Below are 43,158 nucleotides of genomic sequence, written 5' to 3' on the forward strand. Positions count from 1 at the left end.
GGGCCGGCGGCACGGGCGGCGGTTCCAGCGGTTATTGACGGTGTCGTGCCGGCGCGGCCGGCACGGCGCGATGGCGGCGCGGTTTCCCGGGACGGGCGCGCCGCCGCCACGCAGGAGGACATCATGCAATCGAATTCCCGGATTTTTGTGGACAACGACGAGATCGACGGCGATGCGAGCGACACGGACGATCTCGACACGACGGTCCACGTGGACGTCGAAACGGGCAGGGTCATGTTCCATGCGGCGTGGGCGAACGCCGTCGAAGCGCCGCCCGAGGCGGCCCGCCATTCGGTCGTGCTCGCGCTCGAATGCTCGACGATGGAACGCTACGCGGATCTCGACGAAGGCGCGCGGATGCGCGTCCACGCGATGCTGCATGACGCCGTGCAGCAGACGCTGGAACAGTTGCCCGATACCGACGAGAACCTGACGCTGACGGTCGAGCTGACCGACGCGATGCTCGACGCCGTGCGTCATCTGCAGTAATCGCACGGGATCGGCGCACGGCGTCGCGTTACATCCCGTTGAAATCTTTGCAGTAGCACGGGGCCCGGCGGCCGGGCAGCCCGCCGATCGCATTCGATTGCGGGTCGTTCCCCGGTGGCCGGAACGCATGCGCATCCGCGCCGGCACGTCCGCGCCGGCGGCCGCAGTCTGCGCGGCCGGAACGGCGCTTGCTGGGCGACCGACACGGCACGACGCGTGCCTTGTTCCTATTCCTTTCCACGGACCTTTCCACGGAGGCATCCATGAGCGGCAGGCTGGATCATTGCAAGGTAGCGATTCTCGCGGTCGACGGTTTCGAGGAAGCCGAGCTCGTCGAACCGCAGCGCGCGCTCGCGGCCGAAGGCGCGCAGGTGGACGTGATCTCGCAGAAGCGGGGCGAGATCCAGGGTTTCCGGCACGTCGACAAGGGCGAGCGCGTGAAGGTCGACCGCACGTTCGACGACGCACGTGAAGGCGACTACGACGCGGTCGTGCTGCCGGGCGGTGTCATCAACGGCGACGCGATCCGGATGGTGCCGGCCGCGCGCGAATTCGTGACGGCGGCCGTCGGCGCCGGCAAGCCGATCGCGGCGATCTGCCACGGCGGCTGGCTGCTCGTGTCGGCCGGGCTGGTGGAGGGCAAGACGATGACGAGCTGGCCGAGCCTGCAGGACGACATCCGTCATGCGGGCGGCAAGTGGGTGGACGAGGAAGTCGTGCGCGACGGCAACCTGATCACGAGCCGCAAGCCGGCCGACCTGCCCGCGTTCAACGGTGCGCTGGTCGAGCGCCTCGCGTCGCGGGGGGCATGAGCCGATGTCGTCCGATTCCCCGCGCCCCGTGACGCTGACCGACGAACCGCCGACCTTCGACGGCGCGGCGCTGCAGTTGCGCTTCGTCGTCGAGGTCGACGGGGTGCCGCACGCCTGCGCGATCACGGTCGAGGCGCTGGAAGATCATTTCGGTGCGAAGTCCGCGCTGGAGGCCGATCTGCGCGATGCGTTCGAAAACGGCCGCGCGCGTATCGAAGCCGCGTGCGCCGACGTGCTGGCGAGCGGCAACCACGACGTGGTGCTGCACAGCGGGTATTTCCGTGCGCCGGCCGGGCGGGCGCGGGCCGGGTTGTTTCGCTCGCGGCGGACGTGAGCGGAGAGCGTTTTCCGGCACGTTCCTCGCACCTGGCGCCGGCCGTCGCCCGCCCTTACATGCCGTTGAAAACTTTGCAGCGGTTCACCCGCACCCCACGGTGCCACATCGCGCGGCGCGCGCACCGCACGGACACCGGTCGGATGGCGTCCCTTGGCACGGTCCCTGCATGCTCATACCGTCGCCGGCGCACGATTCGCGCCGCATGCCGATGCGACGCCGGTGTCGCATCGCGCGCAGCCGCCAACGGGGAAACGAGCATGCTGACCGCCCATGAATTCGCCGCGCTGTTCCTGGCGCATCACGCACCCGAACAGATCCAGATCGACCGCGACGACGTTCTCGCGCTCGTCGAACAACACCTGATCGTGCTGCAGCACGACGACGCGTCGGGCGCGCACCGACCCGCGTTGACCGCCGACGGACTGTCGGTCCTGCGGTGCGTGCAACATCACGACGCCGCCGAATCCCATGGGATCGGCGTAAGCGACGCGGCCGACGCGTGACGCGCCGGCCCGCGCGCGCCGCTTACCGCGCGATCGCGACGGATGCGTTGACCTGCACGACCGGCGGCTCGCCGTCGAACGGCGGCGCGTACAGGAAGCGGTCGATCACGCCGGCCTCGAACAGCAGGCAGTAGGTCGAGCCGCCGAACTGGAAATAGCCGATCTCGTCGCCCTTGTCGACGCGCTGGCCCGGCACGACCTCGATCACGCACGACGACACGTCGCCCATCCCGACGAACACGGCCGCGACCGTCCCGATGCCGGGATCGTCGCAGGCGATCGCGACCACCGCGCGCGCGGCGACCGCCGTCATGTAGCCCTGCGAGTCGTTGAGGCCGGCCGGGTCGGGGCCTTCCGCTTCGGCGACCGAATAGTAGGCGCCGTCGACCCGATACGCATGCGTGACGACGCCGCGCACCGGCGCATGCCAGCGGTGATAGTTGTACGCACTGAGGTAGGCCTGGTAGACGTCGCCGCCGACGAAGCGCTCGGCGAGCGACAGCCATGCGGGCGTGAAGAGGTCGCGCAGCGAGTACGGCTGCGCCTTGATCCAGAACGTGTCGCGCAGTTTCACGTTGGTTTCGGTGTGATAGGGCGCGGCCTCGCACGCGCTGACGATCACGTGCGGATCGTCGGGCGCCGCCACCGGCCGCGCGCCGTCGCGAAAGCGCCGCGTGAAGAAGTCGTTCCACGAATCGAAGCCCCAGTGCGGCTGGTCCTCGCGATACTGGAATTGCGACAGCCCCAGGCGCTTGCGTGCCGCGTCGCAGAACCAGCCGTCGGGCGCGGCCGTGTCGAGATGCGCGCGCGAATGCGGGCCGCCGAGGAAATCGCACCATACGTTCAGCACGCGCTTCAACTGCGCGTTGACGGCCGCGTCGCGAAACACCGCGTGGCCCGACGGCATGCACATCGGCCAGTCGAAGAACGCGTTCAGCGGACACACGATCAGGCTTTCCTCGCTGAACGGCGGCGTGTAGGTCATCAGATGGTCGAGCACGGTCATCAGCTCGCCGATCGACGCATAGCCGAGCCGGTATCCCGCTTCGCGCGCCTCGTCGATCGCGCGGGTCAGGTTCATGCGCAGCACGGCGTTGTCGTCGAACAGCTGCGCGAGTTCCTGCACGGCGGGCGTACGCAGCCGGTCGCCGGCCTGCGCGCGCGCTTCGCTCGCGATTTTTTCGCGGAACGCGGCCATGTGCGCTTCCTCGCTGGCCATCCATCCGCCGAGGCGGCGGCGTGTGGCGGGCGGCGTGTTGCGATTCGTCGGCATCGTCACCTCCGGAACGGTTTCGGTCGAATCGGTGTAGCAAGACGCTTGCCCGGCGCCCGGCACCGAAATTGCTGCATGCGGGCGACCGGTTACTTTCGATGACACAGGAGAAAAGCATGGCTACAGCTTCGAACGCACGACAGACGAACGACGCGGGATCGACGGACGAAGGCCGCCGCAGCGGCCAGCGAACCGTGACGCCGACGCGCACGCGGAAACGCCCGCAGGCTGCGGGGCCGCGCGACGACGCGCGGCGAGTTGGGCGCGGTGATGGTCGCGCGAGCGGAAACGGGCCGGTGACGCCGAGCCGCGGGGAAGAGGCGGGGAAACCGCTGTGGGAGGACGACCGCGGCGAGATGCCGCCGGAAGAGTGGTCGTGAGTTGCCGACGCCCATCGTCGGGTGGCGCGAAATCGCTTGCGAGCAGGTGTTTCGGTTGAAATTCGATTGCGCGTGCGCACAATCGATTTCGGTGACTCGGGGCTGGCACGCAACGGGCGTTGGCTTCAATGTCCAGTCCGCGCAGCAACGAGCACCGCAACAGGCAGCTCGGCCAGACAGCGATCGAGCGCCAGCGTGCCGTCCGGCGCATCGATTGCTTGCGCCGCATTCAATCCGTCCGTCCACGGTCCTGCCACGCCGCGCGGCAGCACGACCGCCGTATCGCGCCATTGCGCGGGCTCCACGCGCGGCAACCCCGGCGTTTCCCCCAGCAACCGGCACGCGAGCCGGGTCGCGACCACCACCACGGTCGCCGCCTCATCACACCGCGCGAACGCCACCGCGTGTCGCGCGAGCGGGCCGCGCACCCGCAGCGGAACGTACGCGCCGTCCGCGAACGTCGCCGGCCATCGTGCACGCAGCGCCAGCATCCGCTCGATCAGCGCGCGCTTCACGCGCGCATCGGGCCACGTCGACAGATACGACGCGACGGGGCCGTCGACCGGTTCGGCCGCCAGCGTCGCAAATGGTACGTCGCGCCGGTTGTCCGGATCGACGAGCGAGTGATCCCATCGCTCGGTACCTTGATACAGATCGGGCACGCCGGGCGACGCGTTGCGCAGCGCCGTCTGCGTGAGGCTGTTGACGACGCCGGCCGGCGCGATCCGCGCGACGAACGCGTGCAGCCGATGCGGAAAATCGCCGGCGCCGCGCGGCGTCAGGATCGCGCGGACGAACGCTTCGCAGTTGCGCTCGTAATCCGGCTCGGGCGCGAGCCAGTCGGTGGCCTGCTTCGCTTCGCGCAGCGCCTTCGTCTGCCATTGCACGACGCGCGTCGCGAGCGCGTCGAGGCCGGCCGCATCGTCGGGCGCGAGCGCCGGCGGCCAGCAGCCGACCAGCGTCTGGTACAGCATCGCCTCGGCGGCCGGCCCGGGCGTCCACGCGAGGTCGCGGTGCGCGCCGCCGCGATGACGGAGATTCAGCGCCGACCAGTCGAGCGACACCGCGCGCCACGCATCGGGCACCTCGCTCAGCACCGCGAGCCGTGCACGCGCATCCTCGCCGCGCTTGTGGTCGTGCGTGGCCGTCGCGACGAGCCCATGCGGGACGGTGCGCGCGCGGCGCCGGTTGCGCGCATGGAAGGCGCCGCGCGACAGGCTGAAGTCGCCGGCATCGGCGCCGACTTCGTTGCGCGACAGCAGCCGGCCGTAGCGATAGTTGGCGGTATCCTCGACGCCCTTCGCGGCCAGCGGCGCGGTGAGCTGCGCGAACGCGACGCGCGCCGCGACGAGCGCAGCGGCGTCCGCGCGCGGCACGCGCACGACCGGCAAGCCGAGCCACGCGGCGACGCGCTCCAGCGCGAACCGGTCGGTCGGATCGACCGCTGCGTACGCACCTTCATACGCGCGGGCGAGTACGCGCCGGTCTGCGTCGGCCGGCTCGTCGCCCGGCGCCGGATACATCCGGTACACCGGCAATTGCACCGCGAGTTCGCCGAGCACGCGCTGGATCGCGATCCGGCTCACGTCGCGCGTCGCGGGCGACGCTCGTGCGATCTCGTGCAGCAACCGCGCGGCCCGCGCATGCTCGACGGCGAGCTGGCGCATCAGCACGCGCCGCTTGCCCTCGAGCGCTTCCTGCGCGAACGTGCGCGCCGAACCCGACACGGCCGCCCAGTGCGCGGCGAGCGGCTCGGCGCCGGCCGGGTCGTGCAGCAGCGCGCCGACGTCGTTCATGAAGTCGTAGCCGGTCGTGCCGGCGACGGCCCAGTCGGCGCGCAGCGTCTCGCCCGGCGCGAGGATCTTCTCGACCACGACGTACGGCCGCGCGTCGCGCTGCGCGGCGAGCCGCGCATGCAGCCTGCGGCAATATGCGCGCGGATCGGCGAGGCCGTCGACGTGATCGACGCGCACGCCATCGACGAGCCCGGCGGCATGCAGGCGCAGCGGCAGCGCATGCACGGCGTCGAACACCGCGCCGTCTTCGACGCGCACGGCCGCGAGCGTCGCGATGTCGAAGAAGCGCCGCCAGTTCAGCTCGTCGGCGGCCGTGCGCCACCACGCGAGCCGGTAGTGCTGGCGTTCGAGCAACCGGTGCAGGCACGCGCGCGAGCGCGCGCGGCGCGGGTCGGCGCCGCGCAATACCGCGTCGAGCGCGTGCGGGCCGTGCGCGGCCGCATGATCGCGCAGCGCCGCATGGGCGGCGGCGAGCCGCGCGCTGTCGCGTGCCGGCGCGGCGTCGAAACGCTCGGCCAGCGCGTTCAGGTCCGCGCGGTTCGCGATGCGCAGGATCTCCGCGTAGGTGGCGACCGCGACCGGCAACCGCCGGCCGGGGCATGCGATGTAGAAGCGGCCGGCGGCCGGATCGGCGCGCAGCGTGATGTCGCCGGCCGCGAGCGCGTCGCCGTACGGCGCGCCGAGGCACGGCAGCAGCACCTTGCCGTCGAGCGCGGGGTCGGGCGGATGCCAGTCGATGTCGAAATAGCGTGCGTACGGGCTCGCCGGCCCCCATTCGAGCACGTCGTTCCACCAGCCGTTCGACGACCCGCCGACGCCCATGTGGTTCGGCACGATGTCGACGATCACGCCGAGGCCGCGCGCGCGCAGCGCGTCGACGAGCCGCATGAAGCCGGCTTCGCCGCCGAGTGCCGCGCCGAGCGTGCCGTAGTCGACGGTGTCGTAGCCGTGCAGCGAACCCGGCTCGGCCGTCGAGACCGGCGACAGGTACAGGTGGCTGACGCCGAGCCGCGCGAAGTAGTCGGCGTGCGCGGCCGCGTCGTCGAACGTGAAGCCCGCATGCAGCTGCAGTCGCAGCGTCGCGCGCGGGATCATCGGCGGCGCCCCTGCGCGCGGCGCGCATGCACGACGGCGGCGATGCGCGTGCGCACGTCGGCGTCGAACAGCGCGTCGATCGTGCGCGGCAGCCGCTGCCGCCAGTTCGGATGGCCGCACGGCTGCCCCGGCAGGTTCGGCTGCGCGTCGAGCGCGAGCAGATCCTCGAGCGGCAGCAGCGCGAGCGGCGCCGGGCCGCTCGCGACGTAGCCGAGGATCGCGTTCACCGGCGGCATGTCGGCCGGCGGCGTCGCGGCGTCGGCCGGCACGCACCCGGCCTGCTGCAGCGCGTGCCACAGCGCGGCGCGCTCGGTCGCGCGTTCCGCGTGAGCGGCGAGCAGCTCGGGCGGCGACGCCGGCGGCGGCGTCGGGTTGCCCGGTTCGGGGCGCTGCACGGTGTCGTGTCCGAACGCCATGCTTTGCACGATCTCATCCGAATCGTGCGCGCTCGCATCGTCCGGCGCCGGGGCGGCGACGTCGCGCGGTTGCGATTCGTCGCGTCGCTTCGCGGCTGCGGCCTCGGCCGCGACGCGCCGCCATCCGAGATCGACGCCGCGCCACCAGCCGGCCACGGTCGGCAAATCGTGCGTCGAGGTCGTCGCGATCGCATCGCGATCCCACGCGGACGGCGGGCGGAACGCACCCTGCGCGTCGCGCTCGAACCACAGCACGCGCATGCCCGCGACACCCTGCGCGCCGAGCCGTTCGCGCAACCCGGCCGGCACGGTGCCGAGATCCTCGCCGATCGCGATCGCGCGATGGCGTGCCGCCTCGAGCGCGACGATCCGCACCAGATCGTCGAGCGGATAGCGCAGGTACGCGCCGCTGCGCGGCGAGCCGCCGTCCGGCACGATCCACATCCGCGCGAAGCTGAGTACGTGATCGATGCGGATGCCGCCCGCGTGCGCGAACGCGGCGCGCAGCAGCTCGATGAACGGCGCGAAGCCATCCGCGCGCAACGCGGCGGGCGTCCACGTCGTCACGCCCCACGCCTGGCCGGCGGCGTTGAACAGGTCGGGCGGCGCGCCGAGCGACACGCCGCGCAGCAAGGTCGTGCCGTGCGCCCACGCGTCGCTGCCGGCGCGATCCGAGCCGACCGCGAGATCGGCGATCAGCCCGGTCGCCATGCCCGCGCCGCGCGCGGCGTGCTGCGCGTCGCCGAGCGCGCGCGACGCGCACCATTGCAGGAACGTGTGGAACGCGATCGTGTCGGCATGCGCATGCGCGAACGCGTCGACTTCCGCCGATCCCGGTGTGCGCCACGGCGCCGGCCACTGCCGCCAGTCCGCGCCGATCCCGTGCTCGATGCAGAACGCCTGCAGCGCATCGAAGCGCGCATGCGCGTCGAGCGCCGCACCGCCCGCCGCGCGAAACCGCTGGTAGGTGTCGCGCGACGGGTCGTCGCTCGCGCGCCACGCGTCGAAGCATGCGCGCAAACGGCGCAGCTTCATCGGCAGCACGCGAGGCCAGTCGATCAGCGCGGCGTCGGCCGTGGCGGCGGCCGCGGGATGCGACGCGGCGCCCGCGCCCGGCACCGCGTCGCAGTCGAGATACGCGACGTTGTGCCAGCGTCGCGACGACGGCGAATACGGGCTGTCGTGCGCGGGCAGCGCCGGATAGCCGGCATGCGTCGGGCTGATCGCCACCGCCTGCGCGCCGTGTCGCGCGGCCTGCGCGGCCAGCCGCGCGAGCGCCGTGTAGTCGCCCGCGCCGTCGTCGCCGGTGCGGCGCAGGCTGTAGAGCTGCGCCGCGATGCCCCAGCGGCGGCCCGCGTCATGGGTGCGGGCGAACGCGTCGAACGGGCGCGTGCGCGGCGGCGCGATCGCGAGCCCGATGCGCTGCTCGCCGATGTCGAGCGCGTGATAGCCGGGCATCGCGAGCGGCGGCAGCGTGCCGTGTTCGCCCGCGCCGCCCACGCGTCCGTCCACGTGCCCGCCGGTCTCGAGCGAGATCCGGAAGCGCGCGCCCGGCGGCGCGACGGTCGCGGGCAGCGTCAATGGCAGGCCGGCGTCGCCCGTCACGACGCGCGGCGGCGACGCGTTCGCGTCCGCGAGCGCCGCCGCGCTGTCGACCCGCTGGATCGCGGTGCCGCACGGCCAGCCGAGCGCATCGACGAGCGCGACGAGCGCGTCGTCGTCCACGCGTTGCGCGACGCCGCCCGCGTCGGTCCAGTCGGGTTCGAGGCCGGCCGCGCGGGCGAGCGCCGCGATCGGGACGTCGGTCGTCATGACGGGCTCCGTCCGTTCGCGCGGTGATGCCGCGCATCCTGGTTGACCGCGCCGTCGCGCCACGCGAGGCACGCGCGCGGCGGCACGTGTCCGCCCGGCAGCCGGTCGCGCGCGCGCGGCGGCGTCTCGAACACGATCTTGCCGACCGGCAGATCGGGCAGCGTCGCGTCGTGCGAGCCGAGATTCAGCGCGATCGTCAGCGTGCTGCCGTCGCCGAGGCGCCAGCGCGCGACGAGCGCGGGCGGGTCGTCGTCGCCCGCGAGCAGTTCGACGCCGAGCGACTGCGCGCCGGCCAGGTGTGGCGTCACGAGCGCCGCGCGCACGGCCAGTGCGCTGCGATAGAAGCGCCGCCACGCGGCCGCGTCGGGCCACGACTCGTCGGGCGGATGGTGCGACGACGAGCGCACGAAGGTCGCGATGTCGTTCGGGTCGGGAATCGCGTCGCGATGCGCGGCGTCGGCGAACGCGGGAAACGCGGCGAATTCGCGACGCCGGCCGTCGCGCACCGCGTCGGCGAGCGCACCGCGATAGTCGGTGAAGAACTGGAACGGCTGCGTGCTGCCGTCTTCCTCGCCCATGAACAGCAGCGGGATCGACGGCGCGAGCAGCATCAGCGCGGTGGCCGCGCGCACCGCGTCGTCGTTCGCGAGCGCGCGCAGCCGCTCGCCGAACGCGCGGTTGCCGATCTGGTCGTGGTTCTGCAGGAACGCGACGAACGCGGTCGGCGGCAGGTGCGCGCTCGGCTCGCCGCGCGCGGCACCGTCGTGCAGCGGCGACGGTTCGCCCTGGTACGCGAAGCCTTCGCCGAGCGTGCGCGCGAAATGGCGCAGCGGCGCGTCGGCGTACGCGCGGTAGTAGCCGTCGCGCTCGCCGGTCAGCAGGACGTGCGCGCTGTTGTGGAAGTCGTCGTTCCATTGCGCATCGAAACCGCCCGGGCCCAGCAGGCTCGCGGTATTGCGTTCGTTCTCCAGCACGAGATGAACGTGGCGCGCGTCGCCCGCATGCGCGCGCACGCGACGCGCGAGTTCGCGCAGCCACGCATCGTCGTCGATCGCGTGCGCGGCGTCGATGCGCAGCCCGTCGAAACGGTATTCGTCGAGCCAGTACAGCGCGTTGTCGATGAAGAACGTACTCGTCTGCGGGCGCGAGAAGTCGATCGCCGGCCCCCACGCGGTCTGCCGGTCCGCGCGGAAGAACTCGGGCGCGTAGCGCGGCAGCAGGTTGCCTTCGGGGCCGAAGTGGTTGTACACGACGTCGAGGAACACCTGCAGCCCGAGCCCGTGCGCGGTATCGACCAGCGATTTCAGCTCCTCGGGCCGCCCGTACGACGCGTCGGGCGCGAACGGCAGCACGCCGTCGTAGCCCCAGTTGCGCGCGCCGGGGAACGCATTGACCGGCATCAGTTCGACCGCGGTCACGCCCAGTTCGGCGATCGCCGGCAGCCGCCGCTCGACGGCCGCGTAGCCACCGCAGGCGCCGACATGCAGCTCGTACAGCACCGTCTCGTGCCACGGGCGGCCGCGCCATGCGTCGTGGCGCCAGCGGTACGCGGCCGGATCGACGACCTGGCTCGGGCCGTGCACGTCGTACGGCTGGAAGCGCGACGCGGGATCGGGCACCGCGAGCGCGTCGTCGAGCAGGTAGCGGTACAGCGTGCCGGGGCCGCACGGCGCGACCGTCTCGAACCAGCCGTCGCCGGCCGGCGTCATCGGCAGCGCGCGACCGCCTTCGTCCTGCAGCTCGACGGCGGCGGTGCGGCTCGCGGGCGCCCATAGCCGGAAGCGTGTGTGCTCGGCATCGATGCAGGTCGCGCCGAACGACGCTTCGAATGCATGCGTGCCGGTGGGGCGGGCGGAACGGGAAGTCATGGTGGTCCTCAGGAAGACTGGTCGGGCGGCACGGCCGCGACCGCGATTACGGCTGCATGGGCGGCGACGTCGAGCCCCGCTTCCGGCCACGAGCGCGGGCCCGAGTCGGGCGTCGCGGTGTCGAGCAGGATGCGGTAATCGAGCACGGGTGCGGGTGGCATGAACGTGATGGTGTCGGCCGATGCGTTCAGCATCACGAGCAACGCCTCGGTGCGTCCGGTGCGGCCGGTGCCGACGCGCCGCATGGTCAGCGCGCGGCGTTCGCCGTCCTCCCAGGCGGGCACGGTGAGCGCGTTGCCGCGTTCGTCGAACCAGTCGATCTCGCGCATGCCCGGCGCGCCGTCGCGGTCGCCCGACGGGTAGCGCGGTGCCGACATCACCGGATACATGCGCCGCAGCGCGGCGAGCCGCGACACGAAGCGGGTCATCTGCACGCCGTCCTCGCTGTGCGCCAGGTCCCAGTCGAGCCACGACAGTTCGTTGTCCTGGTAATACGCGTTGTTGTTGCCGTGCTGCGTGCGGCCGAATTCGTCGCCCGCCACGATCATCGGCGTGCCGAGCGCGGTAAACAGCGTCGCGAGCATCGAGCGCGCGACGCGCTGGCGCACGTCGCGGATCGCCGCGTCGTCGGTCGGCCCTTCGGTGCCCCAGTTCGCGCTGCAGTTGTCGTCGCGGCCGTCGCGGTTGTCCTCGCCGTTCGCGTCGTTGTGCTTGCCCGCATACGACACGAGGTCGGCGAGCGTGAAGCCGTCGTGCGCGGTGACGAAATTGACCGATGCCCACGTGCGGCGGCGCCCGTGATTGAACAGGTCGGCCGAGCCCGACAGCCGCGCGGCCAGTTCCGGGCGCTGCCCCGCGTCGCCGCGCCAGAAGCGCCGCACGGTATCGCGAAACCGGTCGTTCCATTCGGCGAAGCCGGGCGGGTGGCGGCCGAGCTGATAGCCGCCGGGGCCGAGATCCCACGGCTCGGTGATCAGCTTGCGCTGCGCGAGCACCGGGTCCTGCCGCAGCGCATCGAAGAATCCGGCGCCGGGCTCGAAGCCGTGATCCTCGCGGCCGAGCGTCACGCCGAGATCGAAGCGAAAGCCGTCGATGTTGAACGCGGTCGCCCAGTAGCGCAGCGAATCCATCACCATCTGCACGACGCGCGGATGCGACAGGTTCAGCGTGTTGCCGCAGCCGGTTTCGTCGACGTGGTAGCGCGGATCGTCGGGCCGCAGCCGGTAATAGCTCGCGTTGTCGAGGCCGCGCCACGACAGCGTGGGCCCGAGCTGGTTGCCTTCGCACGTGTGGTTGTAGACCACGTCGAGCACGACCTCGATGCCGGCCGCATGCAGCTGGCGGACCGCGATGCGCATTTCGTCGAGCCGCCGCGTCGTGAGATACGACGGCTCCGGTGCGAAGAACGCGGCCGTGTCGTAGCCCCAGTAGTTGCGCAGTCCACGTTTCACGAGCTCGCGCTGCTGCAGGAACGCGTGGATCGGCAGCAGCTCGACCGTCGTCACGCCGATCGACAGCAGGTGATCGATGAACGCCGGATGCGCGAGCGACGCGAACGTGCCGCGCTCCGGCGGGCGCAGCCCCGCGCGGCGCATCGACGCGCCGCGCACGTGGGTCTCGTAGATCACGGTGCTGCGCCACGGCACGTTCGGGCGGCGGTCGTTGCTCCAGTCGAATGCTTCGTCGACGACCACGGCCTTCGGCATCGCGGGCGCCGAATCGCGGCGGTCCATCGACAGGTCGGCCCGGTTCGAATGCACGCGATAGCCGAACAGCGCGTCCGACCAGCGGAACTGGCCCACCAGCTTGCGCGCGTACGGGTCGAGCAGCAGCTTGGTCGGGTTGAAGCGATGGCCGTGCTGCGGCTGGTACGGGCCGTCTGCACGGAACCCGTACACGGTGCCCGGATGCGCGTTCGGCAGGTAGCCGTGCCACACCTCGTCGGTGCATTCGGGCAGGTCGAGGCGCGCGAGTTCCTTGCGGCCGGTCGGATCGAACACGCACAGCTGGATGCGATGCGCGTGCGCGGAAAACACCGCGAAGTTGGTCCCGAGGCCGTCCCAGGTCGCGCCGAGCGGATAGCTGCGGCCGGATTCGAGACGGGTGGGCAGGGCGGTCGGCATGGGGCGGATCTCCGTGTCGAGGGCGCGAGGAGTCAAGCGGGCGTCAACCACAGTGTCGCGAGCGGTGGCAGGCGCAAGGTCGCCGACCACGCCTCGCCGTGCGCGGGCGCGGCTTCGGCCCACACGGCGCCGTCGTTGCCGGCGTTGGTGCCGCCGTACGACGCGGCATCGGTGTTCATCAGTTCGCGCCACTGGCCGGGCGCGGGCAGCCCGAGGCGGTAGCCACTGCGCGGCACGGGCGTGAAGTTGCAGACGGCGACGACCAGGCGCCCCGCATCGTCGCGGCGCGCGAACGCGAACACGCTGTTGTCGCGATCGTCGCCGATCAGCCAGGAGAAGCCGGCCGCGTGACAGTCGAGCGCATGCAGCGCCGGCTCGGCCGCGTACGCGCGGTTGAGATCGCGCACGAGCCGCTGCACGCCGCGATGCGCGGGCGCGTCGAGCAAGTCCCAGTGCGGTGTCGCATCGTGCGCGAACTCGCTCCACTGCGCGAATTCGCTGCCCATGAAGAGCAGCTTCTTGCCGGGGTGGGCCCACATGAAGCCGAAATACGCGCGCAGCGTCGCGAGCCGCTGCCACGCGTCGCCCGGCATCTTCGCGACGAGCGAGCCCTTGCCGTGCACGACCTCGTCGTGCGACAGCGGCAGCACGAAGCGTTCGGAGAACGCGTACACGAGCCCGAACGTCATCCGGTCGTGGTGATAGCGGCGATGGATCGGGTCTTCGTGCAGGTACGCGAGCGTGTCATGCATCCAGCCCATGTTCCACTTGAAGTCGAAGCCGAGCCCGCCGTCGCCGGTCGGCGCCGTGACGCCCGGCCACGCGGTCGATTCCTCCGCGACGGTGACGACGCCGGCCGGCGCGGCGTCACCGTGCAGCGTGTCGTTCAGCCGGCGCAGGAACGCGACCGATTCGAGGTTCTCGCGGCCGCCGTACACGTTCGGCACCCATTCGCCTTCCTTGCGCGAATAGTCGCGATACAGCATCGACGCGACCGCGTCGACGCGGATGCCGTCGACGTGATAGCGGCGCGCCCACGCGAGCGCGGAGGCGACGAGGAACGCGCTGACCTCGGTGCGCCCGACGTTGAACACGCAGGTGTTCCAGTCGGGGTGCATGCCCTCGCGCGGATCGGCGTGCTCGTACAGCGCGCTGCCGTCGAATTGCGCGAGCCCGTGCGCGTCGTTCGGAAAATGCGCGGGCACCCAGTCGACGAGCACGCCGATGCCGGCCGCGTGCGCACGGTCGACGAACCGCGCGAAGCCTTCGACCGGCCCGAAGCGCGCGGACGGCGCGAACTGCGCGAGCGGCTGGTAGCCCCACGAGCCGCCGAACGGGTATTCCGCGATCGGCATGAACTCGACGTGCGTGAAGCCCATCCCCTTCACGTACGGAATCAGCCGCTCGGCGAGTTCGTCCCACGTCGCGCTGCGGTCCATCTGCTCGGGGATGCGCTGCCACGATTCCGGATGGACCTCGTAGATCGACCACGGCACGCGGTAGCGGTCGACGCGCGGCCGCGCGTGCATCCAGCCGTCGTCATGCCATGCGAACGTGTGGAGCGCCGCGACGTCGTCGACCACCGACGCCGTGCGCGGCGGCGCCTCGGTCGCTCGTGCGCACGGATCGGCCTTGTGCGGCAGCACGCGCCCGTCGGCCGCGCACAGCTCGTACTTGTAGCGCTCGCCCGGGCCGATACCCGGCACGAACAGCTCCCACACGCCGGACGGCCGCCGCAGCCGCATCGGATGGCGGCGGCCGTCCCACGCGTTGAAATCGCCGACCACCGACACGCGCTGCGCGTTCGGCGCCCACACCGCGAACCGCACGCCGTCGGTGTCGTCGATGCGCACCGGCGTCGCGCCGAGGCAGTCGAGCACGGCCTCGGGATCGCCGGCCGAAAAACGCGCCAGCGCTGCTTCGTCGAGCAGCGTGCCGAACGCGTACGCATCGTCGGTCACCTGATGCGCATCCGGCCAGTCGATCGAGAGCAGGTAGTGCGGCGTGCCGCCATTGTGCGCAATGGTCCCCGCGAAGCAGCCGGCGCGATCGACGCACGCGAGCGTGCCGAGTTCGGCGCCGTCCGGCGACAGCGCGCGCACGCGCTCGGCGCCGGGCAGCAGCGCCCGCACGACGATCTGGTCATCCTGTTCGTGCGGGCCGAGGCACGCGAACGGGTCGGGATGGCGGCCGGCGAGCAGCGCGTCGATGTCGGCGCGCGCGAACAGCGTGTCGGTCATGGGTTTCCTCCGTCGTCGGGCAGCACGCCGTCGCCGAGCAGGCGGTCGACCAGCGCCGCGAGCCCGCCGACCGGCACGCTCAGCCAGTCGGGCCGGTTCGCGGCTTCGTAGCACAGCTCGTACGACGCCTTGTCGATCAGGAACAGCGCGAGCAGGCGGTCCGCATAGTGCGGATCGACGAAGCGCGCGGGCGCGAGGTCGGCCGCCGCGCGATAGCATTCGACGAAGCGGTCGGCGGCCGCCTGCCCGAAGCGGTCGAACAGCGCGCGCTTGCGGCCGGCGGCCTGCGGCGGCGCTTTTTCGATCGCGAACTGCGCGGTCGCGCTCACGTACGACAGCGAGCGCAGCAGGCCGGCCACGTCGCGCAGCGGATGCGATTTCGCGCGACGCCGCTCGAGCGGGCGCGCCGGTTCGCCTTCGAAGTCGATCAGCAGCGCGTCGCCCTGCACGTCGAGCACCTGGCCCAGATGAAAATCGCCGTGAATCCGCGTGCATTGCGCATCGAGCGTGCGCGGCACGAGTTCGCCGAGCGCCTGCACGGCCGCGTCGCGCGACGCGAGCAGCGCATCGGCCGACGCGCGGGTGGTCGGATCGAGCGCGTCGAGCCGCGTGCGCAGCACGTCGAGCGCGCGCTCGAACGACGCGATCGCATCGACGCACCAGCTGTCGACGTGTTCGGGCGTCGCGCGCTCCGGCGCGAACGCGGGATCGTCGGACGGCTGCGCGAGCGCGACGTGCAACTGGCCGAGCCGCGTGCCAATGATGCCCGCGAACGCCGCATAGCCGAGCAGCGCATCGGGTTCCTCGCCCGTTTCGGCCGCCTCGCCTTCGTCCGCGGCCGGCAGCGCGAGCTCGTCGATCGCGCGGCGCAGGAAATCGAACGAACGCGTCCATGCGTCGCCCTGGTTGTCGACATAGCGCTGCAGGATCGCGACCGTGTGCGGCGTGCCGTCCGGATCGACGTGCACGACCTCGCCGGCCAGCGTCGCGGTGTTCGCATAGCCGATGCGCGTCAGGTGCCGGCTCATTTCCGCTTCCGGGTGAATGCCGTGCGCGACCTTGCGCACCAGTTTCAGCACGATCGTGTCGCCGATCACGAGCGAGCTGTTGCTCTGCTCGGCCGCGAGCCAGCGCACTTCCGCGTCGTCGCCCGGGTCGAGCCCGGCGAGCGCGTCTTCCGGCAGAAAGGTGAGCCGGCCGCCGTCGGACGTGAGCACCGTCGCGCCGACGCGCAGCTTGCGCAGCATCCCGCGCGCGAACGCCGGCAGCGCGAACGCGTCGGTCAGGTAGCCGACCGTGTGGCCGCGCCGCACGCGCGCCAGCGCGAGTTGCGTGAACAGCGGATTGGACGTCTCGCCGCCCCACGCGGCCGCGAGCGGCACGACGTAGCGTTCTGCGCCGCCGTCGCTCGCCGACACCCACGCCTCCGCGTACTGGAATGGCTCGTCCGGAATCGGCGTGACGACGTTCAGCCACGCGTCGCCGATCTTGCGATCCTTCGACGCGAACCAGCGCCGCCGCGCGAGCCACGACGCGAGCGCGTCGTGCGCGAGCGCGTGCAGTTGCGAGACGTCCGGCCGCGTATCGCCGCGCCGCATCACCAGCGTCACGTATTCGGGCAGCGGCTCCGCGTGCGGCTGCCGCCACGACGGCTCGCGGCCGTGCTCGGCGAGCACGAACCACAGGAACCCGTACGGCGGGAAGGTGAGGAGATACGGGAGCTGGCCGATCGGCGGAAACGGCGAATCGGACGTCATCTCGATCGGCACGCGGCCCGCGAATTCGGACAGGTCGAGTTCCACCGCCTGCGACGCGCGCGACAGGTTCGCGACGCACAGCACCGGCTCGTGGCCGTCGAGTTCGCGCAGGTACGCGAGTACCTTGCGGTTCTCCGGGCGCAGGAAGCGGATCGTGCCGCGCCCGAACGCCTGCGACGCGCGGCGCGTCGCGAGAATGCGGCGCGTCCAGTTCAGCAGCGAATGCGGATCGCGCGTCTGCGCCTCGACGTTGATCGCGTCATAGCCGTACAGCGAGCCCATCACCGGCGGCAGCACGAGCAGTTCGGGGTCGGCGCGCGAGAAGCCGCCGTTGCGGTCCGACGACCACTGCATCGGCGTGCGCACGCCGTCGCGGTCGCCGAGGTGGATGTTGTCGCCCATCCCGAGCTCGTCGCCGTAATAGATCACCGGCGTGCCCGGCATCGACAGCAGCAGCGAATTGATCAGCTCGATGCGGCGCCGGTCGCGCTCCATCAGCGGCGCGAGCCGGCGCCGGATCCCGAGGTTCAGCCGCGCGCGCCGGTCGCTCGCGTAGGTCTGCCACAGCAGGTCGCGCTCCGAATCGGTGACCATCTCGAGCGTCAGCTCGTCGTGATTGCGCAGGAACACGGCCCACTGGTTGCTCGGCGCGAGCGCCGGGGTCTGCCGCATGATGTCGACGATCGGGAAGCGATCCTCGCTCGCGATCGACATGTAGATGCGCGGCATCAGCGGGAAGTGGAACGCCATGTGGCATTCGTCCTCGTTGCCGAAGTATTCCTGCACGTCTTCCGGCCACTGGTTCGCCTCCGCGAGCAGCATCCGGTTCGGGTACTCGGCGTCGATCGTCGCGCGGATCCGCTTCAGGATCGCGTGCGTCTCCGGCAGGTTCTCGTTGTTGGTGCCTTCGCGCTCGACCAGGTACGGCACCGCGTCGAGCCGCAGCCCGTCGATGCCGAGGTCGAGCCAGAAGCGCATCACCTGGATCACTTCGCGCACGACGGCCGGGTTGTCGAAGTTCAGGTCGGGCTGGTGCGAATAGAAGCGGTGCCAGTAATACTGGCCGGCCACCGGGTCGTGGGTCCAGTTCGACGTTTCGGTATCCAGAAAGATGATCCGCGTGCCCGCGTATTTCGTGTCGGTGTCGGACCACACGTAGTAGTCGCGATGCGTGGAGCCCGGCTTCGCGCGGCGCGCGCGCTGGAACCACGGATGCTGGTCCGACGTGTGGTTGATCACGAGTTCGGCGATCACGCGGATGCCGCGCGCATGCGCTTCGCGGATGAAGCGCCGCACGTCGGCCAGCGTGCCGTAGTCGGGATGCACGTCGCGATAGTCGGCGATGTCGTAGCCGTCGTCGCGGCGCGGCGACGGATAGAACGGCAGCAGCCAGATCGTGTCGACGCCGAGTTCCGCGATGTAGTCGAGTTTCGCGATCAGGCCGGGGAAATCGCCGATGCCGTCGTTGTTCGAGTCGTAGAACGACTTCACGTGCACCTGGTAGATGATCGCGTCCTTGTACCACAGCGGATCGTCCGCACAGAGCGCGGGTTCGCGGCGGCGCGCGCGGCGCCGGCGCGGCGTGCCGGCCGGCGCGAGCGACGGAAACTGCGCGCGCCGCACGTCGTCGAGGGAATCTTCGCGTTTCATCATGCATGCGCTCCCGAAGGGCCGCGGGCGGGATCCGGTTCGGGCGTCGCCGCCCGCGCGGCGCCCGGAGACGGCGCGAGCCGCCAGATTGCGTACGGCCGCACGTGCGGATCGAGCGAGACGTACTGGCGATGGCCGCGCCAGGTTTCCGCGTGCGCGGCGTCCTGTTCGAGCGCATCGAGCGGTTCGCCGTCGACCAGCCCGAGGCCGCGCCACAGCGCCGCGTCGAGCGTGAAGTTCGCGGCCTGCGGATGCCACGGGTCGAGGCTGATCGCGACGACCACCACGCTGTCGAACGCGGGCGTCGCCTTCATGAACACGAGCACCGAATCGTTGTCCGCCTCGACGAACGTGAGCCCGAGATGCGTCTGCAGCGCCGGGTGATCGCGCCGCGCGCGGTTCAGCCGCGCGATTTCCGCGCCGATGTGCGCGGCCTTGCTCCAGTCGCGCGCGCGCAGCTCGTATTTCTCGGCATCCGCGTATTCCTCGCTGTCCGGCAGCGGCGCCGATTCGCCGAGCTCGAAACCCGAGTACAGGCCCCACGAGCCGGCCAGCGTCGCCGCGAGCGCCGCGCGGATCACGAACTGCGAGCGCGGCGCGTTCTGCAGGTGGCGCGGATTGATGTCGGGTGTGTTGACGAAGAAGTTCGGCCGGAAGAATTCGCGCGACGGGCCGGCCGTCAGCTCGGTCAGGTAGTCGATGAAGTCGCGTTTCGACTCGCGCCACGTGAAGTACGTGTACGACTGCGAGAAGCCGACTTTCGCGAGGCGATACATCATCGCCGGCCGCGTAAACGCCTCGGACAGGAACACGACGTCCGGATGCCGGCCGCGCACGTCGGCGATCATCCACGCCCAGAACGGCAGCGGCTTCGTGTGCGGGTTGTCGACGCGGAAGATCCGCACGCCGGCGTCGACCCAGAACAGCACCGCGTCGCGCAGCGCGAGCCACAGGTCGGGCAGCGCGTCCGGCGCGTAGAAATCGGGGTTCACGATGTCCTGGTAGCGCTTCGGCGGATTCTCCGCGAAGCGCAGCGAGCCATCGGGCCGCCACGCGAACCAGCCCGGATGCGCGGCGAGCCACGGATGGTCGGGCGAGCACTGGATCGCGAAATCGAGCGCGATCTCGAGCCCGTGCCCGCGCGCGGCGTCGACCAGCGCGCGGAACGACTCGGGCGTGCCGAGCTGCGGATGCACGGCCGTGTGGCCGCCGTCGGGCGAGCCGATCGCGTACGGGCTGCCGACATCGTCGGGGCCGGCGGTCAGGCTGTTGTTGCGGCCCTTGCGCGCGGACGTGCCGATCGGGTGGATCGGCGGGAAATACAGCACGTCGAAACCCATGTCGCGGATGCGCGGCAAATGCGCGATCACGTCGTCGAACGTGCCGTGCCGGTGCGGATCGTCGCTCGCCGAGCGCGGAAACATCTCGTACCAGCTCGAGAAGCGCGCCTTGCGGCGTTCGACGTCGACCGGGTAGGTCGTCGCGTCGTGCGTGACGAACGGGCGGTAGCGCAGCGCCGCGAATGCGTCGGCGAGCGCGGGCGCGCCGATCAGCGCGAGGCGGTCGTCGGGCGACGCGTCCTTGAGCTCGGCGGCGAGCCGCTCCATCTGCTTGAGCGCGCGCGGATCGGCGGGATCGGCGAGCTTCAGCGCGGTCGCGAGCAGCAGTTGCGCCTCACGCAGCTCCAGCGTCACGTCCTGGCCGGCCGCGCGCTTTTTCGCGATGTCGGTGACGAGCGACGCCCAGTCGTCGCGCCATGCGATTACGCGGAATTCATGGCGGCCGAGCTGGTCGAGCATGACGCGCGCGTGCCAGCGATCGTTCGGCTCGGCTTCGAACGGCACTTCGCGCCAGGTGTCGTCGCCGTCGCCGCGCCACTGGAGCACGGCTGCCAGGTGCGCGTGCCCGTCCGTGAAGATCGAGGCGCTCACGACGAGCGGCTCGCCGATCACGCGCTTGATCGCGAAGCGGCCGCCGTCGACCGATGGCTCGACGCGCTCGATCGCGATCCGGTCGGCCGCGAGCGCCGCGGACAGCACGGTGCGCTCGCGTGCAGCGTCGGCGCGCGTCGTGACGGGCGGCGCCCGCCATGCATGCAGCAGCGCATATGCGCCGGGCGCGAGCGTGAACGGTTCGAGCGCGGCCGGTGGATGCGTGTGCGCGCTGTTCTGCGTGACGACGCGCGTGAAGCCGCCCGGCACGCCGGGCAGGATCGTCGCGGGGTCGACGGTCGCCGGCGCGTCGAGATCGGGATTCAACGCGATCAGCAACGCCGCGTCGTCGTGGTCGAGCAGCGGCCCGGTGCCGCGCAGCAGCGCGGTGGCGCTCGCGCCCGGCGCGCTCAGTTGCACGATTTCGCCGCGTGCCGCCGCGACGGGCGTGGCGCGGCGCCATGCGTTCGCATCGGCGAGCGCGCCCGACAGGTCGAAACGCGCGTGCTCGAACGCGGCGCGGTAGCGCGCGGCATCCGCGTCGCGGGCCATCAACGGCACGGTCACGCCGCGCTCGAAGCCCATCGGCACGAGCCAGCCGGTGCCGACGGCCGCGGCCGTCCACAGCGCGCGGCGATACGCGCGGGCGACGGTGTCGTCCGGCGCGTCGGGCCAGTCGTCGGCGAGACGCGGGCCGTCGGGCGCATCGGGGAACGCGATCGGCGCACCGATCCGCCGCAGCAGCCGGTGCTCGTCCGCGAACCACGGCGCGCGCAGGTCCCACCAGCGCACCGATGAAAACACCGCGTCGAACCCGGCGGCTTCGAGCTGCGCGAGCGCGTCGCGTGCATGGCCGGGCACCCCGGCGAGCACCGCGACGTCCGGGCGCGCACGGCGCAGCGCCGCGCGCCAGCCCGGCCACCAGTCGGCAGGCAGATGATGCGGCGCGTCGATCAGGAAGCCGGCCGCGCCCGCGTCGGCGTACGTCGCGAGATGCGCGCACCACCATGCGGACAGCGCGTCGCGCACCGCTTCGTCGGCGGTGTTCGCATGCGCGATATCCAGTGCGTGCGCGGTGCCGCGCGGATCGATCAGCGCGTCGTCGTGCGTGCGCTCGACGTACCAGTCAGGATGCTCGGCGCGCAGCGGGTTGTCGCGCGCGATGCGATCGGGCACGACTTCGAGCAGCAGGTGCAGCCCGTGGCCCTTCGCAAGTTGCGCGAGCCGCGAGAAGGTTTCGAGCGCGCTCGCGCGGGTCTCGAACGACTGGGCCGGCCGACGGAAATCGGCCACGTGGCGCGGAAAGCCGGCCACGCTCGCGGCCCAGAACGCGCCGACCAGCACGTGATCGAAGCCCATCCCCGCGATATGCGTGAAGGTTTGCGGCCACGCGTCGAGCGGCCCGACGAGGCGGGCGTCGCAGAAGTAGAGGTGCGGAGCGAACGGTGGTGTGGAGTCCATGGCGTGGCGCAGGCGGGCGGCGGCGAACGGTAACCGTCGGTGCGTCGCAACGTACGTGCCTGCTGCGGCCCATCCGTTGCGGCAAGCCCCTGTTGGTGCTTTCGACGGCTCCGGGCTGTCGTTTTTGCATGCCGAATGAACGGTCGCGGCGTTTTTACGCGTATGTGCTGGCGGCAGCGTGGCCCGGCCTTGTGAAATTTTTGCCAATGACGCAGAGCCGCGGATGAAAACTCGGCATCCGGGCCGGACGAGGTATTTGTTGCAGAACGCCCGATGCGCAAAGACCGCACCCGTCGAAAGTTCGTGTCGATATTCGCGGCAAAATCATACGAGTCCTATGGTGGCATTGGGTTCCGCACGGTTAGGATCGCTCGCGATATTCCAATAACATTCGACGGGGGCGCATTGAGCACGAGCACGGCCATTTCCGATACACCCGCGCGTGCGGGCATCAACATCCATCCGTTCTATAGCCTCGATATCAAGGGAGCGCCTTCAGCCGCACTCGCGGACGTGTACGAGTTCGAAGGCACACGCGGAATCGGCGAGCCGACCCGGTACACGATCCAGTTCACGCATCCTCGCCGTGACCTGTCGCGTAGCGAATTCCTGATGCGGATGGGCGCGTTCGTCATTCAGCCGCCGGCGCAAGACCGATGGAGTCAGCCGGAAGCAGCGCGGCGCGTGCAGGGTGTAGTGACGGGCTTTGCGCTGAAGACTACGAACCGCGACCAGTCGTTGTACGAAATCGTGCTGGAGTCGCGACTGGCGCTGCTGCGCAATGCGCCGAAGTGCCGGTTCTTCCTCGACGCGAGCATTCCGGAGATCATCGAGCGGATTCTGCGGGAGCACGATTTCAACAAGATCTTCGCCGATTTCGAATTCACGTTGAATCGGGCCTACCGCAAGCGCCGTTTCGTGATGCAATGGAACGAGGACGATCTGGCGTTCGTCACGCGACTGTGCCGACGCTCGGGTATCTGGTTCGTGTGCGACGAAGGGCAGCGGTGCGAGCGTGTGTGCTTCCGCGACGACTATGCGCACTACCGCCGCGATCCCGAGCGCCTGATGGTCGCATACCGGCCGCACAGCGGGCTGGATCCCAACGGCATCGAGTCGGTCAGCGCGCTCGAAATGCGTGCGACGACCGTGCCTGCGGCCTATGCGGTCCGTACGTTCGACACGGAAGCGGCAATATCGGATCCGATCGAGGCGGTCAGCCCGATCCACGACGACCGCACGACGTACGGCGAAGCCTATGCGTGGGGAACGCCGAGTCAGAACGAGGACGAGACGAAGGAGGAGGCGCAACTGCGCCGCGAGGTAGCGCTGGCCGGGCAGGTCGAATATCGCGGCGAGTGCGACATGCTGGACCTCACCCCTGGCTCGGTGCTGAAACTGTCGAACCGGGAATTGCCCGACGCGAAGCACGGGCTCGTCGTCGTGCGCGTGACGTGCGGCGCGAGCCGGCGAAACGCATATCGCGTGATATTCGATGCGATTCCATCGGATCGCCAGTATCGAATGCCATTGAAGGAAGAAACCTGGCCCAGGATCGACGCGGTCATTACCGGGACGATCACGTCGTCCGGCTGCTGGAAAGATCCCTATCTCGATAGTCAGGGCGAATACATCGTCGATCTTCATCTGGATCGCGATACGCGCACGCCCGGTCTGCAAAGCTGCCCGATGCGGCTCGCGAAACCGTTCGCGGGGCCAGACCAAACCGGTTTCCACTTCGGGCTCGTCGAGGGCACGGTGGTCGGCGTGAGCTTCCTGTGGGGCTGCGTGGATTTGCCGTTCATCAGCCACGTGCTGCATACCGCCCAACACACGGACCCGATCGTCGCAGGTGTTCCCTGGGGCACGCGCAATACGATCCGGACCCGCTCGAACAATACGCTCGAGATGGACGACCGGGGCGGGCGCGAGCATATCAAGATCGCGACCGAACACGGCAAGTCGCAACTCAATCTTGGGCACATGGTGGACCGCGGCCAGAGTGAGCGAGGGAGCGGCGCCGAGTTGCGATCGGATGGCCCTGCCGCGCTGCGTGGCGGCGGGGGTGTCCTGGTGTCGGCCTATGCGCGAAACGGTGCGTCGGGCAAGCAACTCGACATGCAGGAGACCGTTGCGCAGCTCGAGGACGCGTTGGCACTGGCGAAGGCGCTGGCGTCATCCGCACAGACGTCGAAGGCGGAAGCGGCGGATATCGGCAGTCAGCGAGCCGCGAACGAGGCGCTCGACCAGCTTCGGCAGTCTGGTGTGCTGGTGACCGCGCCTGCATCGGCAGGTGTGGTGGCCGACAAGAACGTACAAGTCGTCGCCGGCGAAAACATCGTCGGCGTCGCCAAGGGCGATGCGAGCTGGAGCGTATGGAAACGCTTTACGGTGGCCGCGCACGACGTGGTGTCGCTGTTCACGCAGAAAGGCATGAGCCTGATTGCGGCTGCGGGTGCGGTCGTCGTGCAGGCACAGCGCGGCCGCATGCAGCTTGCGTCGCAGGACGACATGACCGTCGAGACGGTGAACGGCGTGCTCCACGTCAAGTCGGCCAAGGAAATCGTGATGAACGTCGGCGGCTCGTATTTCCGCATGACGCCGGGCGAGATCGAAATGGGTACGCGCGGCGGCGTGCTGTTCAAGACGAGCACGCTGAAAAAGACCGGTCCCGCGCAGATGGACTTGGGCGGCGCGGCATTTGCGCCGGCATTCGTGCCGTATGTGACGCAATGCGAGGTGTGGCGTACCAACCCGGGGTTTGTTCCGCAGCAGGTGCCAGCGGCTGATGTGGTCGCGCCGGTTCCCGATATAGGTGACGTCGCGCCGTCGCCGCTTGGCGATTTCTTTTCGCGACTTTCCGGCGGCGATGTCCAGTCGGGGGCGTCGGCCTTTTCCCCGTTTGATGGCAAACCGTCGAACGTGGATGACGACATTCCCAAAGCCACGGTCACGCTGAACCATCCTGACGATCAGCACCAAACCCTGGTGACGCCCGATCCGATCAAGCTGGCGAATGCGGTGCCTTGCGACTGGAAAATATCGGACCTGAAGGTCGACGTAAGGGCACGTATTGAATCCCTTTCGTATTGGGGCGTGCTGAACGACCGGACGCCGTGGAAAGATTCGGAGACGGGAGAACGGTACAGGGGTGGCGGTTCGAGAGACTCATATTTTGAATTTGCGTACAGCGAAAAGGAAAAGGCGATCACCTGCACGGTTCGCGTCATGCTGGTTCCGATGGATCTTTTTCCGGTGAATCTGAAAGGCGAACGTGATATGTCGGTGCCGACTGAGGAACAGACGATTCCTTATGAGTATTCCGTTCACTCGACAATGACGCCCGGTTCTACGCGCAAGGGTGTCAAGATGGATTATCGCGATGCAGTCGGGTCCGATTTCGACGTCCATACACTAATCGGTCGTATCGAGGCCGTGCTGAATCAAGGGGACTACAAGCTGATCCTTGATGGGTGCTCCAAGGGGGCGGCCTGCGGATGCCGGGTGAAGGTCCATTTCAAAGTTGATCTTCGCGTGTCGATTAAAGGCGCGCCCATTAAGGGATTCGAGCCGCACGTCACGCTCAAGCTGTTTCCGGAGGTCTTTCGGGCAGACACGGGTTCTTGGGGGGAGAGGCATAAATGGAAGGACGAGTTAAAAATAAAGCACGATTACCCGGGCGCAAATGTCGAAGCGCATGAGTGCGGACATTTTTTCAATTTCCCCGACGAGTATTACGATCAAGGCGGCTGGATTCATCATTCATACATCAAGGGTGAGCAGATAGATTTTTCACTTGTTGATGCGAAAGCAGGAGCCATGTTTTGGCAGGGATATTCAAGTTTCAATGTGATGGGGAGTGGTGCGAATTCGCCAGTGCAGTCAGGGCGTATTACCGCAGGCATCAAGCCCTATTATCTAGAATATGTGCGGCGTCAGTTTTCGATTGCGACAAACAAACTGTGGAGGGTGGGTTATGAGGTGTAGTTCGTGGATTTTCTATCTGTGCAACATGGCCCTTTGCCTGTTTTTAATTGGAGAGAGTGTTCAGGCTCAGAGTATGAGCCCGGTGAATCAAGCGATGCAATTCAACTGCACGACAAACGGTGGGGCGGATGGTGCCATCAACGCCTACGGGAATAACTCGGTCTCGGTATCCGGAGACGTACTGCGGGTTCAGATCGGCGATTCGGATGGAGACCGCAATATCAATGGCGTCGGTATCTACGAAATGAGGTTGAACGGTAAGAACCTCGAAGCGGCCAAGAAGATGGCGGAACTACTGTGCTCCTCGAAAGAAGCAGGAAGTGGCACGATAATTCCGATTCTCTATATCGCGCGATGTGGAGGCGCGGTTCATCATGGTTATTTAAGTGATCTCGGTCGCGATATTCGGATAAAAATATCCGATCTCGCAGAAGAACTTACTAATATGGGGGTGCAGTCTGGACGTAGAATTGTTAAATTGGACGTTTCTCTTGTTTCGATTGACCGTGCTGCTGACGGTTTTCTAGTGTCGCTGAAATTCGACAACAGTGGAAGCTATCCGATTCAATTCGAGACGCCGGACAGATGGGAGGGAAAGATGGGGAAGTATATGAATATATTGGCTGTTACGGATTCGCAAGGAAGGGCGTCGCCAAAAATCGGTTTTGCATTGGCGGGTGAGCCTCTTGCTGACCCGACTCAATTTGCTGGCGGTAAGGTAATTATTGAGCCGCATAGTGCCGTAGTTGTAAAAATGAAAACTTCGAAGGTTATAAGGTTCACTGCAGGCACCTACGATTTATATGCAGGCGCGTTTATGAACATTAAGGTCGTAGGAATCGAGTCCAGTCTGTTGCGTGTCGATTTCCATTCCGACTACACGAAGCCGACCCGAATTACCTTCGACCGCGACTACCCCTCCACTCCGCAGGAGCGTGAGCAGTGGGAGGCATACCAGCGGACTCGCCTGTCCTATTTCCCGGTGAAACCCGGCCAGACGTTCAAGGAAGACGGCCTTTACCGGGCCATACGCACTGACTCCACCGCTCACCGCAGCCTGCAGCTCGTTCCGTTCAAGGCCGGGGACGTTGCGACGACCGAACGGGTGAAGATGCTGATGGAGGGAGGCGACGGCATCAGTCTCGACGGCCCGGTGGAGTGGCTGTGGGAAGGCAGTGCGCCGACGCCGGTCAAGACGTATTCATTCGACACCATCGAAGAAACGCGACAATTCAGCCCATCGGGCGTGCCATGCCCGCGTAGCGGCCGATGGCTTCCGCGTGTGCGTGAGGGATGGAATTCCACTCGCTACGATCCGACGGGTATCGTCACTCTCCGATATGGGCAGACGATGCCAGCGCTGAAAGCCACCGGCGATGACACCGATTGGGAATGGATCGGCGTCTGACATGACCGGCCGAGCCTGCATCTTCCAGCGCGACCGGACCACTGCGAATGGCGTCGTGCTCGACGGTCTCGACGACATCGGTCTCGGCGACCGAAGGTTGAGCTACCTGGGTGCGCGGGTTGGATGTCCCGCGTGCAACACCGTCGGCCATATCGAACCCGATGGCTCGACCCCACGTGCTGACGACCTCAGCGGTAAACAGCATGCGCTGGAGGGAGACCTTTGCCGATGCGTGTGCAATCCTCCGCCACGACTCATCGCGTCGCAGCGCGACTGGACTGTCGAATAACGGTAACGTGCTCTTCATGGAGGCACGATGAAATTTCGCTGGACCCCGCCTGCTCACGGCGAATGGTCGGCGGGCGAACCTCCGCCCGTCTGGTTATATGTCGCGCTGTTTGTTCTGATCGAATGCGCGTTTCTGGCCGGCACGGTAGTGACATGGCCGCACGACAAATCCATGGCCTCGGAGGACTTCACGCGAACCGCGCTCGCCGCTCCGTTCGCCCTCTGGATAGCGGTCAGCTCCGTGCTTTATGCATCGCTGTATGACAATCGCGCCTTTGAAGCGGCGGTGAAAAATACGGCCCGCTGGCATTTGCTCATGAGATGGCAACGCGGGGTCCGTTCGGGCGTGGCAGTGCTCGACACAGTGATTTTCGCGCCGGAGCCGGATCTTGCGGAGCGCATGTTGAAGCTCGATGGGAGTCCGCCGGAAAATCCCGGCAGAGTGATGCGGCTCAATGGCATCGAAAGTACCGACGGCGCGCCCCGAGAGCGAATGGTGATCGAAGCGCTTCTGGCGCCGCTCGCCGCGAAGCTTGCCCGCGCGGCGCGCAGTGATTCGTTCGACATCGTGATGCAGTGCGAGCGTGCCGAATCCTATGTCGACGTGCTGGCAGTGTGGACGAAACTGAAATTACCCGGGAAACCGCGCATCAGATGGTTGAGCAACGATCGCAATCCGGGGTTTGCGAACGTCTGGTTCGAGGGCGATACCGACACGGCTTACGCGGCTTCATCCGAATCGGGCAGAAACCCGAAATATCGACTGGTGCTGGCCTGGCACCTCAACGGCACCGGGGCCGACGTTCGGCCGGCCGCGTCCGAGGCGGCGGTGGCATTGCTACTCGGTTCACCTGCGCTCATGCAGGAAAGGCCGCAATTGAAATGTCATGCGTGGCTGTTACGCCAGATCGTCGCGGATGCCGACGAAGTAGAAAAGGCGCTTGCGCGGCTGCTCGCTGCCGAACAGGTGCCACGCGAACGGATCCGTCATTTCTGGTATAGCCGCCTGAAGGGGTTGGCCTTGCACGCGACGCTTGGCGCCGTGAAGGATACGGAGCTGAAGGTGGAGCAACACGCACTCGATTCAGCAACGGGGCCGCAGGCGCCGGTCGCACGGTGGCTTCTTCAGGCGCTGGCGGCGAAGATGGCGCATTTCGGTCAAGGGGCGCAACTCGTCGCACTGCCCAGGCCGGATGGGGTCGTGCTGAATATCGTCGTCAAGGATAAGCCGGCGGTCGACGTACCCTGGAAGTCCGAATACGAGTACGCACTGCTTCCGTGGGCCGATCTGAGCGGTTGCATGGCTCTGTGGGCATTTTTGATGCTGATGTCGCCCTATGAGACGTGGCACACCTTCGAGGTGGTGATGACGGTGGTGATTGGCTTGGTCGTCGTGTTGAGTTGTGCGTGGCGCATTTTTTGGGGCCCACGGATCTACACAGATGACGTTTGGCGCGCGTACGGTTGATCCCCCCGCCGGACGCGGCGGTTATTACATGGATGCAGTGCAGTAGTGGCAATTCGAGCGCTACCATAGGGCCGACGCGTGCACTACATGCGCGGTATCGACCGAATATCCGAACTGTCGCCCGTCGCGGCATCGTCGTCCGTCGTCGGGATCGGCACACCCGGGTCATACCGCTCCACCGCGCCATGTTCGATCCGGTGCGGGAACGGCGGTGGAGCGTCCACCTCGTCGCCGAAGCGCGCACGCACGAACGCGCGCAGCAGCGCCACGCGCGCATCGCGGCCATGCGCGCCGCACGTCGACGGGCCGTCGACGAAGGTCGCGTCGCATTCGACGTCGTTCCCATGGTGGGCGATCCGCAGATCGGTCACGCGATCGAGCACCGCGCCCGCATCGGCCCACGACGCCGAAGGCGCGAACGGCGCATCGAGATGCCGGAACGCGTCGCACGCGGCCGTCACGATGACGGTCGGCGCGACCGCCGTGAAGCGCAGCGTGTCTTCGTCATCGGCGCACAACGCGCGGGCGCACCAGTAATCGAGATCCTTTCCGTCGAGGGCATCGGTTCGCATGGGCTGACTCCGTCGGATCGAAAAACGCGTCACCGCGCAAGCGCCGTGCCCGTCGCGGGCGTCGCGCGCATCCGGGCCACCAGCGGATAGTGGTCCGACGCGTGCCGGGCCCGCGCGCTGCGGTGCACGACCACGTCGACCAGCAGCTCGCCCGGATGGATCCAGATCCGGTCCAGCGAGAACACCGGGCACACGGTCGGGAACGTGCGCGGCGCCGGCGCGCGCCGGAATCGCGTGACGAGCGCCTGCAGCGCGCGGCCGCGCACGAACCACTCGTTGATGTCGCCGAGCAGGATCACCGGCATCGCGCCGGTGTCGAACGCCGCGAGCAGCCGCTGCACCTGCGCGCTGCGTTCGCTGGCGGACAGCCCGAGATGGGTCGCGACCACGCGGATCGTGCCCGCGCCGCAGTCGATGTCGGCGTCGAGCGCGCCACGCGGCTCGCGCGGGTGGAACGACAGGTCGAGCGTGCGCGCCGCGCGGATCGGGCAGCGCGACAGCACCGCGTTGCCGTAGCGGCGCTCCGGCGTGTCGATCGTCGGGCCGGCCACCGCGTGCATGCCGGTCGCGTCGCGCAAATGCGCGAGCACGTCGGGCGCGCGCGTGCCGCCGAGGGGCACTTCCTGCAGCGCGATCACGTCCGCGTCCAGTTCGTCGATCACGGCCGCGATCCGGTCGACCGCGCGCGCCGGCCACGCACCGTAGCCGCCGTGGATGTTGTAGGTCGCGATCCGCAGGTCGCGCCCGCCCGGCGCGGCGGCGGGCGCCGCGTCGGCGGTGACGACGTGCGGTGGCGGGGCCGCGTGTTCGCTCAGCGCCATCGTCGCAGCATCCTCACGAGCAGGATCGACACGCCGACCAGCACGAGGCCGATCGCCGCGAGCCATGCGAACGCGCCGGGCCCCGGATGGCTGAGCGCGGCGGTCAGCTGGTGCGCGAACGTGACGGTCAGCACGATGCCCGGCAGCATCCCGAGCGCGGTGCCGATCAGGAAGTCGCGCAGCCCGATGTGCGACGCGCCGGCGACGAGGTTCACGACGGTGAATGGCGCGATCGGCAGCAGCCGCAGCACGGCCATCGCGACCACGCCGCGCCGGCCGATGCGCTCGCTCAGCCGGTTCGCGCGCGGGCCGGCGAGCCGGCGCACCGCGTCGCGCCCGAGCCAGCGGCCGAGCGCGTAGGTCGCGGCGGCCGCTGCCATCGAGCCGATGCCCGCATACGCAAAACCCGGCCACGCGCCGAACACGAGCCCCGTCGCGGCGATCAGCAGCGTGATCGGCACCGCGCAGGTCGCCGCGATCACGTAGGCCGCGAGCAGGAGCACCGGCGCGGCCGGCAGCCGCGCGATGCCGGCCACCGCGTGCGACAGCGATGCGACGTTCAGGTGCGCACCCAGCGGCGTGAAGCGCCACGCGAGCGCCAGCGCGGCGATCGCGAGCACGATCGCACCGAGCACGAAAAAGCGCGCGGTGAGCGTGCGATGCTGTTCGTGCGGCACGAATTCGCGGATGAACCGGTCCGGTTCGATCGGCTGTTCCGGGTCGAGCCGCGCGCTGACCGGCACCAGCGCTTCGAATTGCGGCGACACGGCCGGATCGAGCGTGCGCAGCGTGCGGCCGGGTTTCGCGCGCAGCCGGTCGAGCACGACGTTCGGCCGTTCCCCGCACGCGAACGCGTCGGCCACTGCCGCGGGCGTCGTGCCGAGATGCTCGGCCAGCAGCCGCTCGCGCATGGCGGCGATCGCGGCGCGAATGCGGGGATCGCCGGCCGCGACGAGCGCGATGCAGCATTCGGTGTCGAGCAGCATCGAGCGGTTGTTCAGGTTCGCGCTGCCGATCACGATGCATTCGTCGTCGACGATCGCGACCTTGCTGTGCACGTTCACGCACCCGTCGCCGAGCCCGTCGACGTGCGGATACAGCAGCCGGTAGCGGTCGAAGCGGTCGGCCGACGCGAGCGTCGCGTGCAGCCGCGCGCGCAGCACGCCCATCGTCGCTTCCTGCAGCCAGCCGCTCTGCACGCGCGGCGCGACGACCGTCACGTCCGGCCCGTGCGTGTCGGCGAGGCGCGCGGACAACGCTTCGCGCACCACCGCGGCGGTGAAATACTGGTTTTCGACATACAGGTGCCGCCGCGCGGCGCGGATCGCGTCCTCGACGAGCGCGCGCACCTGCCGCACCGGCTCGCGGCCGCCGTGACGCGGCGCCGTATAAGCGATGCCGAGCTGCACGTCGCGCACGTCGACGCGCGCATCGGGCGGCCACGGATCGTCGTCGTCCGCGCGGTCGAGATGCCGCTGCGCGCGGATCGCGATCGGGCGCCCGCACGCCTGCAGCCAGCGCGCTCGCGCCTGCTCGCCGATCGCGGCGGCGGCGTCGCCGTCGAACATCGCGTGCACGTCGTGGAACGGCCCGTACGGCATGCCGTGCTCGTCGCGGCGGCGCGGATCGTCGGCCGCATGCGCGGGCGTGTCCCAGCGGGCGCGCGTCAGGTCGAGCCCGCCGACGAACGCGAGCCGGTCGTCGATCACGACGAGCTTCTGGTGATGCGACGCGCCGCGCGGATGCGCATCGTCGAGCCGGAACCGGATGCCGCGATGCGCGCGCCAGCCGGCCCGATACACGGGCGGCCAGTCGCGCTCCAGCGCGTAGATCATCGCGAAGTCCCACGCGAGCACGTAGATGCGCAGATTGTGGCGGGCGGACGCGAGCGCGTGCAGGAAGGCCGCGAGCGTGTCGGGCAGCGTGTCGTCGGCGCCGCCGGGCGCGAGCCGCATCCGGCTGTCCACGTCCCAGCCGACGATGAACACCGTGTGGCGCGCGCGCAGCAGCGCGGCGCGCAGCGTCGAGAAGTACGCATCGCCGTCGACCAGCATCGCGAAGCGGTCCGCGCCGCGGATCGTGTCGCAGTTGCGCCCGCGTTCGAGCAGGCCGTGCCGCGGCGGGCCGGCCGCCGGCGCGGCGTCGAGCCGGCCGTCGTCGGCGCGGGTCGCGCGATCCGGCACGATCATCGGGCGCCGACGTCCCGGCCGCCGTCGATCCGCTGCAGCAGCGCGTCGCAGCGCGCGCGCAGCGCCTGCAGTTCCGGCGAATGCGCGTCGAGCCGCACGCGTTCGCCGCTGTGCGGATCGCCGTGCGCGATCGCGATCTCGTAGATCTCCTGTGCGATCGTCGCCGACGCGTGTGCGATCCTGATCCGGTCGAGCCAGTCGCATTCGGCGTGCTGGCACGCGAGCCACGCGCGCAACGCGCCGACCAGCTGGCTGGTCGTGAGCCAGGCGCCGCTGCGCATGCGCGCGGCCAGCTGGCTCGTCACGAGATAGGAGAGCAGGTCGGTCTGGGTCACACGAGGCTCCTTGACGAGGTGTCGGGTTGACAGGTCCGTACGCACGCGATGCGTTGCAGCGTTTCGCAGATCGCCGCAAATTCCGGCCCGCTCGTGCGCGAGAACGAGACGGAGATGTCGTCGGTATCCGGATCGTCGTCCGATTGCTGGACGATGAACCGCTTCACGCGCACGCGGCCGGGGCCGAGCGCTTCGTGCAGCGTGCCGAGCGTCAGGCCGCCGCGCTCGGCCACGAGCAGCAGCGTGCGCTGCTGGCGCTGCGCGATGAAGCGGCGCTCGAGCGGCTTCACGCCGGCGAGGATCACGAGCATGATCGCCGTCGCGCCGATCGACGCGACCACCATCCCGCCGCCCGCGGCGAGCCCGACGCCGGCCACGGCCCACAGGCTCGCGGCCGTCGTCAGCCCGCGCACCACTTCGCCGCGCAGCAGGATCGAGCCCGCGCCGAGAAAGCCGATGCCGGACACCACCTGCGCGGCGACCCGCGACGGATCGAGCACGACGCCGTTTTGCCCGCGCACGTCCTCGAAGCCGAACGTCGACACCAGCATCACGAGCGCGGAGCCGACGCACACGAGCATGTGCGTGCGCAGCCCGGCGGCCCAGTTCAGGCGCTCGCGTTCGAGCCCGATCACGCTGCCGAGCAGCGCGGCCAGCAGCAGGCGTCCGAGTAGTTCGATGTGGCTGATCATGATATGCATCCCTTCCGGCGCCGCGTGGTGCGGCGCGGTAGCGGTTCGATGCGGAAATGGGACGCAAGCCCCGTGCCGGCCGGGCACGGCGCGTGCGCGCAAGGCCGGCGGCGTGTGCGCCGTGCATGCGGCGCGCATTTTTTGCATCGCCATCGCAGATAAGACAGGAGGCCACCGTGCCACATCAACAGGACGCACAGGTTCGGGACCCGTATCGCGGGTACGAGATTCTCGTCTGGGCGCGACCCAACGAGCGGGGCGCATGGCGCGACGAGGTGCAGGTGTACGTCGACGGCGCGCGCATCGAGTTGTATGTGCCGGAGGCGGCCGGCCCCGAATGGTTGACCGAGGTCGAGGCGCTGCGCGCGGGCGTCGAGCGCGGCCGCTATCTGATCGACAAGCGCGTGGACGACGACTGACCGGCATGGCGCTTGCGGCGCCGTGTGCCGCGACAGCACTTGCGCAGCACCCCGTGAACCCATGCCGGCCCGCGCCGGGAGGAATCGATGAGCGATCCGCGCACCCTGCATATCTACCGCTACGACCCCGATCGCGACACGGCGCCTTACATGCAGCGCTTCGAGATCGACGTGAACCCGGACGACCGCATGCTGCTCGACGTGCTCGGCCGCGTGAAACGCGACGACGAGACGCTGTCGTACCGGCGCTCCTGCCGTGAAGGCATCTGCGGGTCGGATGCGATGAACATCAACGGCAAGAACGGCCTCGCGTGCCTGACCAACATGCAGACGCTGCCGCGCGAGATCGTGCTGCGGCCGTTGCCGGGGCTGCCGGTGGTGCGCGACCTGATCGTCGACATGACCGACTTCTTCAACCAGTACCACTCGATCCGGCCATACCTGATCAACGACACGACGCCGCCCGAGCGCGAACGGCTGCAATCGCCGGACGAGCGCGACCAGCTCGACGGGCTGTACGAATGCATCCTGTGCGCGTGTTGTTCGACGTCGTGTCCGAGCTACTGGTGGAACCCGGACAAGTTCGTCGGCCCCGCCGGGCTGCTGCAGGCGTACCGCTTCATCGCCGATTCGCGCGATCTCGCGACGGCCGAGCGGCTCGACGATCTCGAGGATCCGTACCGGCTGTTCCGCTGCCGAACGATCATGAACTGCACGGACGTGTGCCCGAAGGGGCTGAATCCGACCAAGGCGATTTCGGAGATCCGGACGATGCTGGTCAGGCGGACGGTGTAGCGCCTACGGCCGCGCCGCCACCTCGTCCAGATGCCACAGCAGGTCGGCCGGATCGTCGTACACGCGCAGCGCGCCGGCGCGTTCCAGTTCGTCGCTGCCATACCCGCCCGCCAGCAGCCCGACGCCGAGCGCGCGGCAGCGGCTCGCCGCGAGCATGTCCCAGATACTGTCGCCGACCACCACCGTATGCTCGATCGGCACGTTCAGCTTCGCGGCGGCGGTCAGGAACAGGTCCGGGTCCGGCTTCGCGTACTTCACCTGATCGCGCGTGACGACGACGTTCTTCGCCGGATCGACGCCGAGCGCCTCGAGATTGATGGCGGCCGTTTCCATCCGCCCGCTGGTCGCGATCGCCCAGCGGATGCCGGCATTCGACAGCGCGGCCAGCAGTTCGCGCGCGCCCGGCAGCGGCCGGACCTGCGCGCGCAGCCGCTGATACGCGGCCGCATGCAGCCGCGCGAGCCGCTCGACGCGTTCGGCGTCGATGTCGCCGGCCGTCTCGCGCAGCAGCTGATTCAGGAACAGGCCGCCGCTCATCCCGATCTTGCGGTGGATGCGCCACACGGACAGTTCGATACCTTCGGCATCGAGTGCTTCCTTCCACGCGAGCACGTGCTGATAGACGCTGTCGACGAGCGTGCCGTCGAGATCGAACAGAAATGACGTTTCAATGCGCATGTAATCCTCCTGGCCCGATGATGGTCGGGCAAATTGCCCGCAAGCATGCCCTGTCGACACATTATCGGCGCTGAGCCGTGTCATCGCCATGTCCCGTTGCCGCGCCGGGCGGCGGCGAGCCATGCGCCGCTGGTACAATCGCGGCGATGTGCCGGGCGGGGCCGGGCTTTCCGCGCCACGCCGCGCCCGCGCCGTACGCGCCCCCAACCCTCGTCTCGTCGAATCCACGCATGGCAACACCGGACGCCGTCAGTTCCAGGCAATCGTGGTGGGGCGTCCTGGCCCTGGCCCTCACTGCCTTCATCTTCAACACCACCGAATTCGTGCCCGTCGCGCTGTTGAGCGCGATCGGCGACAGCCTGCAGATGCAGCCGACCGCGGTCGGCCTGATGCTGACGATCTACGCGTGGGCCGTCGCGGTCGTGTCGTTGCCGCTGACGTTCGTCACGCGGCACGTCGAGCGCCGCAAGTTGTTGAGCGTCGCGCTGCTGGTGTTCGTCGGCAGCCACGTCGTGACCGGCGTCGCGTGGAATTTCACGGTACTGATGATCGGCCGGCTCGGCATCGCGTGCGCACATGCGGTGTTCTGGTCGATTTCGGTCCCGCTCGCCGTGCGGCTCGCGCCGAGCGACCGCAAAAGCCGCGCGCTCAGCCTGCTCGCGATGGGCTCGGCGGTCGCGATGGTGGCCGGGATTCCGCTCGGCCGCGTGATCGGCGAGGCGTTCGGCTGGCGCGTCACGTTCCTGATCATCGCGGGCGCGGCGGGCGTCGCGCTGCTGTTGCTGCGTGCCACGCTGCCGTCGCTGCCGAGCCAGGGGGCGGGCTCGCTGAGCAGCATCGGCGTGTTCCTGCGCAAGCCGGCGCTGGTCGCGCTGTACGCGATCACCGTGCTCGTCGTGTCCGCGCACTTCACGTCGTACACGTACATCGAACCGTTCGTGCAGAGCGTCAACCACGCGAGCAGCAGCCGGATCACCTACGTGCTGATCCTGTTCGGCGTCGCCGGCCTGCCGGCCGCGGTCTGCTTCAATCGCGTCTATCCGCACCGGCCCGACGATTTCCTGCTGGCGTCGATTGTCGCGCTGTCGGGCTGCCTGCTGATCCTGTTCCCGTGCGCGCTGAACATCGTCACGCTGTCCGTGCACACGCTGGTGTGGGGCGGCGCGATCGTCTGTTTCGGGCTCGCGATGCAGGCGTGGGTGCTGAAGCTGGCGCCGGAGGCGACCGACCTGGCCGTGTCGATCTACTCCGGGCTGTACAACGTCGGGATCGGCGCCGGCGCGCTGCTCGGCAACCATATCGCGGGCGATTTCGGGCTGCCGTGGATCGGCACTTTCGGCGGCGTGGTCGCGATCTTCGCGGCCGGGATCGCGTGGGCCGCGTTGCGGCTGCACGCGAAACGGGAAGCCGCGGTCGCGGCCCCCGCGCCCTGAAGCCGCCGCGCGGCTCGCGCCCGATGGATCACGCGACCGAGTAGCCGCCGTCGGCCACCAGCGCGTGCCCCGACACATAGCTGGAATCGTCCGACGCGAGGAACGCGACGACCGTCGCCATCTCGTTGGCCGACGCCCAGCGGCCGGCCGGCGTCGATTCGGCGAAGGCGAGCCGTGCGTCCTCCGACGGCCAGATGCCGCGATGATGGAACGGCGTATCGATCAGCCCCGGGCACAGCGCGTTGACGCGCACGCCCCGTTTGAACCATTCGATCGACGCCGTCTTCGTCATCCCGATCACCGCGTGCTTGCTCGCGATATACACCGACGCGTTCTCGAAGCCGATGACGCCGCCCATCGACGCATTGTTGATGATGCTGCCCTTGCCCTGACGCAGCATGATTTCAGCGGCGAACCTCATTGAATTGAAGACCCCGCGCACGTTCGGCTCGAATACGCGGTCGTAGCTTTCCGCGTCCTGCTCGAGCATCGGTGCGAACACGCCTTCCGTGCCCGCATTGTTGAACGCGATGTCGAGGCGTCCGTGGGTCGACTCCGTGAAATCGAACAACTGGCGGAGCTCGGCTTCGTTCGCGACATCCGCGGCAAAGGCTGTTGCGTTGCCGCCGGCGGTCGCGATCTCGTCGACCAGCCGATCGAGCTCGGCCTTGCGCCGGGCGGACACGACGACCTTCGCGCCGCGGCGCGCGAGTTCGAGCGCCGACGCGCGGCCGATGCCGGAACTGGCGCCCGTCACCAGCGCGATGCGGCCTTCGAGTGGGGCGGCGTGCTTGCTTGCGTTCATGATGCGTTTCTCCGTGGTGGTTGACCCGTTGCGTCGAAGCGACGTCTGATGCGCATTGTGGTCGCTCGGCGGCGACAAAAAAATGGAACAATGGCGCATTTAGAATTCCTTTTTGAGGAATTAAAATCGCTTTTTCGCGAGCATCATAAAGGCTTCCCATGCTCAATCGCCTCGACATCCTGAAGATCTTTGCCGCGGCTGCCACCGCGCCGACGTTTCGCGAGGCGGCCGCGCGGCTCGGCGTGTCGCCGCAGGTCGTCACGCGCGCGGTGCGCGAGCTGGAGGAAATGCTCGGCGAAACGCTGTTTCACCGGACGACCCGCAGCATCCGGATCACCGCGTTCGGGCAGTCGTTCGCGCGCGAGGTGCAGGGCGCGCTGGCCGTCGTCGACGGGCTGTTCGGGCCGGCGACCGGTCAGCGCGACGAACCGGTCGGCGTCGTCCGGATCACCGCGCCGTCGGGCATGGGGCGGCACTACGTGCAGCCGATCCTCACCGGCCTCATGCAGCGGTATCCGGGGCTCGTGCCCGATCTGCGGCTGTCGGACGTGCCGTCGCCGGTGGTCGACGAGCAGATCGACATCGGCGTGCGCGTCGGCGCGATCGGCGACAACCGCTTCGTCGCGCGCATGGTCGGGCCGTTGCCGATGTGGGTGGTGGCCGCGCCGGCGCTGATCCGGCGGCTGGGCGAGCCGAAAAACCGCAAGGCGCTCGAAGCGATGCCGGTGACCTGCCTGATCGACCGCGCGAGCGGGCGCCCGTGGCCGTGGATGTTTCGCGGCGAACAGCAGTTCGTGCCGCCTTCGCCGGCTTACCTGACCGACGACACCGAGGTGGAGATCGAGGCCGTGTGCGCGGGCGTCGGGGTCGGCCAGTGCGCGGAGTATCTGGTGCGGCCGTACGTCAGGAAGGGGCGCCTCGTGCGGGTGTTGCCGAGCCTCGAACCCGAGCCGTGGAAGCTGCACGTCTATCGGCCGCGGCGCGGCCCGATGCCCAGGCGTATCCGGGTGGTGTACGACGAACTGGTGGCGAAGCTCGCGGACGCGACGTGGCGGGAGTAGGCGTGGTCGCCGCCGTGCCGTCGGCCGACACGCTGCGGCAGCGTCCTGGTGCCGACGCACCCGCATTCGATGATCGCAGTCGGCGAGTTCGGGCGACCGTGGATCGGCTCCTTCGGCGGCGTGGTCGGTGCGTTGTCGGCCGGGCTCGCGCGGCCAGCTTTGCAGTTGCATGAGCGGCGGGCGTGGCTTGGCGCCATCGCCAGCCACACGGCCCGCTATCGCGAACCGTCAATGCGACCCGTCGTACCCGATTCCCGCCGCATCGAGCTGCCTGAGCTTCGCATACAGTGTCGTGCGGGAAATGCCGAGCTGCCGCGCGGCCGCCGACACGTTGCCGTCGTGCTCGGCGAGCGTCCGCCGGATCGCGTCGAGCGACTGTTCGTGCAGGCTCGCCTGAGGGCCCGCGACCGATGCGGTGCGGCACACGTCGGCGGCGTCTTCCAGCACGTCGGCGTGGCGCGCCGTCGTCGCCCGGTCGAGCGGTGCACGCACGGTGCGCACCCATACATGGCTACCATCGTCGCGTGCGATCCGCTGCGGCGTGCGCGCCGGTGTCAGCAAGCGGCGCTGCTGCGCGGGCGTCGCGCCGGGAAACAGTTGCCGAAGATCGTACGGGGCCACCGGCCCGGCGGGCGCGAGGTCGAGCATCTGGCGCGCCAGGCGGCTCACCGCGCGCACGCGGCCCGCTTCGTCGAGCGCGATGACGCCGGCGAGCGGCGTGCCGAGCCAGCGCGCGTCATGCTGGACCTGCAGCAGATGGCAGTCACGCAACATCGCGTAGAGCCGCTGCTCGGCGGACAGCGCCGCGTGCCGGAACTGTTCGCGCAACTGCACGACGTTGCGCCGGCCGACGCCGGTGATGTCGAGCGCGCCGATCACTTCACCGTCGAAACCCACCAGCGGCACCGCGAGGCAGAACACCCGCGACAACTCGTGGAGATAATGCTGCGCGCCCGCGACGATGGCCTCGGCGCCGTCGTGGATCACGCAGCTCGGCGCGGTCGTGCCGACGTTCGGCTCGACGATCCGGCGTCCGGCGACGATCGGTGTCAGCAGCGCGTCGTCGCATTGCGGGCTGCGCCGCGCATGGACGATCGTGCCGTGCGGATTGACGCACATGATCGTCCATTCGGTGCCGCCGAATGCGGCCCACAGCGGCTCGATCTCCTGCGCGACGCAGCGGGCGAGCCGCCGGTCCGCGCGCGATTCGTCGCGCTCGCGCTGCATTTCATAGCGGGCGGTTTGCCAGGGCCGCAGCCCGGCGTCGCGCGAGCGCAGCCACGAGCGTGCGACGCTGGCCGGCAACGCCGTTTCCGGCAGCGGCTCGCCCGCGGCGAAGCGGGCGCGGAGCCGGTCGAGGTCGACCGGCCGTGCAGGGGATTCAGGGGCCATGTTCACGCTGCGCTCCATGTGAGGTCGAATGGTCGGGCCGGGCGTGCCGGCCCGGCGTGTCGCGCGAATGCGTAATATAGCCCGCTGCCCGAAGCCGGGCATTTTCGTGCCCGGCAAGGTCGCCCGCCGCGTGGCGCCGCCCGGCATCGGCGGACGGCCCGCGGCGCCCCGCGCCTAGTGCGGTAACCGCAGGATCGGCTTGAGCGTGATGCCTTTGCTGCTGTCCTCGGCGGCCTGGTTGATCTGCTCGAGCGAATAGAACTTCACCAGCCGGTCGAACGGAAACCGGCCCTGCAGGTGCAGTTGGACGAGCTGCGGAATGAACGTCTGTGGCACGCTGTCGCCTTCGACGATGCCGCGGATCGTGTGGCCGCCGAGCAGCAGGCTGTTCACGTCGAATTCGGCCCTGGTGCCGAGCTTTGGCGCGCCGACCACGCCCATCGTGCCGCGCGAGCCCAGCGCGTCGATTCCTTGCGACAGCACGGCCGGCAGCCCGGTCGATTCGAGCGCGTAGTCGACGCCGCCGCCGGTGATCTCGCGGATCGCGTCGACGACGTCGACTTCCCGGCTGTTGAGCGCGTGCGTCGCGCCGAGTTCGAGCGCCAGCGCGAGCCGCGACGGCACGATGTCGACGGCGATGATGGTGGTGGCGCCCGCGATGCGCGCGGCCATCACGGCGCTCATGCCGACCGCGCCCGCGCCGAAGCTCGCGAAGCTGCTGCCGGTGCGCACCGCGAGCGAATTGATCACCGCGCCCGCGCCGGTCTGGATCCCGCAGCCGAGCGGGCCGAGCAGCTCGAGCGGTGCTTCCTTCGGCACCTTGATCGCGTTGTTCTCGCGGGCGAGCGCGTAGCTCGCGAACGACGACTGCGCGAAGAAATGATCGTGCAGCGGTTGGCCGGATGCGTCACGAAGCGCGGTTTGCCCGTCGGCGTCGGCGCCGCCGAAGTTCAGCGCGAAGAACTGCCGGCAATACGCGCCGTGACCGCCGACGCACGACGTGCAGTGGCCGCACGCGCCGTAGGTCAGCACGACGTGGTCGCCCGCGGCGAGCGTCTTCACGTTCGGGCCGACCGCCTCGACCACGCCGGCGCCTTCGTGACCGAGCACGGCCGGCAGCGGCACCGGATAGTACTGGTCGCGCACGATCAGGTCGGTATGGCACAAGCCGGTCGCGACGACGCGCACCAGCACCTCGTCGCCGCGCGGCGCGCGGATCCGGGCGGATTCGATCGAGAACGGCGCGCCGGCGGTGCGCGCGACGGCCGCGGTGACGGCGCGTGTATCGTTGTCGGTGTACATGGTCGGTCTCCTCGTCAAATCGGATACGGCGGCGCTTCGCCCTTGATCGTCAGCCACTGCCACTGCGTGAATTCCTCCCAGTTTGCCGCACCGCCGATGCTCGAGCCATTGCCCGATGCGCCGACGCCGCCGAACGGGTTGATCACTTCGTCGTTGACCGTCTGGTCGTTGATGTGCAGCAGCCCCGTGTTCAAGCGCTCGCCGATCCGCAGCGCGCGGCCGACGTCGGCGGACAGGATCGCCATCGACAGCCCGTATTCGGTCCGGTTCGCGAGCGCGATCGCGTCCTCGTCGGTATCGAACGGCACGACGATCGCGACCGGCCCGAAGATTTCCTCGTCGAACGCCGGATTGCCCGGCGCGACGCCGCTCAGCACGGTCGGCTCGAAGAACAGGTCGCGATGATTGCCGCCCGTCTCGACGCGTGCGCCCGCGCGGCGGGCCGCGTCGACCACGCTCGCCGCATGGTCGCGTTGCGCGGCGTTGATCAGCGGGCCGAGGCCGACGTCGCCGGTGGCCGGGTCGCCGACGCGCAGGCTGCGCGCCTTCTCGACGAGCTTCGCGACGAAGCGGTCGTGAATCGCGCGCTGCACGAGCACGCGGCCGGTCGCCATGCAGATCTGGCCTTGATGCAGATACGCGCCCCATGCGGTGTTCGCGACCGCGCGGTCGAGGTCGGCATCGTCGAGCACGATCAGCGAATTCTTGCCGCCGAGTTCGAGCGACACCTTCTTCAGATGGCGGCCCGCCGCTTCGCCGACCTTGCGCCCGGCCGCGGTGGAGCCGGTGAACTGGATCATCGCGACGTGCGGATCGGCGACCAGTGCCGCGCCGGCCGCGCCGTCGCCGGGCAGCATGTGCAGCACGCCTTCGGGCAAGCCGGCAAGCTCGAACACGCGCGCGATCGCGACGCCGCCGCACACGGCGGTGCGCGGATCGGGCTTCAGCACGACCGCGTTGCCGAGTGCGAGCGCCGGCGCGACCGCGCGCATCGCGAGGTACAGCGGGAAGTTGAACGGCGAGATCACGCCGACCACGCCGCGCGGACGGCGGCGCGCGAGCGACAGGCGGCCGGCCGCGGACGGGAGCACTTCGCCGGCTGCGCGTGATGGCAGGCTGGCGGCTTCGTGCAGTGCCTTGATGGTGATGGAGGTTTCGAAGGACGCTTTTGCGCGGGTCGAGCCGCTTTCGCGCACGAGCCAGTCGACGATCGCGTCGGCGTGCGTTTCGGCGATGGCTGCGGCGCGGCGCAGGACGGCTGCGCGCTCGTCGTAGGGGAGGGCGAACCACGCGGGCTGGGTGCGGTGGGCGGTCGCTGATGCTTCGCCGATGGCTGCGGCGTCGGCGACGCCGATGCGGCCGAGCGCGTTGCCGGTTGCCGGTTCGATTACGTCGGCCGCGTGCGGGCTCGCGTGCCAGCTTCCGTTGAAGATCTTGCCGCGCCAGATGTCGGTGTCGAACAGTGCGGGGGTGTTGCTATCCATTTGCGCTCCTGGGGAAATTCGGATCGGCCGGATCGGCGTTGGTTGGCGTCGATCGGCATGCGCGCGAGGGTAGGCGGGGGCGGGGA

General features: G+C 69.1%; 30 protein-coding genes. 12 read left to right on the forward strand and 18 right to left on the reverse strand.

Annotated elements, in window-relative coordinates:
• Nucleotides 1-123: 123 nt before the first annotated feature.
• The 4 genes from H0X95_RS31535 to H0X95_RS31550 all read left to right on the forward strand — a co-directional run bounded on the left by H0X95_RS31535 (nucleotide 124) and on the right by H0X95_RS31550 (nucleotide 2,141).
• A complete protein-coding gene (locus H0X95_RS31535; RefSeq protein WP_006498323.1) occupies nucleotides 124-489 on the forward strand; it encodes a DUF3022 domain-containing protein in 366 nt (121 codons plus the stop codon).
• A 263-nt stretch (nucleotides 490-752) separates the two neighbouring features.
• Complete coding sequence (locus H0X95_RS31540) at nucleotides 753-1,301, forward strand: type 1 glutamine amidotransferase domain-containing protein (protein WP_006498322.1); 549 nt, start codon at nucleotides 753-755, stop codon at nucleotides 1,299-1,301.
• Between the two features lie 4 nt (nucleotides 1,302-1,305).
• Nucleotides 1,306-1,635, forward strand: a complete 330-nt coding sequence (locus tag H0X95_RS31545) for a DUF1488 domain-containing protein (protein ID WP_006498321.1) — start codon at nucleotides 1,306-1,308, stop codon at nucleotides 1,633-1,635.
• 260 nt (nucleotides 1,636-1,895) lie between these two features.
• Nucleotides 1,896-2,141, forward strand: a complete 246-nt coding sequence (locus H0X95_RS31550) for a hypothetical protein (RefSeq protein WP_059722877.1) — start codon at nucleotides 1,896-1,898, stop codon at nucleotides 2,139-2,141.
• 22 nt (nucleotides 2,142-2,163) lie between these two features.
• Here the strand turns inward: H0X95_RS31550 and H0X95_RS31555 are convergent, their stop codons facing one another.
• The 8 genes from H0X95_RS31555 to H0X95_RS31590 all read right to left on the reverse strand — a co-directional run bounded on the left by H0X95_RS31555 (nucleotide 2,164) and on the right by H0X95_RS31590 (nucleotide 21,943).
• The gene (locus H0X95_RS31555; protein WP_058903961.1) at nucleotides 2,164-3,414 is read right to left on the reverse strand and encodes a phosphatidylserine decarboxylase family protein; all 1,251 of its coding nucleotides are present in this window, start codon (nucleotides 3,412-3,414) and stop codon (nucleotides 2,164-2,166) included.
• A gap of 505 nt (nucleotides 3,415-3,919) precedes the next feature.
• Nucleotides 3,920-6,685, reverse strand: a complete 2,766-nt coding sequence (gene treY / locus H0X95_RS31560) for a malto-oligosyltrehalose synthase (protein WP_059722879.1) — start codon at nucleotides 6,683-6,685, stop codon at nucleotides 3,920-3,922.
• Nucleotides 6,682-8,913 (reverse strand): 4-alpha-glucanotransferase, encoded by a 2,232-nt coding sequence (gene malQ, locus H0X95_RS31565; protein WP_059722882.1) that lies wholly within the window; start codon nucleotides 8,911-8,913, stop codon nucleotides 6,682-6,684. The genes treY and malQ overlap by 4 nt, the downstream gene beginning before the upstream one ends.
• The gene (treZ, locus tag H0X95_RS31570) at nucleotides 8,910-10,781 is read right to left on the reverse strand and encodes a malto-oligosyltrehalose trehalohydrolase (RefSeq protein ID WP_006498315.1); all 1,872 of its coding nucleotides are present in this window, start codon (nucleotides 10,779-10,781) and stop codon (nucleotides 8,910-8,912) included. Before treZ ends, malQ begins: the two co-directional genes overlap by 4 nt.
• Nucleotides 10,782-10,789: 8 nt before the next feature.
• Nucleotides 10,790-12,904 (reverse strand): glycogen debranching protein GlgX, encoded by a 2,115-nt coding sequence (glgX, locus tag H0X95_RS31575; RefSeq protein WP_196446343.1) that lies wholly within the window; start codon nucleotides 12,902-12,904, stop codon nucleotides 10,790-10,792.
• A 32-nt stretch (nucleotides 12,905-12,936) separates the two neighbouring features.
• Nucleotides 12,937-15,144 (reverse strand): 1,4-alpha-glucan branching protein GlgB, encoded by a 2,208-nt coding sequence (glgB, locus tag H0X95_RS31580; protein WP_196446344.1) that lies wholly within the window; start codon nucleotides 15,142-15,144, stop codon nucleotides 12,937-12,939.
• The gene (gene treS / locus H0X95_RS31585) at nucleotides 15,141-18,551 is read right to left on the reverse strand and encodes a maltose alpha-D-glucosyltransferase (RefSeq protein WP_062911737.1); all 3,411 of its coding nucleotides are present in this window, start codon (nucleotides 18,549-18,551) and stop codon (nucleotides 15,141-15,143) included. The genes glgB and treS overlap by 4 nt, the downstream gene beginning before the upstream one ends.
• Nucleotides 18,551-21,943: a maltotransferase domain-containing protein gene (locus tag H0X95_RS31590; protein ID WP_059722887.1), complete on the reverse strand. Its 3,393-nt coding sequence runs from the start codon at nucleotides 21,941-21,943 to the stop codon at nucleotides 18,551-18,553. The genes treS and H0X95_RS31590 overlap by 1 nt, the downstream gene beginning before the upstream one ends.
• Nucleotides 21,944-22,348: 405 nt before the next feature.
• On the opposite strand from H0X95_RS31590, the gene H0X95_RS31595 reads away from it, so the two are divergent.
• From H0X95_RS31595 to H0X95_RS31610, 4 genes are all read left to right on the forward strand, one after another.
• Entirely contained in the window at nucleotides 22,349-25,930 is a 3,582-nt protein-coding gene (locus tag H0X95_RS31595) for a type VI secretion system Vgr family protein (protein WP_006498309.1), read from the forward strand.
• A 73-nt stretch (nucleotides 25,931-26,003) separates the two neighbouring features.
• Entirely contained in the window at nucleotides 26,004-27,338 is a 1,335-nt protein-coding gene (locus H0X95_RS31600; RefSeq protein ID WP_230204631.1) for a hypothetical protein, read from the forward strand.
• A gap of 1 nt (nucleotide 27,339) precedes the next feature.
• Nucleotides 27,340-27,627: a PAAR domain-containing protein gene (locus H0X95_RS31605; protein WP_080353669.1), complete on the forward strand. Its 288-nt coding sequence runs from the start codon at nucleotides 27,340-27,342 to the stop codon at nucleotides 27,625-27,627.
• Nucleotides 27,628-27,654: 27 nt separating this feature from the next.
• Nucleotides 27,655-29,094 carry a hypothetical protein gene (locus tag H0X95_RS31610; protein ID WP_059722891.1) on the forward strand — a complete coding sequence of 480 codons (1,440 nt, stop codon included), beginning with the start codon at nucleotides 27,655-27,657 and terminating at the stop codon, nucleotides 29,092-29,094.
• 83 nt (nucleotides 29,095-29,177) lie between these two features.
• On the opposite strand, the gene H0X95_RS31615 is transcribed toward H0X95_RS31610, so the two are convergent.
• From H0X95_RS31615 to H0X95_RS31635, 5 genes are read right to left on the reverse strand one after another with little or no spacing between them, the layout of a single operon-like run.
• A complete protein-coding gene (locus H0X95_RS31615; protein ID WP_059722893.1) occupies nucleotides 29,178-29,666 on the reverse strand; it encodes a phage protein NinX family protein in 489 nt (162 codons plus the stop codon).
• Between the two features lie 29 nt (nucleotides 29,667-29,695).
• Nucleotides 29,696-30,487 carry an endonuclease/exonuclease/phosphatase family protein gene (locus H0X95_RS31620; RefSeq protein WP_006498305.1) on the reverse strand — a complete coding sequence of 264 codons (792 nt, stop codon included), beginning with the start codon at nucleotides 30,485-30,487 and terminating at the stop codon, nucleotides 29,696-29,698.
• Entirely contained in the window at nucleotides 30,478-32,676 is a 2,199-nt protein-coding gene (locus tag H0X95_RS31625; RefSeq protein WP_059722895.1) for a VTT domain-containing protein, read from the reverse strand. The genes H0X95_RS31620 and H0X95_RS31625 overlap by 10 nt, the downstream gene beginning before the upstream one ends.
• The gene (locus H0X95_RS31630; protein WP_006498303.1) at nucleotides 32,673-33,011 is read right to left on the reverse strand and encodes a hypothetical protein; all 339 of its coding nucleotides are present in this window, start codon (nucleotides 33,009-33,011) and stop codon (nucleotides 32,673-32,675) included. Before H0X95_RS31630 ends, H0X95_RS31625 begins: the two co-directional genes overlap by 4 nt.
• A complete protein-coding gene (locus H0X95_RS31635) occupies nucleotides 33,008-33,703 on the reverse strand; it encodes an MgtC/SapB family protein (RefSeq protein ID WP_034204034.1) in 696 nt (231 codons plus the stop codon). Before H0X95_RS31635 ends, H0X95_RS31630 begins: the two co-directional genes overlap by 4 nt.
• A gap of 176 nt (nucleotides 33,704-33,879) precedes the next feature.
• Here H0X95_RS31635 and H0X95_RS31640 point away from each other — a divergent pair, with 176 nt between their 5' ends.
• Together H0X95_RS31640 and H0X95_RS31645 are read left to right on the forward strand one after the other, a co-directional pair.
• On the forward strand, nucleotides 33,880-34,122 hold the full coding sequence (locus H0X95_RS31640; RefSeq protein WP_006498301.1) for a DUF6566 family protein: 243 nt from the start codon (nucleotides 33,880-33,882) through the stop codon (nucleotides 34,120-34,122).
• A gap of 87 nt (nucleotides 34,123-34,209) precedes the next feature.
• Nucleotides 34,210-34,917 carry a succinate dehydrogenase/fumarate reductase iron-sulfur subunit gene (locus tag H0X95_RS31645; protein ID WP_034203615.1) on the forward strand — a complete coding sequence of 236 codons (708 nt, stop codon included), beginning with the start codon at nucleotides 34,210-34,212 and terminating at the stop codon, nucleotides 34,915-34,917.
• Between the two features lie 3 nt (nucleotides 34,918-34,920).
• Here H0X95_RS31645 and H0X95_RS31650 read toward each other — a convergent pair whose 3' ends face one another.
• Nucleotides 34,921-35,595: an HAD family hydrolase gene (locus tag H0X95_RS31650; RefSeq protein ID WP_006498299.1), complete on the reverse strand. Its 675-nt coding sequence runs from the start codon at nucleotides 35,593-35,595 to the stop codon at nucleotides 34,921-34,923.
• 230 nt (nucleotides 35,596-35,825) lie between these two features.
• On the opposite strand from H0X95_RS31650, the gene H0X95_RS31655 reads away from it, so the two are divergent.
• A complete protein-coding gene (locus H0X95_RS31655; protein WP_059722897.1) occupies nucleotides 35,826-37,028 on the forward strand; it encodes a sugar transporter in 1,203 nt (400 codons plus the stop codon).
• Nucleotides 37,029-37,056: 28 nt separating this feature from the next.
• Here H0X95_RS31655 and H0X95_RS31660 read toward each other — a convergent pair whose 3' ends face one another.
• The gene (locus H0X95_RS31660; protein ID WP_043205919.1) at nucleotides 37,057-37,833 is read right to left on the reverse strand and encodes an SDR family NAD(P)-dependent oxidoreductase; all 777 of its coding nucleotides are present in this window, start codon (nucleotides 37,831-37,833) and stop codon (nucleotides 37,057-37,059) included.
• 158 nt (nucleotides 37,834-37,991) lie between these two features.
• On the opposite strand from H0X95_RS31660, the gene H0X95_RS31665 reads away from it, so the two are divergent.
• A complete protein-coding gene (locus H0X95_RS31665; RefSeq protein WP_048987154.1) occupies nucleotides 37,992-38,894 on the forward strand; it encodes a LysR family transcriptional regulator in 903 nt (300 codons plus the stop codon).
• Between the two features lie 228 nt (nucleotides 38,895-39,122).
• On the opposite strand, the gene H0X95_RS31670 is transcribed toward H0X95_RS31665, so the two are convergent.
• The 3 genes from H0X95_RS31670 to H0X95_RS31680 all read right to left on the reverse strand — a co-directional run bounded on the left by H0X95_RS31670 (nucleotide 39,123) and on the right by H0X95_RS31680 (nucleotide 43,072).
• Complete coding sequence (locus tag H0X95_RS31670) at nucleotides 39,123-40,286, reverse strand: helix-turn-helix domain-containing protein (RefSeq protein ID WP_230204634.1); 1,164 nt, start codon at nucleotides 40,284-40,286, stop codon at nucleotides 39,123-39,125.
• A gap of 174 nt (nucleotides 40,287-40,460) precedes the next feature.
• Complete coding sequence (locus H0X95_RS31675; RefSeq protein ID WP_059722901.1) at nucleotides 40,461-41,588, reverse strand: NAD(P)-dependent alcohol dehydrogenase; 1,128 nt, start codon at nucleotides 41,586-41,588, stop codon at nucleotides 40,461-40,463.
• Nucleotides 41,589-41,602: 14 nt separating this feature from the next.
• On the reverse strand, nucleotides 41,603-43,072 hold the full coding sequence (locus H0X95_RS31680; protein ID WP_059722903.1) for a benzaldehyde dehydrogenase: 1,470 nt from the start codon (nucleotides 43,070-43,072) through the stop codon (nucleotides 41,603-41,605).
• Nucleotides 43,073-43,158 lie beyond the last annotated feature (86 nt).

The sequence above is a fragment of the Burkholderia sp. 9779_493 genome (assembly GCF_015712215.1).
GTDB lineage: Bacteria > Pseudomonadota > Gammaproteobacteria > Burkholderiales > Burkholderiaceae > Burkholderia > Burkholderia cenocepacia.

Coding starts and splice junctions, on each gene's coding strand:
- H0X95_RS31535 (WP_006498323.1), top strand. CDS start 124: ATGCAATCGAATTCCCGGATTTTTGTGGACAACGACGAGATCGACGGC.
- H0X95_RS31540 (WP_006498322.1), top strand. CDS start 753: ATGAGCGGCAGGCTGGATCATTGCAAGGTAGCGATTCTCGCGGTCGAC.
- H0X95_RS31545 (WP_006498321.1), top strand. CDS start 1,306: ATGTCGTCCGATTCCCCGCGCCCCGTGACGCTGACCGACGAACCGCCG.
- H0X95_RS31550 (WP_059722877.1), top strand. CDS start 1,896: ATGCTGACCGCCCATGAATTCGCCGCGCTGTTCCTGGCGCATCACGCA.
- H0X95_RS31555 (WP_058903961.1), bottom strand. CDS start 3,414: ATGCCGACGAATCGCAACACGCCGCCCGCCACACGCCGCCGCCTCGGC.
- treY (WP_059722879.1), bottom strand. CDS start 6,685: ATGATCCCGCGCGCGACGCTGCGACTGCAGCTGCATGCGGGCTTCACG.
- malQ (WP_059722882.1), bottom strand. CDS start 8,913: ATGACGACCGACGTCCCGATCGCGGCGCTCGCCCGCGCGGCCGGCCTC.
- treZ (WP_006498315.1), bottom strand. CDS start 10,781: ATGACTTCCCGTTCCGCCCGCCCCACCGGCACGCATGCATTCGAAGCG.
- glgX (WP_196446343.1), bottom strand. CDS start 12,904: ATGCCGACCGCCCTGCCCACCCGTCTCGAATCCGGCCGCAGCTATCCG.
- glgB (WP_196446344.1), bottom strand. CDS start 15,144: ATGACCGACACGCTGTTCGCGCGCGCCGACATCGACGCGCTGCTCGCC.
- treS (WP_062911737.1), bottom strand. CDS start 18,551: ATGAAACGCGAAGATTCCCTCGACGACGTGCGGCGCGCGCAGTTTCCG.
- H0X95_RS31590 (WP_059722887.1), bottom strand. CDS start 21,943: ATGGACTCCACACCACCGTTCGCTCCGCACCTCTACTTCTGCGACGCC.
- H0X95_RS31600 (WP_230204631.1), top strand. CDS start 26,004: ATGAGCCCGGTGAATCAAGCGATGCAATTCAACTGCACGACAAACGGT.
- H0X95_RS31605 (WP_080353669.1), top strand. CDS start 27,340: ATGACCGGCCGAGCCTGCATCTTCCAGCGCGACCGGACCACTGCGAAT.
- H0X95_RS31610 (WP_059722891.1), top strand. CDS start 27,655: ATGAAATTTCGCTGGACCCCGCCTGCTCACGGCGAATGGTCGGCGGGC.
- H0X95_RS31615 (WP_059722893.1), bottom strand. CDS start 29,666: ATGCGAACCGATGCCCTCGACGGAAAGGATCTCGATTACTGGTGCGCC.
- H0X95_RS31620 (WP_006498305.1), bottom strand. CDS start 30,487: ATGGCGCTGAGCGAACACGCGGCCCCGCCACCGCACGTCGTCACCGCC.
- H0X95_RS31625 (WP_059722895.1), bottom strand. CDS start 32,676: ATGATCGTGCCGGATCGCGCGACCCGCGCCGACGACGGCCGGCTCGAC.
- H0X95_RS31635 (WP_034204034.1), bottom strand. CDS start 33,703: ATGATCAGCCACATCGAACTACTCGGACGCCTGCTGCTGGCCGCGCTG.
- H0X95_RS31645 (WP_034203615.1), top strand. CDS start 34,210: ATGAGCGATCCGCGCACCCTGCATATCTACCGCTACGACCCCGATCGC.
- H0X95_RS31650 (WP_006498299.1), bottom strand. CDS start 35,595: ATGCGCATTGAAACGTCATTTCTGTTCGATCTCGACGGCACGCTCGTC.
- H0X95_RS31655 (WP_059722897.1), top strand. CDS start 35,826: ATGGCAACACCGGACGCCGTCAGTTCCAGGCAATCGTGGTGGGGCGTC.
- H0X95_RS31660 (WP_043205919.1), bottom strand. CDS start 37,833: ATGAACGCAAGCAAGCACGCCGCCCCACTCGAAGGCCGCATCGCGCTG.
- H0X95_RS31665 (WP_048987154.1), top strand. CDS start 37,992: ATGCTCAATCGCCTCGACATCCTGAAGATCTTTGCCGCGGCTGCCACC.
- H0X95_RS31670 (WP_230204634.1), bottom strand. CDS start 40,286: ATGGCCCCTGAATCCCCTGCACGGCCGGTCGACCTCGACCGGCTCCGC.
- H0X95_RS31675 (WP_059722901.1), bottom strand. CDS start 41,588: ATGTACACCGACAACGATACACGCGCCGTCACCGCGGCCGTCGCGCGC.
- H0X95_RS31680 (WP_059722903.1), bottom strand. CDS start 43,072: ATGGATAGCAACACCCCCGCACTGTTCGACACCGACATCTGGCGCGGC.